The organism is Pseudoalteromonas piscicida, assembly GCF_002744175.1.
In the GTDB taxonomy this organism is placed as follows: Bacteria; Pseudomonadota; Gammaproteobacteria; order Enterobacterales; family Alteromonadaceae; genus Pseudoalteromonas; species Pseudoalteromonas piscicida_B.
In genome coordinates this window covers 1-57671 of sequence record NZ_NKHF01000008.1, presented here as the reverse complement: position 1 = coordinate 57671, position 57671 = coordinate 1, and the positions used below count along the sequence as shown (strand labels likewise).

General features: G+C 43.7%; 44 protein-coding genes, 1 tRNA gene, 1 other RNA gene and 1 pseudogene (1 of these 47 running past the window's edge). 29 read left to right on the top strand and 18 right to left on the bottom strand.

Annotation, left to right across the window (positions count from 1 at the left end; all coding sequences use genetic code 11):
- Window positions 1–252, bottom strand: partial view of a ribosome assembly RNA-binding protein YhbY gene (gene yhbY / locus CEX98_RS02175; RefSeq protein ID WP_099640497.1) — the 5' portion only. Its footprint begins 45 nt before the window's first position; the window shows 252 of its 297 coding nt (coding positions 1–252); its start codon is at window positions 250–252; its stop codon lies beyond the left edge, outside the window.
- Window positions 253–338: 86 nt separating this feature from the next.
- Here yhbY and rlmE point away from each other — a divergent pair, with 86 nt between their 5' ends.
- The 9 genes from rlmE (at window position 339) to CEX98_RS02130 (ending at window position 9909) form a co-directional block, all read left to right on the top strand.
- Complete coding sequence (gene rlmE, locus CEX98_RS02170) at window positions 339–968, top strand: 23S rRNA (uridine(2552)-2'-O)-methyltransferase RlmE (RefSeq protein ID WP_017215956.1); 630 nt, start codon at window positions 339–341, stop codon at window positions 966–968.
- Between the two features lie 67 nt (window positions 969–1035).
- Window positions 1036–2988, top strand: coding sequence for an ATP-dependent zinc metalloprotease FtsH (gene ftsH, locus CEX98_RS02165; RefSeq protein ID WP_099640496.1), 1953 nt, complete (start codon window positions 1036–1038; stop codon window positions 2986–2988).
- A gap of 232 nt (window positions 2989–3220) precedes the next feature.
- Window positions 3221–4066 carry a dihydropteroate synthase gene (gene folP / locus CEX98_RS02160; RefSeq protein ID WP_099640495.1) on the top strand — a complete coding sequence of 282 codons (846 nt, stop codon included), beginning with the start codon at window positions 3221–3223 and terminating at the stop codon, window positions 4064–4066.
- The gene (glmM, locus tag CEX98_RS02155) at window positions 4063–5403 is read left to right on the top strand and encodes a phosphoglucosamine mutase (RefSeq protein WP_099640494.1); all 1341 of its coding nucleotides are present in this window, start codon (window positions 4063–4065) and stop codon (window positions 5401–5403) included. Before folP ends, glmM begins: the two co-directional genes overlap by 4 nt.
- Before the next feature lie 79 nt (window positions 5404–5482).
- Window positions 5483–6223 (top strand): triose-phosphate isomerase, encoded by a 741-nt coding sequence (gene tpiA, locus CEX98_RS02150; protein ID WP_099640493.1) that lies wholly within the window; start codon window positions 5483–5485, stop codon window positions 6221–6223.
- 4 nt (window positions 6224–6227) lie between these two features.
- Entirely contained in the window at window positions 6228–6575 is a 348-nt protein-coding gene (gene secG, locus CEX98_RS02145) for a preprotein translocase subunit SecG (RefSeq protein WP_099640492.1), read from the top strand.
- Window positions 6576–6598: 23 nt separating this feature from the next.
- Window positions 6599–6683 (top strand) — tRNA-Leu (locus CEX98_RS02140).
- 414 nt (window positions 6684–7097) lie between these two features.
- Window positions 7098–9341, top strand: a complete 2244-nt coding sequence (locus CEX98_RS02135) for a TonB-dependent receptor (protein WP_099640491.1) — start codon at window positions 7098–7100, stop codon at window positions 9339–9341.
- Window positions 9342–9516: 175 nt separating this feature from the next.
- Window positions 9517–9909 (top strand): PaaI family thioesterase, encoded by a 393-nt coding sequence (locus CEX98_RS02130; protein WP_099640490.1) that lies wholly within the window; start codon window positions 9517–9519, stop codon window positions 9907–9909.
- A gap of 135 nt (window positions 9910–10044) precedes the next feature.
- Here CEX98_RS02130 and CEX98_RS02125 read toward each other — a convergent pair whose 3' ends face one another.
- Window positions 10045–12297 (bottom strand): TonB-dependent receptor, encoded by a 2253-nt coding sequence (locus CEX98_RS02125; protein WP_099640489.1) that lies wholly within the window; start codon window positions 12295–12297, stop codon window positions 10045–10047.
- Between the two features lie 253 nt (window positions 12298–12550).
- Between CEX98_RS02125 and CEX98_RS02120 the strand changes: the two genes are divergently transcribed.
- The 3 genes from CEX98_RS02120 to CEX98_RS02110 all read left to right on the top strand — a co-directional run bounded on the left by CEX98_RS02120 (window position 12551) and on the right by CEX98_RS02110 (window position 16468).
- Complete coding sequence (locus CEX98_RS02120) at window positions 12551–13552, top strand: LacI family DNA-binding transcriptional regulator (protein ID WP_099640586.1); 1002 nt, start codon at window positions 12551–12553, stop codon at window positions 13550–13552.
- A gap of 127 nt (window positions 13553–13679) precedes the next feature.
- On the top strand, window positions 13680–14942 hold the full coding sequence (locus CEX98_RS02115) for an MFS transporter (RefSeq protein ID WP_099640488.1): 1263 nt from the start codon (window positions 13680–13682) through the stop codon (window positions 14940–14942).
- Window positions 14943–14950: 8 nt separating this feature from the next.
- Window positions 14951–16468: a trehalase family glycosidase gene (locus CEX98_RS02110; RefSeq protein WP_099640487.1), complete on the top strand. Its 1518-nt coding sequence runs from the start codon at window positions 14951–14953 to the stop codon at window positions 16466–16468.
- On the opposite strand, the gene CEX98_RS02105 is transcribed toward CEX98_RS02110, so the two are convergent.
- Window positions 16404–17315, bottom strand: a complete 912-nt coding sequence (locus CEX98_RS02105) for a helix-turn-helix transcriptional regulator (protein WP_099640486.1) — start codon at window positions 17313–17315, stop codon at window positions 16404–16406. The two genes, CEX98_RS02110 and CEX98_RS02105, sit on opposite strands and share 65 nt — an antisense overlap.
- Window positions 17316–17468: 153 nt before the next feature.
- Here CEX98_RS02105 and exaC point away from each other — a divergent pair, with 153 nt between their 5' ends.
- From exaC to CEX98_RS02090, 3 genes are all read left to right on the top strand, one after another.
- Entirely contained in the window at window positions 17469–18989 is a 1521-nt protein-coding gene (exaC, locus tag CEX98_RS02100) for an acetaldehyde dehydrogenase ExaC (protein WP_099640485.1), read from the top strand.
- Between the two features lie 388 nt (window positions 18990–19377).
- Window positions 19378–19662, top strand: coding sequence for a hypothetical protein (locus CEX98_RS02095; protein ID WP_099640484.1), 285 nt, complete (start codon window positions 19378–19380; stop codon window positions 19660–19662).
- Between the two features lie 516 nt (window positions 19663–20178).
- A complete protein-coding gene (locus CEX98_RS02090) occupies window positions 20179–20943 on the top strand; it encodes a class II glutamine amidotransferase (protein WP_099640483.1) in 765 nt (254 codons plus the stop codon).
- A gap of 382 nt (window positions 20944–21325) precedes the next feature.
- On the opposite strand, the gene CEX98_RS02085 is transcribed toward CEX98_RS02090, so the two are convergent.
- From CEX98_RS02085 to CEX98_RS02070, 4 genes and pseudogenes are all read right to left on the bottom strand, one after another.
- Window positions 21326–22831 (bottom strand): SpoVR family protein, encoded by a 1506-nt coding sequence (locus tag CEX98_RS02085; protein WP_099640482.1) that lies wholly within the window; start codon window positions 22829–22831, stop codon window positions 21326–21328.
- Window positions 22832–22849: 18 nt separating this feature from the next.
- Window positions 22850–24134: pseudogene (locus CEX98_RS02080) on the bottom strand (YeaH/YhbH family protein).
- Between the two features lie 25 nt (window positions 24135–24159).
- The gene (locus CEX98_RS02075) at window positions 24160–26082 is read right to left on the bottom strand and encodes a PrkA family serine protein kinase (protein ID WP_099640481.1); all 1923 of its coding nucleotides are present in this window, start codon (window positions 26080–26082) and stop codon (window positions 24160–24162) included.
- 186 nt (window positions 26083–26268) lie between these two features.
- The gene (locus CEX98_RS02070; protein ID WP_088532266.1) at window positions 26269–26850 is read right to left on the bottom strand and encodes a Fe-Mn family superoxide dismutase; all 582 of its coding nucleotides are present in this window, start codon (window positions 26848–26850) and stop codon (window positions 26269–26271) included.
- Window positions 26851–27232: 382 nt separating this feature from the next.
- On the opposite strand from CEX98_RS02070, the gene CEX98_RS02065 reads away from it, so the two are divergent.
- From CEX98_RS02065 to CEX98_RS02050, 4 genes are all read left to right on the top strand, one after another.
- Complete coding sequence (locus CEX98_RS02065) at window positions 27233–27577, top strand: Grx4 family monothiol glutaredoxin (protein ID WP_099640480.1); 345 nt, start codon at window positions 27233–27235, stop codon at window positions 27575–27577.
- Between the two features lie 833 nt (window positions 27578–28410).
- Window positions 28411–32868 (top strand): glutamate synthase large subunit, encoded by a 4458-nt coding sequence (gltB, locus tag CEX98_RS02060; RefSeq protein ID WP_099640479.1) that lies wholly within the window; start codon window positions 28411–28413, stop codon window positions 32866–32868.
- Window positions 32869–32877: 9 nt separating this feature from the next.
- Window positions 32878–34293 carry an FAD-dependent oxidoreductase gene (locus CEX98_RS02055; RefSeq protein WP_099640478.1) on the top strand — a complete coding sequence of 472 codons (1416 nt, stop codon included), beginning with the start codon at window positions 32878–32880 and terminating at the stop codon, window positions 34291–34293.
- Window positions 34294–34686: 393 nt separating this feature from the next.
- Window positions 34687–35082 carry a DUF1801 domain-containing protein gene (locus CEX98_RS02050; protein ID WP_010606434.1) on the top strand — a complete coding sequence of 132 codons (396 nt, stop codon included), beginning with the start codon at window positions 34687–34689 and terminating at the stop codon, window positions 35080–35082.
- Between the two features lie 28 nt (window positions 35083–35110).
- Here CEX98_RS02050 and recN read toward each other — a convergent pair whose 3' ends face one another.
- The 3 genes from recN to nadK form a co-directional block, all read right to left on the bottom strand.
- Window positions 35111–36787, bottom strand: coding sequence for a DNA repair protein RecN (gene recN, locus CEX98_RS02045; protein ID WP_099640477.1), 1677 nt, complete (start codon window positions 36785–36787; stop codon window positions 35111–35113).
- Window positions 36788–36883: 96 nt separating this feature from the next.
- Window positions 36884–37474 (bottom strand): hypothetical protein, encoded by a 591-nt coding sequence (locus CEX98_RS02040; RefSeq protein ID WP_099640476.1) that lies wholly within the window; start codon window positions 37472–37474, stop codon window positions 36884–36886.
- A 62-nt stretch (window positions 37475–37536) separates the two neighbouring features.
- Entirely contained in the window at window positions 37537–38421 is an 885-nt protein-coding gene (nadK, locus tag CEX98_RS02035) for an NAD(+) kinase (RefSeq protein WP_099640475.1), read from the bottom strand.
- A 90-nt stretch (window positions 38422–38511) separates the two neighbouring features.
- Here nadK and CEX98_RS02030 point away from each other — a divergent pair, with 90 nt between their 5' ends.
- Both CEX98_RS02030 and grpE read left to right on the top strand, forming a co-directional pair.
- Window positions 38512–39447, top strand: a complete 936-nt coding sequence (locus CEX98_RS02030; RefSeq protein WP_172439709.1) for an HrcA family transcriptional regulator — start codon at window positions 38512–38514, stop codon at window positions 39445–39447.
- Window positions 39448–39512: 65 nt separating this feature from the next.
- The gene (grpE, locus tag CEX98_RS02025; protein WP_099640473.1) at window positions 39513–40130 is read left to right on the top strand and encodes a nucleotide exchange factor GrpE; all 618 of its coding nucleotides are present in this window, start codon (window positions 39513–39515) and stop codon (window positions 40128–40130) included.
- A gap of 66 nt (window positions 40131–40196) precedes the next feature.
- On the opposite strand, the gene CEX98_RS02020 is transcribed toward grpE, so the two are convergent.
- The 3 genes from CEX98_RS02020 to CEX98_RS02010 form a co-directional block, all read right to left on the bottom strand.
- Window positions 40197–41237, bottom strand: coding sequence for a tetratricopeptide repeat protein (locus tag CEX98_RS02020; protein WP_099640472.1), 1041 nt, complete (start codon window positions 41235–41237; stop codon window positions 40197–40199).
- A gap of 97 nt (window positions 41238–41334) precedes the next feature.
- Window positions 41335–42015: a substrate-binding periplasmic protein gene (locus tag CEX98_RS02015; protein ID WP_237116936.1), complete on the bottom strand. Its 681-nt coding sequence runs from the start codon at window positions 42013–42015 to the stop codon at window positions 41335–41337.
- Window positions 42016–42236: 221 nt separating this feature from the next.
- On the bottom strand, window positions 42237–44945 hold the full coding sequence (locus tag CEX98_RS02010; protein ID WP_099640470.1) for a CHASE domain-containing protein: 2709 nt from the start codon (window positions 44943–44945) through the stop codon (window positions 42237–42239).
- A 373-nt stretch (window positions 44946–45318) separates the two neighbouring features.
- On the opposite strand from CEX98_RS02010, the gene CEX98_RS02005 reads away from it, so the two are divergent.
- Window positions 45319–45879, top strand: a complete 561-nt coding sequence (locus tag CEX98_RS02005; protein WP_099640469.1) for a hypothetical protein — start codon at window positions 45319–45321, stop codon at window positions 45877–45879.
- 335 nt (window positions 45880–46214) lie between these two features.
- Entirely contained in the window at window positions 46215–46733 is a 519-nt protein-coding gene (locus CEX98_RS02000) for a hypothetical protein (protein ID WP_143484309.1), read from the top strand.
- 14 nt (window positions 46734–46747) lie between these two features.
- Here the strand turns inward: CEX98_RS02000 and CEX98_RS01995 are convergent, their stop codons facing one another.
- The 3 genes from CEX98_RS01995 to ssrA all read right to left on the bottom strand — a co-directional run bounded on the left by CEX98_RS01995 (window position 46748) and on the right by ssrA (window position 47831).
- Window positions 46748–47029, bottom strand: a complete 282-nt coding sequence (locus CEX98_RS01995) for a hypothetical protein (RefSeq protein ID WP_099640467.1) — start codon at window positions 47027–47029, stop codon at window positions 46748–46750.
- A complete protein-coding gene (locus tag CEX98_RS01990) occupies window positions 46996–47178 on the bottom strand; it encodes a hypothetical protein (protein ID WP_099640466.1) in 183 nt (60 codons plus the stop codon). Before CEX98_RS01990 ends, CEX98_RS01995 begins: the two co-directional genes overlap by 34 nt.
- A gap of 296 nt (window positions 47179–47474) precedes the next feature.
- Window positions 47475–47831, bottom strand: a transfer-messenger RNA (tmRNA) gene (gene ssrA, locus CEX98_RS01985).
- Window positions 47832–48255: 424 nt separating this feature from the next.
- On the opposite strand from ssrA, the gene CEX98_RS01980 reads away from it, so the two are divergent.
- The 4 genes from CEX98_RS01980 to CEX98_RS01965 all read left to right on the top strand — a co-directional run bounded on the left by CEX98_RS01980 (window position 48256) and on the right by CEX98_RS01965 (window position 52502).
- The gene (locus tag CEX98_RS01980) at window positions 48256–49299 is read left to right on the top strand and encodes a hypothetical protein (RefSeq protein ID WP_099640465.1); all 1044 of its coding nucleotides are present in this window, start codon (window positions 48256–48258) and stop codon (window positions 49297–49299) included.
- Window positions 49300–49490: 191 nt separating this feature from the next.
- Window positions 49491–50513: a hypothetical protein gene (locus CEX98_RS01975; protein WP_099640464.1), complete on the top strand. Its 1023-nt coding sequence runs from the start codon at window positions 49491–49493 to the stop codon at window positions 50511–50513.
- Window positions 50503–51822, top strand: a complete 1320-nt coding sequence (locus CEX98_RS01970; protein WP_099640463.1) for a glutamate ligase domain-containing protein — start codon at window positions 50503–50505, stop codon at window positions 51820–51822. Before CEX98_RS01975 ends, CEX98_RS01970 begins: the two co-directional genes overlap by 11 nt.
- 14 nt (window positions 51823–51836) lie before the next feature.
- Entirely contained in the window at window positions 51837–52502 is a 666-nt protein-coding gene (locus CEX98_RS01965; protein ID WP_099640462.1) for a hypothetical protein, read from the top strand.
- A gap of 95 nt (window positions 52503–52597) precedes the next feature.
- Here CEX98_RS01965 and CEX98_RS01960 read toward each other — a convergent pair whose 3' ends face one another.
- Entirely contained in the window at window positions 52598–53749 is a 1152-nt protein-coding gene (locus CEX98_RS01960; RefSeq protein WP_099640461.1) for a Card1-like endonuclease domain-containing protein, read from the bottom strand.
- 353 nt (window positions 53750–54102) lie between these two features.
- On the opposite strand from CEX98_RS01960, the gene CEX98_RS01955 reads away from it, so the two are divergent.
- Window positions 54103–55755 (top strand): DUF342 domain-containing protein, encoded by a 1653-nt coding sequence (locus CEX98_RS01955; protein WP_099640460.1) that lies wholly within the window; start codon window positions 54103–54105, stop codon window positions 55753–55755.
- 38 nt (window positions 55756–55793) lie between these two features.
- Here CEX98_RS01955 and rnt read toward each other — a convergent pair whose 3' ends face one another.
- A complete protein-coding gene (rnt, locus tag CEX98_RS01950) occupies window positions 55794–56456 on the bottom strand; it encodes a ribonuclease T (protein ID WP_099640459.1) in 663 nt (220 codons plus the stop codon).
- A gap of 240 nt (window positions 56457–56696) precedes the next feature.
- Here rnt and CEX98_RS01945 point away from each other — a divergent pair, with 240 nt between their 5' ends.
- Complete coding sequence (locus CEX98_RS01945; protein ID WP_242441597.1) at window positions 56697–57527, top strand: flagellar protein MotY; 831 nt, start codon at window positions 56697–56699, stop codon at window positions 57525–57527.
- Window positions 57528–57671: the final 144 nt, after the last annotated feature.

The following is a 57671-nucleotide window of genomic DNA, read 5'->3' as shown; positions in this document are numbered from 1 at the left end:
CAACACAATAATGTGACCAATTGTTTGTACCTTGTGCGCGTTAGTTTCGCGTACAATTGCTTCGAAAATCAGTTGCTTAGTTTCACGATCGTTTGTTGGTACTTTTACCTTGATAAGCTCGTGAATGTTCAGGTTTTGCTCGATTTCAGCCATTACGCCTTCTGTTAGGCCATTTGCGCCAAGAAGAACGACAGGGTTTAAGTTATGAGCGAGCCCTTTTAGGAACTGCTTTTGTTTATTTGATAAGGTCATATTGATACAATCTTATTTATTAAAAGGCTTGAATTATCGATATTCTAACGCCATCTAGACAATATTACTAATGAGTTATAGTTAATATGGCAAATAAAAAACACTCCGCCAGTTCAAAACGTTGGTTAAAAGAGCACGTAGAGGACCCGTATGTTCACGAAGCCCAAAAACGTGGCTATCGTTCTCGTGCAGTATTTAAGCTGGAAGAAGTCCAGCAGAAGGATAAATTGATCCGTAAAGGAATGACTGTTGTAGACTTAGGTGCGGCTCCAGGTAGCTGGTCACAGTATTTAGCTGAGCAAGTTGATATTGACGGGCAGGTAATTGCTTGTGATATTTTGCCTATGGACTCGTTAGCTGGAGTCGACTTCCTTCAGGGTGACTTCAGAGAGGAAGCGGTATTAAATGCGCTGCTCGACAGAATCAATGGCAAAAATGTTGATGTTGTTTTTTCAGATATGGCTCCGAATATGAGTGGTAACATGTCTACTGATCAATCTGGTAGTATGTATCTGGTCGAGTTAGCATTAGATATGTGTCACCAAGTGCTTAAACCAAACGGTGCATTTGCAGTAAAGGTTTTCCAAGGAGAAGGCTTTGATCAATTTGTACAAGAAGTACGTAATTGTTTTAAGGTCGTAAAGATCCGTAAACCAAAAGCGTCTCGTCCTCGGTCGCGTGAAGTATATGTAGTGGCGACGGGCTACAAACTGTAGTACAGTTGGATAGCATCAGGTTGAATTTGAATTTTTTTGGATACAAGAGGTTAACTCCTTGAGCGATATGGCTAAAAATCTAATACTCTGGTTAGTAATTGCAGTGGTACTTATGACTGTGTTCCAGAGCTTTAACGGTGGCGAACAATATGATCGCCAAACGAGTTACACACAATTCGTAAAGGATGTGCGCAATGGCTCTGTGAGAGAAGTCAGTATTGACCGTCAAACAGGTGTTATTAGTGGTGTTCGTTCTAGCGGAGATCGTTTTCAAACAGTAATTCCATTAACCGATTTAGACTTGGTTAATGACTTACTTAAGAACGACGTAAACATCAAAGGTGTGGCACCTGAGGAACAATCTTTCCTAGCCAACATCTTTATCTCCTGGTTCCCAATGCTTTTGCTTATCGGGGTATGGATATTCTTCATGCGCCAAATGCAAGGCGGTGGCGGTAAGGGCGCGATGTCATTCGGTAAGAGTAAAGCGCGCCTTATGAGTGAAGATCAAGTTAAAACGACATTTGCTGACGTTGCAGGCTGCGATGAAGCAAAAGAAGACGTGACTGAACTTGTAGACTTTTTACGCGATCCGTCTAAGTTCCAAAAGTTAGGTGGTAGCATTCCTAAAGGCGTGTTGATGGTTGGTCCTCCGGGTACGGGTAAGACACTATTAGCCAAGGCTGTAGCGGGAGAAGCAAAAGTACCATTCTTTACCATCTCTGGCTCAGATTTCGTAGAAATGTTTGTGGGTGTTGGTGCGTCACGTGTACGTGATATGTTCGAACAAGCAAAGAAAGCAGCACCTTGCATAATCTTTATCGATGAAATCGATGCGGTAGGTCGTAAGCGTGGAGCAGGTATGGGTGGTGGTCACGACGAGCGTGAGCAAACACTTAACCAAATGCTAGTTGAAATGGATGGCTTTGAAGGCAACGAAGGTATTATTGTTATCGCGGCGACTAACCGTCCTGACGTTTTGGATCCTGCGTTGTTGCGTCCAGGACGCTTTGACCGTCAAGTCGTTGTTGGGCTTCCTGATATTCGCGGACGAGAGCAGATCCTAAACGTACACATGCGTAAAGTACCATTAGATGACAATGTTGAAGCCTCTGTGATTGCACGTGGCACGCCAGGTTTCTCTGGTGCTGATCTAGCAAACTTGGTAAACGAAGCGGCACTGTTTGCTGCTCGTGGTAACAAGCGCAAAGTCAGCATGGCGGAGTTTGATGCCGCGAAAGACAAGATTATGATGGGTGCTGAACGTAAATCTATGGTGATGAGCGAGCAAGAAAAAGAAATGACGGCTTATCACGAGGCTGGTCACGCCATTGTTGGTCGCCTAGTGCCAGAACATGATCCGGTTTATAAAGTGTCGATTATCCCTCGTGGCCGTGCTTTAGGTGTAACTATGTATTTACCAGAGCAAGACCGTGTTAGTCACTCTAAGCAACATCTAGAGTCGATGCTGTCTAGCCTCTATGGTGGTCGTATTGCTGAAGCACTAATCTATGGTGATGACAAAGTAACTACCGGTGCCAGCAATGATATCGAACGTGCTACCGACATTGCTAAGAAGATGGTTACGCAGTGGGGTCTAAGTCCAAAGCTGGGTCCTCAAATGTATTTAGAAGAGCAGGGCGAGATGTACATGGGCGGTGGCTCTCATCGCATGTCAGGTGTGTCTGATGAAACAGCCAAGCTTATCGACGCAGAAATTAAAGATTTCATCGATCGAAACTATCAGCGCGCGGAGCAAATCCTAAAAGACAATATGGATATCCTTCACACCATGAAAGATGCACTGATGAAGTATGAAACGATTGATGCATTACAGATTGATGATTTGATGGAGCGCCGTGATGTTCGTCCACCTAGGGATGCCCACGACGTAAAACCTGAGAAGAAGTCAGACTCTGAAAAAGTGACGGAATTAAAACCTGAGCCGAAAGCTGAAAAGCCAGCTGACGACCAGTCTAATGACAGCTCATCAAACTCAGAGCTTGATGACAAATCGTAAGTTTAGGTAGAATACTGCAGCCCCGAGCGATCGGGGCTTTTTTGTATCAATAGATTTAATACCATTTAGCCTTGTTATCGACAAGATTTTCTGACCTGAAAGTAGATTGCTAATTAGGAAAATTGGTAGAGGCTTTTTAACTTGGAGAGCCTACCCGCTTGATGTGAAGAACTTAAATCTATTGCAAACCTTTCGAGTTCATCAAGTTTACGTTACAAAAAGTAGGTATGGAATGTACGAGTTACGCTTACCAAGAGCCCGCAGTCTCTCCTTAGATAAGCCTCAAGTAATGGGGATTTTAAATGTCACTCCCGACTCGTTTTCTGATGGTGGAAAATTTACCCATCTAGACAATGCAATTGTACAAGCTGAAATGATGCTTGCTCAAGGTGCTTCTATCTTAGATATAGGTGGAGAGTCAACTCGTCCTGGTGCCCCTGATGTTCAATTAGAGGATGAGTTGCAGCGTGTTATTCCGGTAATTAAGGCTATCCGCTCGCAGTCTGATTGTGTTATTTCGGTGGATACAAGTAAGGCAGAAGTGATGAGACAGGCGCTAGAAGCAGGGGCCGATATTATCAATGATGTCCGAGCACTACAGGAGCCGGGAGCACTAGAGGTGGCCGCACAGTATGCAGATGTTCCAATCTGTTTAATGCACATGCAGGGGCAGCCTCGCTCAATGCAGAATAATCCGCAATATGGTGATTTATTTTCAGACATCAGTCATTTTTTCGAAGCTAGAATCAGCGCGTGCGAGCAATTTGGAATAAATCCACAGAGATTGATTCTAGACCCTGGCTTCGGTTTCGGTAAATCGCTAGAACACAATTTTAAAATTTTAGGTGGTTTGGCTAAGTTTAAGACTTTTGATTTACCAATCTTAACTGGCCTATCCAGAAAGTCCATGTTTGGACAATTACTCACTCGGGATACACATGAACGCGTGGCGGCAAGCTTGGCTGGTGCATTACTATGCGCGCAGCAAGGCGCCCATATTATTCGTGTTCATGATGTAAAAGAAACAAGCGACGTGCTAAACGTATGGTTAGCGTCGGTTAATGGAGTTACTCAATGACAACAAGAAAGTACTTTGGTACAGATGGTGTAAGAGGTATGGTGGGCGAGTTCCCAATCACGCCTGAATTTGCAATGAAATTAGGTTGGGCTGCAGGTAAAGTCTTGTCTGAGCGTGGTACCAAAAAGGTAATTATTGGTAAGGATACTCGGATTTCGGGTTACCTGCTTGAAACTGCTTTAGAAGCAGGGTTAGTTGCAGCAGGCATTAACGTTGTATTGTTAGGTCCCATGCCAACTCCTGCGGTTGCTTATCTGACTCAAACGTTCAGAGCTGAGGCCGGCATAGTTATTAGTGCATCCCACAATCCTTATCACGATAACGGTATCAAGTTCTTTGGTGGCGATGGTAAAAAATTGCCTGATGACGTTGAGCTTGCAATTGAAGCTAAGCTTGATGAGCCGATGACTTGTGTTGCATCAGAAAAGCTAGGTAAAGCTAAGCGGCTAGAAAGTGCAGATGGTCGTTATATCGAATTTTGTAAAGGCCAATTTCCCCGAGAATTATCTCTCGAAGGCTTAAAAGTAGTGTTAGATTGTGCCAACGGTGCAACCTATCATATTGCTCCGAGTGTGATGCGTGAGCTCGGTGCAGATGTGATCACCACTGCTTGTGAACCGAATGGTGTAAATATCAACGAAAAATGTGGTGCAACACATGTGGAAGCGTTGAAAAAGGCGGTACTTGAGCATCAAGCTGATGTGGGTATTGCCTATGACGGTGATGGCGATCGAGTGATGATGGTTGATCATGATGGTCATGTTTTTGATGGCGATGATATTGTTTATATCATTGCTTGTCAGGCCCATGCTGATGGTACGCTAGGTGGTGGGGTTGTTGGTACTGTTATGTCAAATATGGGACTCGAAAATGCGCTTAAGGCAAGAGGTATAGAGTTTGAGCGTAGTAAAGTCGGTGACCGTTATGTTATGGAGTTGCTTGGCGAGAAAGGCTGGAAAATCGGCGGTGAAAGTTCGGGCCATGTTCTAAACCTAGATCTTATTAGTACTGGCGATGGTATTGTCTCCAGTTTGCAAGTGCTCGCGGCAATGGTTGCACAAAACAAGACATTAAAAGATCTCGGCGAGGGCTTTAGTAAATACCCGATGAAGATGATTAATGTACGCTATAGCACTAAAAATGATCCAACAGAGCAAGACTCAGTGAAAGCCGTTGTTGCTGAAGTAGAAGAACTGCTAGCCGGCAAAGGCCGAGTACTATTACGCAAATCTGGTACTGAGCCAGTTGTTCGTGTGATGGTTGAAGCGCAACAACAGAAGCAAGTGATCGATTTTGCTCAAAAAATCGCTGAAGTTGTTGAATCTGTGAGCAATTAAACTAAAAATTAAATTTATTTCTTGTAACTTCGGGTGAGTGGAGTTAGTATCTCACCCGCTTTCTACTGCGGAGTGTCGTATGACAACTAGAAAGCAAATTGTTGCTGGTAATTGGAAGATGAACGGTTCAAAATCGCTCATTGAACAAATATCAGAAGCAGTAAGCAATCAATCATTTCAAGCAGAAGTAATTGTTTTCCCTCCTGCAATGCTCATAGAGCAAGCAGCAAATAAAGGGCTTACTGTCGGAACGCAAACCGTTTCGGAATATAAAGAGGGCGCATACACTGGAGAAATTCAGGCGTCCCTAGCTAAATCGCTAGGAGCAACATATACCTTAGTAGGTCATTCAGAGCGACGCGCGATTTATGGCGAAAGCGATGCTGATGTTGCAAACAAATTTGCACATGCTCAAGAGCAAGGGTTAACACCTATTCTTTGTGTTGGTGAAAGCGAAGAAGAAAGAGAAAATGAGCAAACAGAGGAAGTGGTCGCAAGACAAATAAATGCAGTTATCACCAAATTAGGTGTGGCAGCGTTGGCCAACTCTGTGATAGCATACGAGCCAGTTTGGGCTATAGGTACTGGTAAAACTGCGTCACCTGAACAAGCCCAAGCAGTACACAAATTTATACGTAATTTGCTTGCTAAATATGATGAGCAAATTGCACAAGCACTGCGATTACTTTATGGTGGCAGTGTTAACGAAAAAAATAGTGAATTGTTATTCGCACAAGATGATATAGACGGTGGACTGATAGGTGGCGCAAGCTTAAAACCAGAAAGTTTCGCAGCTATATGCAGAAGTGCAAAAGGATAAGTAAATGTACGAAATTTTAATGGTTGTTTACTTAATTGTCGCTTTAGCGCTTATCGGTATGGTGCTAATTCAACAAGGTAAAGGTGCAGACATGGGCTCTTCGTTTGGTGCAGGCGCATCGGCGACAGTGTTTGGCTCATCAGGCGCAGGCAACTTTATGACCAAAACAACAACAATCTTAGCAACAGTATTTTTTGTACTAAGTATTGTTTTGGGTAACCTAACAACTGGTCAAATTAAAAAGACTAGTGAATGGGAAAACCTAGAGGCACCAGCTGCTGCAACAACGGTTCCAGCAACTAGCGATGTGCCAGCTTCAGAAGAAAATCCAGCTTCTGATGTGCCTAACTAGAAGTTAGGGAAAACACCGAATTTGCGAATGTGGTGGAATTGGTAGACACGCCATCTTGAGGGGGTGGTGGCTTCGGCCGTGGGGGTTCAAGTCCCCCCATTCGCACCAAATAAAAAAACCAGCTTAGGCTGGTTTTTTTTTCGTCTACATTTTACTTACTCTCATCCGCGAATTGCTAATATTTCATTTTTGTAACTTTTGGTGCGGTTTTTAGTATAATCATTTGTTCTGTAACGAATTTTTATAAAAATTAATTATCTACGTTTGGTTTTATTTTGGTTACAAAAACCTTATAAAGTATTTTTATTAAATAATTATTTCAATTTTATCCAGTTGTGACTATAATGCCCCTCCAGAGGAAAGAGATGCGTCTAATGCATCTTTTTTTATGCCCAAAATTTGTAGCCTTCAAGTCTATGACTTAATTGATTACAGGGTTAGAAGTAATAACGCCGAGTTTATTGCTTCTCTAGTCTGCGACCTCTCGCAACTAGCACACACGGTGATTCCTTTGGAGATTATATGATTACAGTTTTACCTCGCCTTGGTTTATCTGCGATATCAGCTGCGGTATTAGCAGCGGTAGCCCTTCCTAATACAGCTTTTGCTGAGCAAGCAAATGCAGAGCCAGAAAAACAAGTCTTTGAAAAGATAGAAGTGACTGCTCGTAAGCGTACAGAAAGCTTGTTTGAAACGCCCACCGCTATTACCTCTATCGGTGCCAATGACATAGATAAAGCAAACATCAGCAACTTAGACGATATTGGTAAATTCGTTCCAAATTTAAATATTACCCGCTACGGTGTGGGTAATGCGGCTCACGCGTCAGTATTTATTCGTGGTATTGGTCTTCAAGACCATGTGATCACCACAGATCCAGGGGTTGGTGTTTACGTCGATGGTGTATACCTTGGCCGCCAAATGGGTTCTAACCTTTCCCTGCCAAATGTTGAGCGTGTTGAAGTACTACGTGGCCCCCAAGGTACGCTGTACGGTCGTAACACGTTAGGCGGAGCGGTAAATGTGATCACCAAACAGCCAGGCTTTGAAGAAGTTGCACGCGTAGAAGCCAAAATTGGCTCACGCGGTCGTCTGGCGACAGATTTATACACCAGCCAAGCATTGACTGACACGCTAGGCTTTTCAGCGAGCGCATCTTACAAAGAGCGCGATGGTGTCGGTAAAGCGATTAACCTTGAAAACCCAGAAAAAGAAATTGGTGAAGAGCAAGAGTTCAGTGGCCGATTAGCATTAAGATGGCAAGCAACGAGCGACTTAGTTATAACGGCGGCATTTGACGGCGTTGAAAACGAGTCGGGACAATCACCTTATACTATCGAATTAACAGAGCCGCTTGACCCGAATGATCCTAATAATGGCGACTTTCCATTGTTAGATGAGTCTATGCTGCCAAACAACCCAGATGACTTGGCAACAACGGTTGCTGGTATTGAAAGCACTGATTACTCTGGTTGGGGTGGTTCAATTACCGCTGATTGGCAAGCAAGTGACGTGTACTCGGTTAAGTTTATCGCGAGCAAGCGCAGCTCTGAATATACAGGAGGCCTCGATGATGACGCGGTTGCACTTAACCTTTCTGAGTTCCCTGAAGAGGGTGGCGCGGATCAATACTCATTTGAGCTACAGTTTAATGGTACTTATGACTCTTGGGACTTTGTATCTGGCCTTTACTACTTCAATGAGGAAGGCTTTACCAGCTCAGGTCCATTCGTATTTAGTCCTTGGAACACGCCTGACGGTCTATTAAATGATGGCCAGACAGCGTCTTTCGGTGATTACGGTTATTTCGATATCAACCAAGAGACAGACGCTTATGCGGCGTATATTAATGCCAGCTTTGATGTGACTGAATTGCTCAGTATTGGTGGTGGTTTACGCTACTCTGAGGACAAAAAAGAAGCAGATGCGTTATTCCCAAGCTTTGGTACTCGTAAATATGTCAGTGCCGATTTTGATGAAGTGACGTGGGACGTAAATGCGTCATATCAGCTAACGCGTGACATCAATGTTTATGCACAAGTTCAAAAAGGATATCAAAGTGGTGGTTTCCCACCGCGTCCATTTGGTGGCCCTGATCAATTCGCGGCATTTGACGAAACCAAAGCGATTAACTACGAAATCGGTTTCAAAGGCCAAGTACATGATAACGTATCTATGATGGTTGCTGCCTTTGTCACGGATTACACCGACCTTGCATTACCTTTCAACGACCCAACTGCTGGCGGCGGTTTTGTGACCATCGTGGAGAATGCTGGTGAGTCAAAGGCACAAGGTATAGAGCTTGAGACCACAATTGCAATTACCGATGATTTCTCAGTTCGCAGTTCAATCGGCTACCTAGATTCTGAAATCACCCATGTTGATGAAGGGGTTATCGGTATTGGTAAGGGCGACGCGCCAGCACTAACACCACGTTGGACTGTGATGGTAGCCCCCTCTTATTTCTATGATTTAGCGCATGGTGCAACAATTGCGGTTAACGCAAGTTATTCATACCGCTCAGATATGCAAGGTCAATCTGTTACCCGTGCAAGTGAACATATTGACTCACGAGAGCTACTTGGCTTTAATGTCTCATACACGAACGCTGACGGCGATATGGAAGTAACCCTATACGGTGAAAACGTACTAAACGAAGTGTACGATGTTGGCCGTTTACAGCAAAGCGGCTTTGTTGGTGTAATGCGTAGTAACGACAGAAGTGAGTTTGGTATTAAGTTCAAAAAAGAGTTTTGGTTGGATTAATCTAACTTTTTGAAAGTCTCTAACAAAGCCGCTTAGTTTCATTACTAAGCGGCTTTTTTGTTTGTCTAGTTTCCTAGTGAGAAGAGCAGCGCGCGTATCGTTAATTAATACACTCGTTGCTGTAGGATAGCATTACTTGTTTAAAACCAATTTAAGGAGAAGAAACTTGAGCGACATGTTAGAAAAAGGGAAGGAGATCCTGTCACAGCAGTCTTTTAGTTTACTACTAGGTGCGGAGCTGGATGTTTACAAGACAGGCATTGCTGAATTAAGTCTTAAGATCCGAGATGATTTGCAGCAAAACAACGGCTTTGCCCATGGTGGAGTGGTTAGTTATTTGGCTGATAACTGCATTACCTTCGCAGGCGCATCTGTACTTGGCAGCTGTGTGACCTCAGAATATAAAGTGAACTATGTAAGACCTGCGATAGGGGATATATTAGTGGCTAGGTCAAACGTTTTGCATTCAGGTAAACGCCAAGCAACGTGTGAATGTAAGGTATATGCAAAAAGCGGCGAGGAAGAAAAGTTGGTGGCGGTTTCTCTTGGTACAATAATTAAGGTTTAGGATAGCAGGCGACATTCTGAAGTGCAGTTACAGGAAGTTACTCTACAATAAACGTGTTAGATCTTTTTAGTGCTACCCGCCAGGCATATTTGCTCTAAGCGGATAGCACTATGTTGATAGCGTTAGCGGACGTAATTAAAATGAATACGCAACGCTAAACTTTACACTTCTTGGCATGATATAGCGGCCATTGGGTGAGTTTGGATTTCGAGGATCGCCTTCGGTGATCCCTTGCTTGTCTGTAAGATTATCTACAGCCAGCTGCAGTTTTACCCCTTCTGTAGGTTCCACAATCAGGCCAATATCAAGTTTTTCATAGCCTTCAAGTACCACAGTATTTTCGTTATCACCAAATCGGTCGTCTACAGCTGAAAGTGTGCCATATAGGGTGGCGTACATGCCCGACATTTCAAAATCATAACTTGGCGTAATACGTAGCATCCAATCTGGTTGGCGCTGCGCTTTATTGCCTTCGTTGGTTGGACTTTCTGTGATCTCAGTATCTTGCCATGTCGCATTCAGATTTACCGATAAACCAGACTCATGGTTATAGCTGTAATCTACTTCCACGCCGGTTGCTTCATTGGTTAAAATTTCTGCGGGTACACCTGGGCGACGAACAAATGTGTCACCTTTAACTTCGTTAGTAAATAAGGTAACAAATAGATCTCCGGTTTCACCCATATATTTGTATCCAAGCTCAGCTTGTGTGACTTCTTTAATTAGTGACTCACCCGATTCATAAGTGCTAAAGTTGTCTCTAAAATCGTCGAAGTAAGGCATCTTATAGCCTTTGTTCATACGAGCAAAGACACCGGAATCTAGGCTTAAGCTATAGTCTGCACCGAGTGTCCATGAGGTTTTGCGTTCATCATAGTCAACCGTTTTGGTGATCACTCCGTCTAAATCCTCATCTACGGAATAGTCAACTTCGTGTTGTTCACTGCGCAGACCTAAGTCTAACTTGAGTGCTTCGGTGGCTTGGTAACTATGCGTGGTATAAATCGCCCACGTGGTAGCATCGCCTGAGCTGCTAATGTCATAGTTAAATGCGCAGCCAGCGACATCACTATTACAAGCAATGCCATCTAATGCCTCACCACCTTGCTCTAAAACATGGTAGGCGGTATTACCTAAACTCCACCAATCCTTTGCTGAGGTAGTGGCAGTGTAAATACCAAAGGCACTCGACCAATCACCAAAAGTTTTATTTACGGCTAAGTCATTGGTAAAGGCTTCAATGTCTTTGAGCACGACCCAGCGACCATATTGTTGCACCATAGTATCGCCAGTATATTCATCACCGGTGACGCTCCCAGTAGCCGTTTCGCCATTATCCGCTACCTCACTTAAGCGCATCGCGGTACCGGCAGGCACTAAACCTATCGTATTTGCATCGCCTTGCGTGAGGCTAAAACGGTCGATTAATTGCCAACCATTATCGAAATTGACCTTCAAGCTACCGCCAGATACATGACCTTTCCAGCCACGACCATCCCCCAAGTCAACATTCATCGCACTGTCGTGTTCACCAAAATAAATAGTTGCTTTGCGGTTGTTTGTGCCTAATTGAGTAAAGCCTGCGTCAACACCATCAACGTTAAGCGGAGTCGGGAGATACCAGGCGCCAGTGTCGTCGGTTTGACGGGTATAGAGGTTAAACTCACCATTGGCGAACTCTTTGGTGAGGTTAATAGTAAATTGATGGCCTTTTTCTGAGGTAAATCCGGCATCACGGATCCCAGAAGAACGTTTGATATAACCACCAACCATATAATAAAGGTCATCTGATATTTCACCACTTAGCACACCATCAACTCTATTGAGACCATAGTCCGTTGTGGTGTACTTAAAAGTCCCTTCGGTGTCTGTTTGACCGCGTTTAAGTTGAAAGTTAGTGGTTAAACCAGGCTGACCATTCGAAACTACAGGGTTTGGTCCACCGCGCAGACCTTCCATCACGCTGATGGTTTCATCCAGCCTAAAAATTGAGGTGTTTTCTAAAAAGGAAAGTGTAGGCGCTGGGTAAATTGGACTGCCTTGTAAACTAACCGTCAAGAATGGTGCATCCCCGCCGCCTGGAAAACCGCGAACAAACACATTAGCACCAGATTCGCCACCTGAGCTTTCAACCCAGATCCCAGGCACTGCTTTAAGCAGATCCGCTGTACTTTTTGGCGCAAGCTTATCGATTTGTACGGCATCGATGTTGGTTACCGCAAAGCTGGCATCAATTTTTCTGATCCCAGCACCACCTGGCGTGCCAGATACAATAATCGTTTCTATTTTTTCTTTGTTCTTGTTTGTTTGTTGCTCAGCCTGAGCTGATGTGCTTAACGCAAGCGTTACAGCAGCAGCGATCAAGCTTAACGAGTTAGTTTTTATCACGGCTAAAGCCCTCTTGTTGTTGTCATAGACTGGTATTTAACGACTGTCTATTTTTTAAAATAGAACTTAATGCAAACGTTTGCAATGATGTTATTTAAAAATTTGTCATAAAATTGCGCAATACGTTACAAAGATAGGCTGGTTGACTGTCTTTTTTACTTAGTTAGCGTAGGGGATTCAATTAGTTATGGTTTAAGTGCAAAAAAATTGTAAGAATAGTACTCTAATTATGGGCGTGAGTAAGGGGGTTACCTTGGCTTCAACACAATTAAAGTTATCGGATTTGGCAAAGCTAGCCGGAGTCTCAACCTCGACAGCTTCCCGAGCACTCAATGATAACCCCTTGATAAAAAAAGAAACTCGAGAGCGTATTCAGGCTCTTGCAAAAGAACATCACTTTAGCATCAATACTGCGGCCAGCCGTTTACGCATGCAAAAAACCAAAGTCATCGCTGTTATCATTAATCTAGAGGCCGAAACAAAGCAGTCGGTTGATGATCCTTTCTTACTAAAAGTAGTCAGTGATATCAATCGCGCTGTGAACCGCCAAGGCTATGAGTTATTGCTCTCTAATTCATATATGGCTGGTGAAGATTGGTATGGCTATTTTATTTCTGGTCGTCGAGCCGATGGGGTAATAGTTGTAGGGCAAGGCAAAGAGCAGGCAAGAATAGAGCGAGCGGTAAAGGCGGGCACTCCTATCGTCGTGTGGGGGGACCCTAAGACTTTCGCAAACTATCCGATTGTTGGTAGTGACAATTTTATCGGTGGCTTGACTGCAACTGAACATTTAATTGCCAAGGGAGCATCTAAATTGCTGTTTATGGGCGACCCTGCGCACGCGGAACTGGGCGAGCGTTACCGCGGCTTTTGTCATGGAGTAGAAGAAGCCGGAGTTGACGCACAAATGATGAAGATTGATATCACCTCGGATGCCGCCTACAACTGCATTAATACTATGTTGCGAGAGCATGGGTTGACCTTTGATGGCATCTTCGCCTGCAGCGATATGGTTGCCCTTGGGGCGTTGAAAGCCCTAAAAGAGCGATATGTCAGTGTGCCAAACGATGTCCGGATTGTGGGCTTTGATGATATCGCCATGGCGCAGATCAGCTTTCCGGCGCTCACTACTATTAAGCAAGATACCAGTGCTGCGGCCCAGCTTTTGGTAGAAAAACTGCTCTCACAGTTAAGCGGTGAGAGTTGTGCTTCTCAAGAGGTTGCCTCTTCGCTCGTGGTACGACAGTCCAGTTAAAAAATACAATCACTAGAGCAATCATCATGTTAAATGTATTTACTGGGCTTTGAAATGCAAACGATTGCAAAAGTTAAAAAGTCTGTCTAGACTAAAAAGGAATCACAGTGTTTTAACGAGAATAACAATGAATCGAGCACGTATCATACTTGCTATGGCTGTTAGTTACTTTCTGTTTGCTATTTTGCTCAACAGTGTTGGAACAGTCATATTACAGTCAATCCATACCTTTGGGATCACTAAACCACAAGCCGCGACATTAGAGGCATTCAAAGATCTTCCCATTGCCATCGTGTCATTTCTAGTTGCTTCTGTTATCCCCAGAGTCGGATTTAAAATTGCCTTAACCAGTGTACTTGCCGTTGTTGCTTTGATCTGCAGTATTACTCCCATGGTGGCCGAATTTTGGATTTTAAAACTGGTATTTGCGTCGGTGGGGGCTGCCTTTGCCGTGGTGAAAGTGTCTGTTTACGCGCTAGTGGGCCAAGTCACCGAGGGAAGTAACCAACATTCAAGCCTACTTAATTTTATCGAAGGTGTGTTTATGTTGGGTGTCCTTGGCGGGTACTGGATCTTTGCGGCCTTTATCGACAGTGGTGATAACTCTTTAGGATGGCTAAACGTGTATTTTGTGTTGGCAATATTGAGCGCTTTTACTGCCTTGGTTGTTTGGATCTCGCCAATTGCAAAGCCGGAACCGACACAGGCAACAGAATCTAGTATTTCAGCTTTTATGGCAATGTTGAAGCTGGTGGCAAAACCACTGGTGTTGGTGTTTGTTATTTCTGCGTTTTTATACGTCTTGATAGAGCAAAGTATAGGAACTTGGCTACCTACATTTAATAACGAGATCTTATCGTTACCGGTGAACATTAGCGTTCAAATTACCAGTGTTTTTGCAGCCTGTTTAGCATTAGGTCGGCTCGGGGCCGGGGTTGTACTTACCAAAGTGCATTGGTATGTAGTGTTAAATGTGTGTCTTGCTGCCATGGCTGCGCTCGTTATTTTGACCCTACCTATGACAGAAAGCATTGAAAACACAACCATTACATCTTTATTTGATGCGCCATTGGTCGCCTTTTTAATGCCATTAATTGGGCTCTTTATGGCGCCTATTTATCCGGTAATTAATTCGGTGATGCTCAGCAGTTTACCGACGATACAGCATGCATCGATGACCGGATTGATTGTGGTATTTTCAGCCCTTGGTGGCAGCACTGGCTCTATGATCACTGGGGTGGTATTTCAGCACTTTGGTGGTCAGCAAGCGTTTTATGGCGCACTTATTCCCATGTTTGTGATTGCTGTATGTTTATATTTTTTCAAGTCGATGAGTGAGTCTAACCAATCAGAACATGCTCACACTGCCAGTCAACAAAAGGTGAGCTGAGGTTTTCCATGCAGTATCAATCCAACTTCTATAACACAGAAATTTTTAACGCGGTGCAAAGCGCAGGCTTGTTTTCTGATAGTAAAGTCTTTGCCGACGCCATCGCCAAAATTCCGCTGGCTGAAATAGAAAACCAGTATGTGATGCAAAGGCCGACAGGAGAGGCGTTGATCAGATTTGTGCATGCGCACTTTGATTTTGTTGCAAACCAAGAGTTAGATTCTCTGCCTGATTTAGCAAGTGCAGCGCAATATATCAGTGCGCTTTGGCCCCGTTTATCAAGAAAACCGAGCACGGTTGCTAAAGGCTCTTTGTTACCTTTACCTCACCCTTACGTAGTGCCGGGTGGGCGCTTTAATGAAATCTATTACTGGGATAGTTATTTTACTGCACTTGGGCTTTTAGACGCGAATAGAGGCGATCTCGTTGAAGGCATGCTAGATAACTTCATCAGTTTGATTGACCGCATTGGTCATGTGCCAAACGGCAACCGTGACTACTACCAAAGTCGCTCACAACCACCTGTAACAGCATTGATGGTAGATTTATTATGGCAGCATAAGTCTGACGACGTGCAGTGGCTTGAGCGCGTCACCCAAGCGCTAATAAAAGAACACCGCTTTTGGCAAACAAGTGGTGACGTTGACAACATTGAACAAAAAGCTCAATTTCGTGTGGTAAAAATGCCATGTGGCGGCACCCTTAATCGCTATTGGGATCCGCTGGCAGCGCCACGTCCTGAGTCTTTTGTTGAAGATGTTGAGTTGGCAAACACAGTCGCAAACCCAAGTGCGCTTTATCAAAATATTCGGGCTGCATGCGAGTCAGGGTGGGATTTTAGCAGTCGTTGGCTTGCGAACGTTGAAGACTTAGCGAGTATTCGTACTACACAAATTATCCCTGTAGATTTAAATGCGCTATTGGTACTGCTTGAATCGCAAATTGCTCGCTGTTTAGAAAAATTAAATAATGAAGCACAAGCTTTGCATTATGATTCGTTGGCATCAAAGCGCAGTGCGCTGATCCAACAATACTGCTGGTGTGACGAACAAGGCTGGTTTTATGATGTTAGCCTTGATGATTATCAACCGACCACTATTGCATCACTTGCCGGGGTCGTCCCCATGTTTGCTAAGCTGGTTACAGCTGCACAAGCACAGCGAATGGCTGACAAGTTAGCGCGGGAGTTTTTAAAGCCAGGCGGCCTGGTTAGTACGCTAACGTCTACCTCACAACAATGGGATAGTCCGAATGGTTGGGCGCCACTGCAGTGGTTCGCTGTGGCGGGGCTGAGATCATATGGTCTCGATCAACTCGCAACTGAAATTATGCAAGCGTGGATTTATGCCGTTGAAACTGGTTTTAGTCAGTTGGGTTGCTTACTCGAAAAGTATAATGTAGTAGAACCCAATAAGCAGGCCAGCGGTGGAGAGTATGTCGTTCAACAGGGTTTTGGTTGGACTAACGGAGTAACCAGTCGTTTTTATCAACTTTTAGCGCTTGAAGCTGATAGTCCTTTGGGGTGATATTAAAGGCTTTTTTAAACGCGCGACTAAACTGACTTGGGTGTTTGAAGCCAAGTGCGAAGCTAATAGCGGTGATTTGAATACCAGCTTTTAGTTTAGCTTTGGCTTTTGTGAGTCTTCTTGCTTGCAGCCACTGCTGTGGTGTGGTTGCAAATGATTTTTTAAATTGACTAAAAAATCGACTTCGGCTCATGCAACTGAGTTTGCAGAGTTTATCTACATCTAGCGGTTGGTCCAAATGTGTCTCCAAATAATGCACAGCTTGATATAGCCCGTTGTGATCTGGAGTATGTTTTACCGCATTTAACAGTAAGTCTCGGCTTTGCTGTTGAAGCAGCCTCGCTATTAACTCATCCATTGCTAAATCAATAAAGTATCCACGGTTATTTTCGTTTTCGCTAAACAAGTGAAGCAGCCGCCCTAAGCAGTGCTGGGTTTGCCAGTTGTGCTCAGTGTGAACTAACTGCTGTTGATAATTAAAATCATTGGGAAGCGAAAGTGCTAGCTTTTCGCTAACGGCATTAATTTTTTCACGACTAATTTCAATGGCTAAGCAGGTGGTTGGAGAAGACAAACTGGCGTCTGGAAAGTCGATATGTACAGTTTGCTCAGGTGCTAATACAAAGCTTTGATGAGGCAAAAAGGGGTGATGGTAATCACAACTGTCAACATGCATCACTTTTTTGCCGCTTACCATCGCACAAAACAGCACTTCACTAGAGGTGACTTTCACTTTGTTGGCACTTTCGTATGTGTCATAAACACTGAGTTCTACATTATTAGCGGCAAAACTTATTTTGTTTTCGACCAAGCGCTCAATGCGGTTACGATGTTTGGCAATCTGCAAGCAATACTCTCCTTACCCAATACTTTTGGACTGTGTGTGTATATTCCAAGACCCGCTGTTAAGTTTTTAATGGTGAATTTGGCTAATGTCAAATAGAAAACAAAACTGGACCAGTTGGGGCCGGTATAAATAACACAAGTTGCAGAGGTCAAAATGATATACACAAATCCAAATACTGAAGGTGCAGTTGTCAGCTTTAAACCGCAATACGAAAATTTTATTGGTGGCGAGTGGAAAGCCCCAGTCGAAGGGCATTACTTTGACAATATTAGTCCTGTAAACGGCGAAGCCTTCTGCAAAATCCCGCGTTCAAACGCGGCTGATATTGAGCTTGCGCTCGATGCGGCGCATGCAGCTAAGGCGGCTTGGGGGAAAACATCGGTGACTGAGCGCAGCAACATTTTGCTTAAAATTGCGGACAGGATAGAAACAAACCTCGAATACTTAGCAGTAGCAGAAACTTGGGATAACGGAAAAGCGGTGCGCGAAACGCTAGCTGCCGATGTGCCTCTTGCGGCAGATCATTTTCGTTATTTCGCTGGGTGTATTCGTGCTCAAGAAGGTGCAATAGGTGAAATTGACGAGTCAACTGTGGCGTATCATTTTCACGAGCCGTTAGGGGTGGTTGGTCAGATCATCCCATGGAATTTCCCATTACTCATGGCTGCGTGGAAACTGGCACCAGCACTCGCCGCTGGCAACTGCGTAGTCCTCAAACCGGCAGAGCAAACGCCGGTTTCTATATTATTATTAATGGAGCTGATAGCCGATTTACTGCCAAGTGGTGTGGTCAATATTGTTAATGGCTTTGGCCGAGAAGCAGGTGAAGCACTGGCGACTAGCCAACGCATCGCGAAAATTGCATTTACTGGTTCAACCCCCGTTGGCTCACATATTTTGAAGTGTGCGGCAGAGAATATTATTCCCTCAACCGTCGAATTAGGCGGTAAATCCCCGAATATCTACTTTAGTGATGTGATGCAAGCGGACGATGACTACTTAAGCAAGTGTATTGAAGGTGCAGTATTGGCCTACTTTAACCAAGGTGAAGTGTGTACCTGTCCTTCAAGATTGCTTGTACAAGAAGACATATACGATGATTTCATTGTCAAAGTTATTGAGCGTACCAAAGCCATCAAGCGGGGAAATCCATTAGACACCGAGACCATGGTTGGTGCGCAAGCCTCACAGGCTCAGTTTGATAAAATCCTTAGTTATATTGAAATAGGCAAAGAAGAGGGCGCAGAAGTATTAATTGGTGGTGAAGTCGCAAAGCTTGGTGAGGGTTTTCACAAAGGCTTTTATATCCAGCCGACGCTGTTGAAAGGCCACAATCAAATGCGGGTGTTCCAAGAGGAGATCTTTGGTCCGGTCATTTCTTTATGTACCTTTAAAGATGAAGCCGAAGCACTCGAGCTGGCTAACAGTTCCGAATTTGGCTTAGGGGCAGGGGTATGGACAAGAGATATGAATCGAGCGTATCAGTTTGGTCGTCAAATTGAAGCTGGCCGAGTGTGGACTAACTGCTACCACATGTATCCAGCGCATGCGGCATTTGGCGGTTATAAAAAGTCAGGGATCGGTAGAGAGACACACAAAAAAGCGTTAGATCATTACCAGCAAACCAAAAACCTACTGGTGAGCTATAGCACCAGTCCTTTAGGGTTTTTCTAATTATGGTATTGGGGAGGGTATTCTTCCCCCTACGTTTTATCATCAATTAACCTCTCATAAATCATACGCTGCAATATGGATGCAGAAATATCTCACACAGAGAGCAGAAATCACCTAAAACTGGGTAGGTAAGCATCCATAACCAGACAGCGGCTGAAGTTTAAACTTTCACACAAAGCGATAATATATAGCTAGGATACTGATAGTAAACACTATCAGTATTTGTGCTAATGCATTAAAGGCAATATTCGAAAATAAAGGCTAGTGCTTGAGAGTGCTTGTTTTTTTAAACTAATCACTCTAGACTTTGCCAATCATATATTATATCAAGCCAACTTGATGATTCTCATGATCAAATTGGCCTTAGTAAATAGCAAACGGAGCTGCTATGTTTAAGTTTATCTCCTGGATTTTCTCAGTTACTGCTTTTTCTTTATCTCTGTTTTTTATTGCGCAAGGCACCTACATGTTGTGTCTAGTAATGATATTATCTGGTTTAATCGCGCTACCAAAACAAGATAAAGAACTGCAGCCGTTAGGTATGCGTCTTCATGCTAAACACTTTTCTCGAGAGCAACGCTCCTTGAATTCAAAAGAAGTCATCAACTTTGTTTTTGCACTGTCTTTAGCTGGAGTTAGCCTTGCCTATCAATGGCATATAATCGTGGTGTGATGTCACTCAAGCCGTCTCTATCTAATATAGATATGTGCCATTCTCGCGTTGCGAAACTAACGTAAATAACCTGAGCTTCGGATAATTAATGCCTTTCTAGCAGCCAGTTTTAGCGCTAACTGCGTTGAATTCGCTTCTCGTGTTAGCTATTGGTGCATAAATTCGCTTTGCCTACACGGATGTAGGTATCAGGGCGGTAGCAGGACGCGAGAGCGGAGTTATCCCTAAAAAAGCTCTGGCTAGATAAGAAAATAATTTAATATGGTTTTAAAAACAATGGGTTAGTTTGTTTTTTATCCAAATCTAAGTTTAAATAGAAACGAACATCGAAGCTTTCAACGCTTCTAACTTTGAGCAAATGTACGTAGTAAATAAAAACGGACTGTGCGAATAGCAATAGTGTGTATAATATCAAAAATTATAATATAACGTGGGCGTCAATACTTTCTCTGCCGCTGTTGGTTAGAGGGGCGCTTAGGTCAGTATAATCTATTGATATGTGTGGTTATTTAGCTTATGTGTGAATTGCTGGGAATGTCAGCGAACGTGCCGACGGATATTTGTTTTAGCTTTTCTGGTTTGTTAGAGCGAGGCGGTAATACTGGGCCGCATAAAGATGGTTGGGGGATCACTTTCTATGAAGGGAAGGGATGTAGAACCTTTAAAGATCCTGAGCCGAGTTGCGAGTCTGAAATTGCTAAATTGGTAAAAGCCTATCCAATCAAAAGTGTGTCGGTAATAAGCCATATTCGTCAAGGTAACCGTGGCCGAACCTGCTTAGAGAATACGCACCCATTTACTCGGGAGCTATGGGGAAGAGAGATCACCTATGCGCATAACGGCCAACTCTCCGATTATAAAGATTTAAAAACAGACTTTTACCGCCCAGTTGGCAATACCGATAGTGAATTGGCATTTTGTTGGATTTTAGACAAAGTACGAGAGAAATATCCAAGTCGCCCTTCTAATATGGTGTCGGTATTTAGATATATTGCTAAGCTTGCACACACGCTTCGGGAGAAAGGGGTATTTAATATGCTGATCACCGATGGTATTTATGTACTAGCATATTGCACCAATAACTTACATTGGATCACACGCCGAGCACCATTTGGCAAAGCGACGCTAATAGATGCCGACATGGTGGTTGATTTTCAAAAAGAAACCACGCCTGATGATGTGGTTACTGTTATTGCAACTCGGCCACTTACCAATGATGAGCAATGGCAAAAGCTAGAGCCTGGTGAGTTTGCACTCTTTAAGTTAGGTGAGAAGGTCTAATTAACCTGAACTTCGGGTAATTAATGAACTTGTTATCACGAGTTCAGTTTAGTCAGAGAAGAAAATAAATTAATGTGATTTTAAAACAATAAGTTAGCTAATTCTTTGTCCAAGCCCCAGGTTAATTACCTAGCGATTGAAATTGTTGGGAAGTAATACCCATTTGCTTCATGAAGTGATCTGCTCTGTGGCGAGAAAACCTTGTCGACAATGTCGCTACTGTATCCTGAAATCGCCAAGGTGTTTGCGTATATGTAGGTAAAGCAAAATGGTACAACGGTGCATGGTGGTTAATGAAAGCGACTTAGCGTATAAATAGGCCGCTTTCAATAGTGTTTTACTCACTCCCTTGAAAACAAATTTTTTCGGATTAACATTAAAGCTATTGTTCACTTTCGGCTTCTGGACATGCCGCTATTTGTTCAATGCTGCCATCCTCGTTTACCTGCTCAAGTTTGACTTTAAAACCCCACAAGCGATAAAGGTGTTTAATTACTTCCTGCTTTGAAGCTGCAAGAGGGATCCCGCCTTGAGGAACATACCTCAGTGTTAGTGATCTGTCCCCTCTGATATCAACGTCATAAACCTGAATATTAGGCTCATGATTACTCAAGTTGTACTGAGCGGATAGGGCGCTACGTAATTGCTGATAACCCATTTCGTCATGTATTGGCCCCACTTCTAAATGCGGTGACTTTTGTTTATCTACGATGGTAAATAACTTAAAGTCTCGCATCAGCTTGGGCGATAAAAACTGGCTAATAAAACTCTCGTCTTTAAAGTTCTGCATGGCAAAGTGAAGCGTTTCGAGCCAATCGCTTCCTGCAAATTCAGGAAACCATTGTTTATCTTCATCCGTTGGATTTTCACAGATCCGGCGAATATCAACCATCATGTTAAAACCAAGGGCGTAGGGGTTAATACCAGAGTAAAACTTACTGTTGTATGGAGGCTGGTAAACAACATTGGTATGGCTTTGTAAAAACTCCAACATAAAGGCATCACTTAGTTTTCCTTCATCATAGAGATGATTCAAAATGGTGTAGTGCCAAAATGTTGCCCAGCCTTCATTCATGACTTGTGTTTGTCTTTGTGGGTAAAAGTACTGTGATACTTTACGCACAATACGAATGATTTCACGTTGCCAAGACTCAAGTAAAGGAGCGTTTTTCTCAATAAAATAAAGAATATTTTCTTGTGGCTCAGACGGAAAGCGTGGTCGATTATCCGTCTCTTCGTCTTCCCCTTTGGGAATTGTTCGCCACAGCTCGTTCACTTGCGATTGTAAATAGTCTTCTCGTTCTTGTTGCCGTTTTTGCTCTTCAAACATGGAGATCCGCTGTGGCCGTTTATATCGGTCAACTCCATAGTTCATTAACGCATGACATGAATCAATCAGATTTTCTACTTCATCAATACCATACTTTTCTTCGCACTTTGCGACATAGTTTTTGGCAAATACCAAGTAATCAATAATAGAAGAAGCATCGGTCCAGGTTTTAAAGAGATAATTGCCTTTAAAGAAGGAGTTATGTCCATAACAGGCATGAGCCATCACCAATGCCTGCATCGGCATAGTGTTTTCTTCCATCAGATAAGCAATACAAGGATCTGAATTGATCACGATTTCGTAAGCAAGCCCCATTTGCCCGCGTTTGTATGTTTGTTCGGTCTGAATAAACTTTTTACCGTAAGACCAATGGGCGTAACCTATGGGCATACCCACACTTGAGTATGCGTCCATCATTTGCTCAGCGGTGATCACCTCAATCTGGTTAGGGTAGGTATCAAGTTTATAGTGCTCTGCTACACGAGCAATTTCTTGCTGATAAGTATCAAGTAAATCAAAGGTCCAATCAGGACCATCGTCAATTGGCTGATATGTCATCGCGCAACCTCCCAAAAATTATGCCGCACTTTGCTTATCTTTGTTCTTTTTAAACAATTCCCTGAAGATAGGGTAAATATCCTCCACACTGCGAATGTGTTGCATTGCAAAGTTATCAAACGTGCTAGCGACTCCTTGATATTCTCGCCATAGGCTCTGATGTGCACGAGTCGTTATTTCGATATATGCGTAGTAGCGCACGATTTTTAAAAGCTTGCTAGAAAGTATTTGGGTACACTGTGGTGAATCATCAGCCCAGTTATCGCCATCAGAAGCTTGTGCTGCGTATATGTTCCAATCGCCCTGTGCATAGCGCTCTTGAATAATCTCATCCATCAGCTTTAATGCGCTTGAAACTATGGTCCCCCCAGTTTCTTGCGAATAGAAAAACTCTTGCTCGTCCACCTCTTTTGCCTGAGTGTGATGGCGGATATAGACTACTTCTATATTTTTGTACGTGCGCGTTAAGAACTGGTACAGCAAAATATAAAAGCGTTTGGCCATATCTTTGGTGGCCTGATCCATTGAACCCGATACATCCATCAAACAAAACATCACAGCTTTGCTGGTGGGGTGTGGCCGGCGCTCATAATTACGAAAACGTAAATCGTAATTATCAATAAAAGGCACAGCCGCAATTTGAGTTTTCAGTACTTCAATACGTTGCTCTATATCATTAATTTTTTGCTGTGGTGGCACCGGCTCTGCTAACAGCCTCTCAAGTTCTTCCTCCAGCTCTTTTAACTCGCGACGCTTACTTGAGGTCATGGCAATGCGTCTTGCCATTGAGCCTTTTAGGCTGCGTACAATATCTAAGTTACTGGGCATGCCGTCATTGCAAAAGCCTGCTCGATGAGTTTTCATTTGCATCAACTTGTCGAGTTGGTTTTGCTTTAGATTTGGCAGCTCTAAGTCTTCAAATAGCAAGTCCAGATATTCGTCTTTTGAAATCGAAAATACAAAATCGTCTTGTCCCTCACCTTGATTACTGGCTTCGCCTTCACCAGAGCCTCCACCTTGGCCTGATGGTGGACGCTGGATTTTGTCACCAGTTGAAAATTGATCATTACCTGGGTGAATAAGCTCTCTATCCCCCCCTTTTCCTTGGTGAAAAAGTGGGCTCACTGATATCTTTTTGCGGAATAGAAATACTCTCTCCACTCGAAACATCAGTGACACTGCGTTTGTTGATAGCCTCTGAGACCGCTTTTTTTATCTGCTTTTTATAGCGGCGAATAAAACGTTGGCGGTTCAGAGTGCTCTTATTTTTGCCGTTAAGACGGCGGTCGATAAAATGCGCCATATAACACCCTCTTTACACTAACAAGTTATTGGGACTTTCTAACTCTCAAATACCATTCAGAAAGTAGGCGAACTTGTTTTTGGGTATAGCCTTTATCAACCATGCGGTTGACGAAATCCTCATGCTTTTTCTGGTCTTCCGCAGAGGTTTTTGCATTAAATGAGATAACCGGAAGTAAGTCCTCGGTGTTAGAGAACATTTTCTTCTCAATCACGGTTCTTAACTTCTCATAGCTGGTCCAGACTGGATTATCACCATTGTGATGAGCTCTGGCTCTTAATACAAAGTTGACGATTTCGTTACGGAAGTCTTTGGGGTTAGATATCCCAGCTGGCTTTTCAATCTTCTCAAGCTCCGCATTTAAGGCGGCTCGGTCAAATAATTGACCGGTATCTGGGTCTCGATATTCTTGGTCTTGAATCCAAAAATCGGCATAAGTGACGTAGCGGTCAAAAATGTTCTGGCCATATTCGGAGTAGGATTCTAAGTAAGCGGTTTGTAGCTCTTTTCCGATAAACTCAACATATTGAGGGATAAGGTAGCCTTTTAAGTGGCTTAGGTAGCGTTCTTGCACTTCTGGGTTAAATTGCTCCCTCTCAATTTGCTGCTCTAATACGTAGAATAAGTGAACTGGGTTGGCAGCGACCTCACTGTGATCAAAGTTGAACACACGAGACAAAATCTTAAAGGCAAAGCGAGTTGAAAGGCCATTCATCCCTTCGTCTACTCCCGCGTAATCACGGTATTCTTGATAGGATTTTGCTTTTGGATCGGTGTCTTTTAAACTTTCGCCATCATACACTCGCATTTTTGAGTAGATACTAGAGTTTTCAGGCTCTTTAATGCGTGAAAGGGCAGAGAACTTAGCTAAGGTTTCAAGTGTACCTGGAGCACAAGGAGCTTCTCTCAACTCACTATTTTCGATGAGCTTTTCGTAGATTTTAACTTCTTCCGAAACGCGCAGACAATAAGGCACCTTAACGATATAAACGCGGTCTAAAAATGCCTCATTGTTTTTGTTGTTTTTGAATGTTTGCCACTCGGACTCATTGGAGTGCGCTAAGATCAAGCCGCTAAAGGGGAGTGCCGAAATTCCCTCGGTGCCATTGTAGTTACCTTCTTGAGTGGCAGTAAGTAAGGGATGTAATACCTTAATAGGGGCCTTAAACATCTCAACAAATTCCATCAGGCCTTGGTTGGCTAAGCACAAGGCACCTGAATATGCATAGGCATCGGGATCGTTCTGAGCGAAGTGCTCTAATTTACGAATATCTACTTTACCAACGAGTGCGGAGATATCCTGATTATTCTCATCTCCAGGTTCCGTTTTGGCTATCGCTATCTGGTCAAGAATAGAGGGGTAGCGCTTAACCACGGTAAACTGAGTTATATCGCCGTTATATTCGTGCAAGCGCTTGGTAGCCCATGGCGACATGATTGTTTTAATGTAGCGCGCAGGAATGCCATATTCTTTTTCTAAAAGTTGTGCATCCTCTTGCGGGCTAAACAAACACAGTGGGTGATCATTAACCGGAGAGCCTTTTAGCGAATAAATAGGCACCTTCTGCATCAGATATTTGAGTTTCTCTGCGATAGATGACTTACCACCACCTACAGGACCCAGTAAATAAAGAACCTGTTTGCACTCTTCAAGCCCCTGGGCTGCGTGTTTAAGGTAGGACACAATCTGCTCAATCGCATCTTCCATCCCATAGAAGTCATCGAAAGCGGGGTATCGAGCGATGACTCTATTCGAAAATAGGCGGCTAAGCCGAGCGTCTTTCGACGTATCTATCATTTCTGGTTCGCCAATTGCCATCAGGAGTCGCTCAGGTGCGCTGGCATAGGCGGATTTGTCATTTTTACAAATTTCAAGAAATTCCGCGATGGTATACTCTTCTTCCTGCGCGGCTTCATATCTGGCCTGATAATGTTCAAATATTGTCATGACGACCTCCAATAAGCTACTTTGCGTGGGTTGCGGATCACAGATTTGGAAAGGTTACTTAAAGCTTAGTCGCGATATGCAATAATACCCAAAAAAAACTAGATTTTTTATGTATTAATGTTGAGTTACAGGCATAAAAAAGGGCGCTTGCGCGCCCCATTATTGCATCAATACTGATAGTTGATGTTAAGCTAGGTTGCTATTAGCGAAGTCCCAGTTAACAAGCGCCCAGAAACCTTTCAGGTAATCAGGACGAACGTTACGATAATCGATGTAATAAGCGTGTTCCCAAAGGTCAACTGTGATGATTGGTGTAACACCTTCTTCTGTCAGCGGCGTAGCTGCATTAGATGTGTTAACGATATCTAAAGAACCGTCTGCAAGTTGTACTAACCAAGTCCAGCTTGAACCAAAGTTGTTTACTGCTTTGTCGTTAAAAGCTTCTTGGAATGCTGCGAATGAGCCCCATTTAGCATTAATTAGTTCAGCAACTTTACCTGTAGGCTCGCCACCTGCATTTGGCGCAAGGCTGTGCCAGTAGAAAGTGTGGTTCCAGATTTGTGCAGCATTGTTGAAAACACCACCTTCAGAACTACATACGATCTCTTCTAGTGATTTACCTTCGAAGTCAGTACCTTCAATCAGACCGTTAAGCTTTACAACGTAAGTGTTGTGGTGCTTACCGTGGTGGAATTCTAGCGTCTCTTGAGAGATGTGCGGCTCAAGCGCATTTAGTGCATAAGGTAGTGACGGTAGTTCAAATGCCATATTAATCTCCATTTTTTTGGTTGATTTGCCAATAATGCATACGAAAGCAAGCTAACAAGGGCCCACTTTTCTATACCATTGGCTTATATAGTGATACTATAATTCCTGACTATTTTACTCAAGTTTTGGCAAACAGCAATGCGTGCCAGTGACTTAATGACTTATAATACACATTCTTTGTGAACATATGCCGAATGGCTGTCTAAGTGTAGGACATCGACAACACTTATTGTGTTTAATTTAGCCAAGTCGCTAAGATTTCAACACACTCGATGGCTTGGTATAATTATGTTGCAATTCGTGTTGTTAAGATGAGTAGCAAGCTAATGTACCGGTGCAATAAAAGATAAGTATCGGACAAAACGTCATTTTGAGGTAACTAATGGAAACTATTGACAAGATTAAACAACAGATCGAAGAAAACCCAATCATTCTATATATGAAAGGGTCACCGAAACTACCTAACTGTGGTTTTTCTTCGCAAGCATCTCAGGCTTTAATGGCGTGTGGTGAGCAGTTTGCTTATGTTGACGTATTATTAAACCCAGATATCCGTGCTGAATTACCACATTATGCGAACTGGCCAACCTTCCCTCAGCTTTGGGTTGAAGGTGAGTTAATCGGTGGGTGTGACATCATTATTGAGATGTTCCAAAAAGGTGAGCTTCAACCTCTTATTGCTGAAACAGCAGCTAAGTATAAGAAAGACGAAGCCGCAGCGGAGTAAATTATCCGCCTATGGCAGAACGCAAGTTCTGCCAGCTATATCAATCAAACGTAGCCCCAATAGCTGTTTGCACCTCTAAGCGCATCGCTCTACTTATCGCAAAATACTGCTCGTAAATAACCAGAATTTGGCATAACAACTTGTCCTCTAGCAGCTGCTTGTTCTAAACAAGAAATTTTTAACGCCGTTAGCTCAGGTTTACTTCCTCAAGTTGAACAAGTATTAAGCAATAACTTCTGGCTAGAGTGGTACTATGTTTTTGAGCTTAGGTATTTTATTAGTTGATTAACTAACTTCTTATCCCGAGTTCAGCTTAAATAGCTCTGCACTCTACTGAATTCACTTCCTTATTCACTGTTGCTTACCCCTCTATTATCTGTACTTATTACATGTTTTTTATTCTTCCTAATATTGTCATTTCACCCTGTTAGGTTGACGTCTACGTCAAGCAAAAGTCAGACGCAAATTGCATATCTATATAAATAATTAAACACAGGGCCCTCTAATCTTGAGTTCGTAAAATAGTTATTTGTGAATAATTATTCATTTTATTGCTTGTTTACGTTTACGTAAACGTATTCTTGCTGGAGGTTGCTTATGCTTTTTTTAACATCTGATACCGGTGTCATTTCACAAATTTATATTCAACATTTTCAAATTGGCAAAAATATTACTGTTTTGGGTAACTTGTCTTACCAATGAGAAATATTCAAGTTAATGAATATGTATTCATTTTTCTGTTGACTCTACTTTCAATCAAGGCTAATTTTGAATATCTGCCAGCATTTCGTTGTACCGTCATGAGCTGGCCGTTGTAGCAAGGGGAGGAGTCTATGTTATACGACTCAAAATTAGAAAAAGATAACTGTGGGTTTGGTTTGATTGCGCATGTTAGCGGTCAGCCGAGCCACAAACTGATCCGAACAGCCATTACTGGTCTAGATCGTATGCAGCACCGAGGTGGTATATCTGCTGACGGTAAAACTGGTGACGGCTGTGGACTGTTATTGCAAAAACCAGATAGTTTTTTCCGTGCTATTGCAGCTGAAAATAGCTGGCACGTTGGTAAAAACTATGCGGTTGGTATGATTTTCTTAAATCAAGATCAAGCGCTAGCCGGCGCAGCTGAAAAGGTTATTAGTGAAGAATTAGAAAAAGAAACACTAACTTTGATTGGCTGGCGTGAAGTTCCTACCGATCCATCCATGCTTGGCGCTATCGCCAAAGCGCAACTGCCGCAGTTTAAGCAAGTATTTGTGGGCGCGCCGGAAGGGTGGCGTCCAAAAGATTTGGAACGTCGTTTATATATTGCAAGGCGCCGTATTGAGAAGCGCTTAGAGCAGGATGAACAATTTTATATTTGTAGCTTGTCGGGCTTGGTAACCATCTACAAAGGCTTAATGATGCCTGCAGATTTACCTACCTTTTATACCGATCTTGCTGACATTCGTATGACCAGCGCCATTTGTGTGTTCCACCAGCGTTTTTCAACTAATACGCAGCCGCGCTGGCCGTTGGCGCAACCATTTCGTTATTTGGCGCACAATGGTGAAATCAACACCATTCAAGGCAACCGGCAGTGGGCTAGGGCGCGGGCTTACAAGTTTTCTTCGCCTTTATTGCCAGATTTACAATCGGCGGCACCATTTGTTAATGAAACGGGCTCGGATTCATCTAGCCTAGACAATATGCTAGAACTGTTTCTTGCAGGCGGTATGGACTTGTTCCGTGCGATGCGGATGTTAGTGCCACCAGCTTGGCAAAAAAACCGGGCTATGGACGAAGATCTTCGTGCGTTTTATGACTTTAACTCGATGCACATGGAGCCGTGGGATGGTCCTGCCGGGATCGTCATGTCGGACGGTCGCTTTGCTGCCTGTAATCTTGACCGAAATGGTCTGCGTCCAGCTCGCTACGTGATCACCCAAGATGGCTTTATTACGCTTGCCTCGGAAGTGGGTATTTGGGATTACGCACCGGATGAAGTGATAGAAAAGGGTCGTGTAGGTCCAGGTGAGTTACTAGTCGTAGACACGCTTCACGGCAAGATCTGGCAGTCTGATGAGATAGACCAAGACCTAAAATCAAGACATCCGTATAAAACCTGGCTTGAGCAAAACGTAAAACGCCTTACGCCGTTCGAAGCATTAGATGAACAAGCGGCTGGCAAACGCGACCTTAGCGATGAAACCTTGCTGACTTATCAAAAACAGTTTGGTTACACCAATGAAGAGCTAGATCAAGTTATTCGGATCATGGGTGAAAATGGCCAAGAAGCAACTGGGTCGATGGGCGACGATACGCCATTTGCTGTATTATCTGAAGGACATCGGTCAATATTTGACTATTTCCGTCAAAAATTTGCTCAGGTTACTAACCCACCTATCGATCCTCTCCGTGAAAATCACGTGATGTCACTGGCAACCTGTATTGGTCGTGAGCAAAATGTTTTTAACGAGACTACGGGGCATGCCAAACGGCTGCAATTTGCCTCGCCAGTGTTGACTTATTCAGATATGCAACAGCTACTTCATGCTGACGACGACCACTATTGTGCTTGCAAAATCTCATTAATTTATGCGCCGGAAGAATCGTTGCAACAAGCAATTATGCGAGTTTGCGACGAAGCCGCAGCTAAAGCAAGCACTGGCTGTGTGATGTTAGTGCTAAGCGACCGAGAAATTGCTGCAGGTAAACAGGTTATTCCAGCTGCCATGGCAGTAGGGGCGGTACAAAGACGTCTTGTGAATGATAACCTGCGTTGTGACGCTAATATCATCGTAGAAACGGGTAGCGTAAGAGATCCCCACCAATTTGCTGTGCTACTTGGGTTTGGTGCCACTGCGGTATATCCATATTTGGCTTACGAGACCTTAGTCGCCATGTGCGACAAGCAAATCATTAAAAAGTCCTACCGTGAAGTTACTTTGTCTTATCGTGGTGCGATAAACAAAGGGCTGTATAAAATTATGTCGAAAATGGGGATCAGCACGATTGCCTCTTACCGTTGTTCGATGCTATTTGAAGCGGTTGGTTTGTCTGATGAAGTGGTTGAACTGTGCTTTAAAGGCGTAGCTAACCGTATTAAAGGTGCGTGTTTTGATGATTTTGCACTAGAGCAGCAACAACTGAATAAACTTGCCTTTAGTAAACGTAAGCTATTGTCACATGGTGGTTTGTTAAAGTATGTACATGGTGGTGAGTATCATGCTTACAACCCTGATGTTGTGCAGACGCTGCAAACTGCGGTGCGCTCGGGTAATTACCAAGACTACGTTAAATACGCAGAGCTGGTTAATAATCGCCCGATCACAAATCTGCGTGACATGCTAAAGCTCAATTCTGAACAGCAAGCCATTGATATTGATGATGTAGAGCCTGCGACTGAGCTATATAAACGCTTCGACTCGGCAGCAATGAGTATCGGTGCATTATCACCAGAAGCCCATGAAGCGTTGGCCATTGCTATGAACCGTCTAGGTGGTTGCTCAAACTCTGGTGAAGGTGGGGAAGACAAACTGCGTTTTGGCACCGAAAAGAATTCGCGGATCAAACAGGTTGCGTCGGGCCGCTTTGGCGTGACGCCACACTACCTGCGCTCAGCTGATGTCATTCAGATCAAAGTAGCGCAGGGTGCAAAACCGGGCGAAGGCGGACAGCTACCTGGCGAAAAGGTAACACCTTATATTGCTAAATTACGTTACTCCGTACCTGGTGTGACCTTGATTTCGCCACCACCGCATCATGATATTTACTCTATCGAAGATTTAGCACAGCTGATTTTCGACCTTAAACAGGTCAACCCTGACGCGATGATTTCAGTGAAGTTGGTGTCTGAGCCTGGGGTTGGCACTATTGCAACGGGTGTAGCCAAAGCTTATGCGGATCTGATCACCATTGCTGGATACGATGGTGGCACCGGCGCGAGTCCTTTGACCTCGGTAAAATATGCTGGAAGCCCTTGGGAGCTTGGTCTTGCCGAAACGCAACAAGCCTTGGTTGAAAACGGTTTACGTCACCGTATTCGCTTACAAACAGACGGCGGCTTAAAAACGGGCCTGGATATTATTAAAGCTGCGATCCTTGGTGCTGAAAGCTTTGGTTTTGGCACAGGTCCAATGGTTGCGCTTGGCTGTAAATATTTAAGGATTTGTCACCTTAATAACTGTGCCACCGGTGTAGCAACTCAAGACGATACGCTGCGTCAAAAGCATTATCACGGATTACCAGAAATGGCGATGAACTACTTTAAGTTTATTGCGCAGGAAGCCCGTGAACTGATGGCTTCGTTAGGAGTTACAAAGCTTACGGATTTAATTGGTCGCACCGAGCTGCTTGAAGTCATTGAAGGTAACACTGCTAAGCAGAAAAAGCTGGATTTGAGTCCGCTGTTGGCTAAGCCAAATAATCCGTCAAATGAGGCGTTATATTGCACTAACAATAATCCATCACATTACAGTGGAGCATTAAACGAAAGCTTACTGGCAAAAGCGAAAACAGCGATCGATGAAATGACGGGCACTTCCTTGGTGAGTCGTATCTCGAATACCGATCGCGCTATTGGCGCTATGTTGTCGGGGTATATTGCGAGTAAGCACGGTAATCAAGGCATGGCCGCTGACCCCATTGCATTGGAGTTGCATGGTACTGCTGGTCAATCATTTGGTGTATGGAACGCCGGTGGCCTTGAAATGACGTTAGTTGGTGATGCAAACGATTACGTTGGTAAAGGTATGGCTGGAGGCAAGCTCGTCGTTCGTCCTCCTGTTGGTTCAAGTTTTGCGTCACATCAGGCAGCCATTATAGGTAACACCTGTTTATACGGCGCGACCGGCGGCAAGTTGTTTGCCGCAGGCCGTGCTGGTGAACGTTTTGCTGTGCGTAACTCTGGAGTGCAAGCTGTAGTGGAAGGGCTTGGAGACAATGGCTGCGAGTATATGACTGGTGGTGTTGTTTGCGTGCTTGGTCAGGTTGGTGTCAACTTTGGCGCAGGAATGACTGGCGGGTTTGCTTATGTACTCGATGAAGATGGGGATTTTGATAAACGCATTAACCCTGAGCTGGTGGAACTTGTTGAACTTACGGCTCTTGCATCACATCAAGAGCATTTACGTGGGCTAATTGCGGAGCACTTAGACTTAACCAGTTCAACTCGCGCTGAGCAGATTTTGGCTAACTTTGAACTGTATTTACCTATGTTCAAACTTGTAAAACCAAAGTCGAGTGATTTAAACAGTTTACTTGGCCACCGAGCGCGTAGTAGCGCTGAGCTAAGAATTCAGGCGCAGTAGGAGCAAGCAATGAGCGAAAACGTTTACCAATTTATCGATGTACAACGTGTAGATCCGCGCAAAAAGCCTATTTCTACGCGTAAACAGTCTTTTGTTGAGATTTATGAGCCATTTTCAGAGCAGCAAGTGCATTCGCAGTCTGATCGCTGTTTAGATTGCGGTAACCCCTATTGCGAATGGAAGTGCCCAGTTCATAACTATATTCCACAATGGCTTAAGTTAATTCGAACCGGCAGGATCATTGAAGCAGCGGAGCTATCGCATAGAACCAACAGTTTGCCTGAAGTGTGTGGCCGAGTGTGCCCTCAAGATAGGCTTTGCGAAGGCTCATGCACGCTAAATGAAGAGTTTGGTGCGGTTACCATAGGCAATATTGAAAAGTACATTACAGATACCGCCTTTGCGCAAGGGTGGAAGCCGGACCTTTCTTACGTGACGTGGACAGATAAGAAAGTGGCAATCATAGGTGCAGGACCTGCTGGACTAGGCTGTGCAGATATTTTAGTACGAAACGGTGTGCGCCCTGTTGTGTACGACCGTAACCCTGAAATAGGGGGGTTGCTAACCTTTGGGATCCCTTCATTTAAGTTAGAAAAATCGGTAATGGAGAATCGTCGCGAGATCTTTTCTGAGATGGGAGTCGAGTTTCAATTGAATACTGAGGTGGGCCGTGACATCTCAATGGATGAGTTATTGTCTCAGTACGATGCCGTGTTTTTAGGGGTTGGAACTTATCAAAGCATGAAAGGCAACCTTGAAAATGAAGATGCCGAAGGTGTGTATGATGCACTGCCATTTTTGATTGGCAATACCAATCGAGTAATGGGCTACGACGAAACGCAGAATCAATATGTGAACATGGCTGGGAAGCGCGTAGTCGTGCTTGGCGGAGGTGATACGGCGATGGACTGCGTGCGTACTTCTGTGAGGCAGAATGCTCAATCAGTGATCTGTGCATATCGTCGAGACGAAGAAAACATGCCAGGCTCGGTGAGAGAAGTTAAGAATGCCAAAGAAGAAGGGGTTGAATTTAGATTCAATCTACAGCCGGTTGGCATTGAGGTTGACAGCGCAGGTAAGGTGACAGGCGTAAAAATGGCAAAAACTCAGCTCGGTGAACCAGATAAAAATGGCCGCCGTCGTGCTGAAATCGTCGAAGGTTCTGAACACACACTAGAAGCTGATGCCGTGATCATGGCATTTGGCTTTAAGCCCCACAACCTTGATTGGCTGGCACAATACGATGTGGCAATAAATCATTGGGGCGGTATTGTTGCACCAGAAAAAGGCGCATTTACCCATCAAACAAGTAATCCTAAGATCTTTGCCGGTGGCGACGCGGTACGAGGTTCTGATTTAGTGGTAACGGCGATTTTTGAAGGCCGCAACGCTGCAGAAGGCATTTTGGATTATTTAGAAGTTTAACGCTTTTGTCGTTCACAAACCCCAACTACATTCGTTGTAGCTGGGGTTTTTTTATTTGAATTTTGCGTAGGGACTGTTTATCTTTTAAGTTTGTTTTTGCAGCAGTTTGATTGGTGTTTATACAAGGCAGAGTCTGCGTAGCATAGTTGTTCTATGTGAGTCAGGCGATAACACAGTAGAAATGCTAATCAAGCGCTGCCCTTTGGGTTCACCTGAGTGTGCTTTGTTCATTGTTGCTCAACTTTTACCTAGATTACTAGGCGGCAAGTTGAGCGTCGCGACCAAAACGCACTCAGAAGAACAAAAATCAAACAGCAAAGGTCAACAGGCCCTTGTTAGCCACTAACTTAATTTTACTCAACATATATTTATCAATAGTATTAAGGAAAGATCATGAATGAAACAATAAACTCAGGCGCTGATGCGGTCACTGCAAAGATAGCGAGCTTAAGCGATTGGCGTGCAGTGGTATTGCAGCAGGTCAGAAGTCTGATCCTAAGTGTTGATAAAGAGGTAGAAGAAGATATCAAGTGGCGTAAGCCAAGCAATCCAACAGGAGTGCCTGTCTGGTCAAAAGCTGGCATGATCTGCACGGGCGAAGTATACAAAGATAAGGTCAAACTTACCTTTGCATACGGTGCAAAGTTTGAAGATGAGCACCAGTTATTCAATACAGGGTTTGCAGGTAACACTCGACGGGCGATTGATATAAAACAGCAGGACACCATCAATGAAGCTCATTTCTGTACATTGATCCGCGCAGCAATTCGGTATAACGCTGCGCGTTAATCAACAGGTGCAATCAGCCTGATAACAGTTAAGCACTTTGCACTTGCAACAGCTCCTTCGCACTGGCTCTTGTGGTGTCGCTGATCTTATCACCGCCAATTAACCTTGCTATTTCATCAATACGCTGGTTTTCTGCCATTGGTGTCATCTTGGTGAAGGTCTCACCATGTTCAACTCGCTTAGCGACAAAAAATTGGTTATGACCGCTACAAGCCACTTGCGGTAAATGGGTAACACAAATAACTTGCGTAGATTGGCCAAGCTGGCGCAGCAATTTACCTACCGTTGCTGCCGTTGGGCCCGAGATCCCTACATCTACTTCATCAAAAATCAACGTGGGTGTGGTAACGCGTGTGGCTATAATTACTTGTATCGCTAAACTAATGCGCGATAGCTCACCGCCAGACGCAACTTTCCCCATAGGCTGCAAAGGTTGACCTGGGTTGGTCGAAACATAAAACTCAATGTGGTCATAGCCCAATGGGCTCGGCTTACCACCTAAATGTGGAGTTAATTGGATCTCAAATTGCCCATCTCCCATCGCAAGCTCTTTCATGCTCGCTGAGATCTGGGTATTAAGAGATTCGCTGGCCTGCTGACGACTCTGGCTAAGCCCTTGTGCCGCTTGGTTGTAGGCATTGATAGCTTCTGCAATTTCTTCTTCTAAGGCATCTAATCTGGCTGAGTCAGAACTAATAGACTCAAGTTCATGCTGTAGTGCTTGATGGTGTTGATACAATAACTCTGGCTGAACCTGATGTTTTCTGGCCAAGTCAAGTGCTTGTGAGAGTCTGTCTTCAAGCTCCTGCAGTCGCATAGGGTCTTGTTCGACCGAGTCCGAATAATTGCGGATCTCTCTACTGGCTTCTTCTACTTGAACGGCTGCTTCTTCAAGTACTTGGGCGATATTCTCTAGGGATTTGTCGTAACCGGTGAGCTCAGAGAATACTTGAGCACTTTGTTGTAATTGCGACAACACCGTTTGTTCGTCGTTTTCATACAGACGAGATAACTCACGGTGGCATTGCTCTAGAATGGTTTGGCTATGGCTTAAGCGAGAATGTTCGGCTTCCACCTCCTCATATTCGCCTTCTTGCAGCGAAAATTCGTCGAGCTCTGCCACTTGGTACTCAAGAAGCTGCTTTTTAGCCGCTTGCGCTTGCTGCGATTTTTGCAGTTCAACGTATTCCTTTTGCAACTTGTGATAGTGATTATACTGCCCTTTAACGGCCTGTAGCAGGGTAGTATGGTTGGCATAGGCGTCGAGCAGATGTAATTGGTACTCAGGCTTTAGTAACTGTTGATGAGCATGTTGGCCATGGATAGCAATAAGGTGCTGACCTAACTCTTTTTGTTGGCTAGCGGTGACAGGAGAGCCGTTAATATAGCTTTTACTGCGCCCGCTTTTACTAATAACGCGGCGCAAAATACATTCATCTTCTTCGTTTTCTAGCATATGTTCGGTTAAAAAGCGCTTAGCAGCTGGCAGGTCAGATACATCAAACTGCGCTGAGATATCGGCTTTATCAGTACCGGGGCGAATAGCGGAAGGATCGGCTCGTTCACCCAAACAAAGTGAAAGTGCGTCAATTGCAATGGATTTACCAGCGCCAGTTTCACCTGTAATTGCGGTCATGCCGCAATGCCAGTCAATATTTAGCGCACTAACAATAGCAAAATTTTGAACATTTAAAGCTAAAAGCATACTGTACACCTTAACAGAGAGTTACTGTTAATTTATACAGTATTTTGTGTTTTATCAACTCATATCACAAAATTCTGAGAAAAATGTTGCTGAGGTTTAGCTTAATGCGCGCTCCTTTACCAACTTCGTAGCTTGTACTTTTTGCTGGTTTTGCTGCTCTTGAGGTTCTGCACTAGGCTCTTGTTCGCCATCAGCTTCTTCATCAGGTTGTATAGCTGGAGTGTCAGGGGTTTGAATACGGGCGATCAGCGCAGGTAGGATCTCGTGATAAAATGTGCGGTTATAGGCAATCCCAGCAGAAGGTAATTCGGCAACAAAATACTGCATTTGCTCGGCTAGTAAATCTATATTGCCATTTAAGCGACATTTATTTAGCTCGTTGGTCACTGAATGAATAAAAAGCTCAGACACCTTTTCGAGTTGCGTTAAGTTTTCTTCAGTGTGTGACTGCACCACAAAAAAATTACCGACAATGGCATTAATGGGTGGCGCGTATTTTGGGCGTAAAATCTTAGCGTCCACAAATTCGGTTACTTTAGCTTTAAAATGCGTAGTAATAACTTTTAAGCGCTCATTGAGCGCTTTCTTTTCAGCTTCACGGGCTTTTCTTCTATTATTTTCAATCACTAAATAAACCGAAAGTATGGTAATGAGTAGTGCTAATGTGAAAAATACAACGTAAGCCATTTTTTTATTATTTACCTAAAATAGAAAATTCAAACAAGGTTATTTTGCGTAACTTTACGCACTTAGTAAAGCCTACTGCCCCAATTTAATTTCTGTCTAAGCACATTGTAGTAGGAGTAGCATTTGGGATGAATAAGTCGGAGTTTTTTCTCCGCCTTTTTTATCACTACTTCATCACCTGGTAATACAGCAAGTACTACGTGACTATCGCAACTAACTTGTAAACTATCAGTGTTTTCTAAGCTTAGCTTTAGTTTTACTTCTTTCTCGGCATCCACAACTAATGGTCTGCTTGAGAGCGTATGCGGAAACATAGGCACCAATGAGATGGCATTGAGCTCAGGAGTTAAGATGGGGCCACCACCTGATAACGAATAAGCAGTTGAGCCAGTAGGGGTCGAGACGATCAAGCCATCTGAACGTTGTGAAAATACAAATTCATCATCAATAAAGGCTTCAAACTCAATCATATGAGCTACTTTATCGGCATGAAGCACGGCCTCGTTCATTGCTAAATTTGCACTTTTTAGTTGATGATGTCGGTATACTGCCACTTCCAACAAGAATCGCGATTCTTCAATAAACTGGCCGCTTAAGACCGCCTCTAGTTGGGCTTCGAAACCTTCTGGGTTTAAATCTGTTAGAAAGCCTAAGTTTCCTCGGTTTACACCAATAACGGCAACATCGAATCGAGCCAGCACTCGGGCTGCACCTAGCATATTGCCGTCACCGCCGACAACAATCGCCAAATCGCACCGTTTTCCTAACTCAACTAATTCCACCACGGCGTCGTCAGGCAGAGATTTTATTTGCTCTGCAACTCTATCTTCTACTAGCACTTCGTATCCTAATGCTTGCAAAAATGTGTAAAGTCGTTGTAAGGTCGTCCCCGCGCCTTCGTGGTTGGGTTTGCCAATTAAGCCGATGGTGTTAAACGTGGTCGTCATTCAGTCATTTGTCCTTGGTATCTTTGTAGCAAGATTATCGTAAAAGCGTAGTGCTTGAAACTGGCAATTGACACCCATATAAAAATAAATATGAAACTAAATCCCAGAGATGAACAAATTCTGTGCGCGGTCATGCGTCATTATTGTAATGGCGACGGACAGCCCGTTGCATCCAGCAAAATAGCAAAGCAGGACGGCCTTGCTATATGCTCAGCAACGGTGCGAAACGCAATGGCTCGGCTAGAAACCAAAGGCCTGTTGTATTCGCCACACACGTCGGCCGGTCGAGTGCCTACCGATGAAGGTGTAAAATTTTGGTTGCAGGAGTTTTTTCCACTGGCAGATGTTGCGGTGCATTGGCAACCAGATCAGTCTGCAATCGTTTCTTTTGCGCATCTATTGAGTCAAAACTTTCAGGTATGTTGTTGTGTAGGCTTGCCACAAGTAAGCAGCAAACAAATGTTCCGAGTTGAAGTGCTCGATTTTGATCGCAAAAACTGGCTAGTGTTATTAATCGACAGAGCAGGGCAGTCACAAAACATTTGCATAGATAAACCCATTGATGACACTGATGCACTTCGTTATCAGTTCGCTGCTTGGATGAACACTGTGTTTAGTCAGCAAACGCTGGTTGAAGGTTTGCACCGAATGCGTGCAATGGCTTACAGTGCGCCGCCGAGTTGTCATCATATTCTAGCGCAATGGACCAAACAGTTGAGTCAGCAACTAGGATCTGATAACGCCATTGTGGTTGGTGAGCGATACCTATATAACCGCTTGGAGCTAGATAAAGAGATTAATTTAGGCGTAGGATTTTTAGATCAAGTGGAAGATCGTTTGGCGTTTCGAGATGGTATTTCAGTGCTACTTGGTGAAGAGTTAAGCATGCTCGGGCTCAACCGCGTGGTTGTATTGAGTGTGCCTTATTTTTCGAAGGGCGAATATCAGAGCCGTTTCTGCGTGATATGCCCCGCAGATTCAAAGATCGAAGCTATCTTGGCAGAATTCAAAAAATTGCCTCAATAAAGGGTTGAAACTCTCGTTTCAATCCCCATAATTACCGCAGTTGTAAAGAATCGGAGAATAACCACATGTCTGAGCAGACAAAAGCCCCAGAGCAAGAGCTTGAACAAGAACAAACGCAAGTTGAAGCAGAAGCTGTTGAAACACAAGAGCAGCAAGACACTCAGGAAGAGCAAGCAGAAAATGCGGCTGAGTTGAGCCCAGAAGAGGAAATTGCAGGCTTGTACGCTGAGCTTGAAGCGGCTAAGCAAACGATTGACTCACAGAAAGACAGTGTAGTTCGTGCTGCTGCAGAGCTAGAAAATGTTCGTCGTCGTGCAGCGCAAGATGTTGAAAAAGCGCATAAATTTGCACTTGAAAAGTTCTCAAATGAATTGCTACCAGTGATCGATAACCTCGAGCGTGCAATTGAGTTTTCTGACAAAGAAAACGAAACTTTAAAGCCAGTGCTTGAAGGTATTGATATGACTATCAAGACATTTGCTGATGCCCTTGCTAAATTTGGTGTTGAAGCGGTAAACCCGCAGGGTGAAGCATTTAACCCAGAGCTACACCAAGCAATGTCAATTCAGCCGAGCAATGATGTATCACCAAATACTGTGCTTGCTGTGATGCAAAAAGGGTATACCTTAAACGGTCGTCTATTGCGCCCTGCGATGGTGATGGTCTCTAAGGCTGCTGAATAAGCAAATTCAATTTGAAAAAGCCGCTCATTGAGCGGCTTTTTTGCGTTTAGGAACGAATGTATTCGCTTACCAGCTACACAGCTTCACTCTATCAAACCAAGGGCTTGAAAAAGACTTGGCTGTGATGGGGAGGGGAGCCGTTACTTCGACGCCTAACTCTTTTGCTAAATATCTATGTACTAGTAGCTTTACTTTGTCGCTTTCTAACTGGGTATATGCCAGTTGTAACGCTTGCTTAGTGCTTTGGTTGGGCATCTCCCCCTCGAGTTGTTTATAGCGCGCCTCAAGCCATTGTAGCCAAGCTTGTTTTGATTCGTTTGGAAAGGCTGTGGTTAGGGTAGACGTGGGCCCTTGTAAACGTTCGTAGTTCACGATTTGTTTTTGAATAAGAAAGACAAACATCAAGTTAATCCCCGCTGAGATTTGACCCGAGCGTTTATCAACGGCTTGATAGCCCAACAGAGCATGGCGAAAATACTGCTCGGCTTCAAATACTCGACCTTGATCAAGTGCGAGGCTACCCAAATTGCTTTCGATCATCGCAAGTACCGGGGTTTGCTTTAACTCCTCAGCTAATTTGCGTGCTTTGGCATACAATGTTCTCGCTTTTTGGTAGTCATCTTGGTTGCGGGCAACTAGCGCCATACTGTTAGTCAGCGTAAGTCGTTGGCGGTCATTTTCTGCATATTTGTAGGCACACTTAAGACTAGTATCAGCATCATCAAGGTATTCTTGTCGGCGTAACCAAATCCCTAGCGCACTCAAAATGGTAGGGAGGTTGGCTTTAAAAAACATGTCATCTGGATACAGAAAGGTCGCATTTATTGAGGTATAGAGCCTATCAACTTTGTTTGTTGGTACAGATGCACGAGCGCTCAGCAAATGCCACTGAATAAATAACGGTACAGGTACATCTTGCAGTTGCTCTAAACTGTCGAGAATAATCAAGGATTGTGCAGGGTTAACCGTTAAATAGTCGCTGGCCTCGTCTAGCTTACTTTCAAAATATGAGAAGTCTTTCGCCAACGCATGTTGGCAAAAATAAAATGTACAAGTTACAAAGAGTAAAAACCGAACCAAGCAAACCCCAACCACATTTTTGCGCATCTATTAACTGTAGTCGGCAGTAACAAATAGTTCCAAATCAATTACGACAAACAGCATTATACAAAGATAAGCAACAATGTTGAGGTTACCTCTTCAATTATAAATGGGGATCGGAAACGTGATGAAAAGAAAACAAATTGTTGAGTTCACTCTGGTGCAATTCAATTAGCCGATTAATATTTTCAAGGTCTACAGTGGTTAAACTGACTTTGCTAAGCATATAGCTAACCGGAGTTCTATTCGCCTCGATACCAGAATAGATAACATCGGTATACTCTTTGGCTTGAATAAAGTGCTCGCCCGCGAGCTTATCTTCAACAACATAATCAACTCGCTGTTTACCCAACATTTTAAAGCGGCGAGCGGCATTGGGCAGGTGTACCAGCTGATCGTTATAAAAGTCTTGGATCAGTTTTTCAAAGGCAATTCCATAGTAGCTGCCGGCATTCAGAGCAAATGTGTTTCCTGCAAGGATCAACGACTCGACTTCGCCGCCAATTTTTGGTTTTTCTTTATGTTGGAATAATGCCATGACTTCTTGGCGGTAAGGTGTAGTGAAGTAAGCAAACTTAGCTCTAGATGCCGTTTTGGTCGCAGCCATTAGTACATCTACCTTACCTACCTTTAACTCTGCTAGCATTCTCGCTGAAGTGGGATAAAAGACATATTCCAAGCAATAAGATGAGTCGTTAAACAAGGTGTTTAGCGCATTAATCTCTAAACCAGAGACATTACCTTCTTTACGGGAAATATAAGGAGGCCACAGTGTTTCGTTCATTCCTATGCGCAAAGTTTTGCTACATTTCGCTAAAGTTTCAAATGCCCAAAATGTGATAAGTAAACTAAGTAAAAGTGATATAGAACATTTCATGGCGTAAATCTCTGAGCGTTTTATAAAGCATGCTTATTTTATCAGCAAAGGAAGACTGGTACACGTGTTTTGTTAAACGATTAAGAACGTTTAATGTATCCGCAAAGTGTTTTTTGCTTCTTAATTTATTATTGTACATTGCGGCTCTGTGCGAGTACGGTCGCTATGGTATTGATAAGCTCAAGCTGCTCTATGGGTTTGGCAACATAACCATCAAACCCAACGCGCTCATACAAGGCTTTGTCTTCCGCAAAGGCATTTGCAGTCAATGCGATTATTGGAATATTGGGATCCTTTCTTTTGAGACGCTTGCAGGCTTCAACGCCATCCATTTCAGGCATTTGAATATCCATAAGTATTAAGTCGGGTTTGTTTAGCTCGAATTGTTCAATGGACTCTTTACCATTATTAGCAATGGCTACTTCGCCCTTGGCCTTACTGATCATAGAGCGGACCACAAGCTGATTTACAGGATTATCTTCTGCTAATAGTATCGAGACGTCGCTTAAGTCTGCTGCTTCTAAAGTAATATCCTGGTGAGGTTCACAGGTATGCTCTGCGAGCGCTAACGGTAGCTCCACAATGAATACGCTACCTTCATCGGGCTGACTTTCTACTCGGATTGTGCCACCCATTAACTCCACTAAAGAGCGCGTGATTGAAAGGCCAAGTCCGGTGCCACCGAATTTTCTGGTGGTTGACTTGTCTGCTTGTTCAAAGCGCGAAAATAGCTTGTTAATGGTTGCTTGAGTCATGCCAATGCCAGTATCTGAAACAGTAATGTGCATCCCTGTATTGTTTGCAAGTGGTTGAATATGGGTGATGACACTACCTGCCTCGGTAAACTTGATGGAATTAGACAATAAATTGAGTAAGACTTGTCTTATTCTAACTTCATCGCCAAGCCAATACTTGTGATCGAGCTCAACATGAATTTTGAACTGCAGCCCTTTGTTTTTTGCCAGTACCAAAAAGTCGGAGCGTAAATTTTCTACCAACACTTCAATATTAAAAGGGCGCTCTTCGATTTCTATGCGGCCAGCTTCAATTTTGGAAAAATCAAGAATGTCATTAATGATGGTATTGAGTGCTTTAACCGAATAGGTGGCTTTTTCTAACAAATTGCTGGCCGTGCTATTCAACGGCTCTGACTTTAGTAGCTGTAATGTACCATATAGGCCGTTCATGGGGGTTCTGATCTCATGGCTCATATTTGCCAGAAACACCGACTTAGCTTTTGCAGCTTGCTCTGCTGCGTCTTTGGCTTGAGAGAGTTCTCGCTCATGCTTAAGTTGTTCAGTGAGATCATAGGCAATACCTAAAAAGCCATCAATATGACCTTGGTCATCGGTTAGCGCGGTGACATTCAACTTAATTTGCACATGACGATTTTGCTTAGTGACATATGTCCAGCGGCTAGTGTCAACAACCCCTTGTTTGGCTTTGGCGACAAAAACTTCAAAGCCCGGTTCAATAGTACGACCAAGCTCCGTGCTTAAGGTGTTCGCTTTTGCTACAACCTCTTGTTCAAGGTGGAAGATAGCAGGGGAGGACTTACCCACAAGCTCACTCTTTTTATAGCCCAACAACCGCTCTGCGGCGGGGTTAAACTGGGTAATAATGCCGTCCGGATCGGTTGCGATTATGGCGTACCCCGAACCTTCAACAATACTGGTGTGGAGCTGACTATACTTGAGAATTTCTTTAGTCCGCGATTTTACCTCTTGCTCGAGCGATGAATTTACCTTGGTAAGTGATTGGGCTTTTTCTTCCTCTGCTGCAAGTTTTTCTTTCTCGGCTAGGCGCTGACGGGTAAAGCTTAGCAGTAAGATATAAATAATAATTGCCAACAACAGAGAAACCAGCAGAGCAACTTGTAAAATAGCATTGGGCGAGACTAAGTTAAGCGAGCGAATAAACTGCGCGGTTGGTTTGGTTTCGATTTCCCAAGTCCGGCCAAAAAGTGAGATTTTCTTCGCGGCTGATACGCTGGACGTTTGCTCACTCTGATGGGGAGCTTGGTAAAAAGCGATCTTGTCGTCGCGGTTGGTTACATCGGAGATTTGAATAGCAATATCTTGTCGGAATGCCAGCAAGGTAGTAAGAATTTCGTCGATTAGCAGTGGTGAATAGGTCCAACCCACCAGATTTTCAATTCGCGTTTGGCTATCACTTGCAACATCCACTGATGTATAAATGGGGGCAAGGATCAAAAAGCCATACTTTACTTTGTTATCGGCCTGCACCAGCGTGATTGGTGCGGTGAGCCTTGGCTCATTACTGGCAGCCGCATCTAGCGCTGCAATTCTGCGGCTTGCCTCAGAGCCGATATCTAGGCCAACTGCCTGCTCGTTTGGTTGCTCCGGTTCTATATACTGAATGACAAACTTGCTATCGTTGTGGGGGTTAAGTGTTTTGATAGCAAAAGGCCTATCGCTGCGCTCGGCTTGCGCCTGCGCGATAAAAGCGTTAACCCTATCGACAGGCACATACTTAATAATTCCCACACCGCGAGCACCTGGATATTCTGCTTGAAAATCAAAAGAACGAATGTAGCGCTGCATAGACTGATAGTCGAAGTGCTGTTGCTGGTCTGCATAAATAGCAGAGCGAAGCCCTAAAATTCCGTACCAGTACAAAGTTACCCGCTCGTTTACGCCTTCAGTGACATGATCAAGGCGCAATACCAAAGCAGAAGACACCTTTTGTGCATGGCTTTGCTTCTCTTGCTCGTATAACACAAGCCCATACACCATACTGCCTATTAACACCAAAAGTGCGGCTATCAATGGCAGCAATTTAGCCTCATGCAACTTACGGGCAGGCGCTAACGGCACATTATATTCCTTACATCTTTAATCTACGTAAATATAGTAGTCGAGAAAGCATTAAATTAACAGAGATTAGATGCGCGCATGTAGAGAAAAGTAAACCCAAATCTATGCCCGAAATCATAATACTAACAACTACCTAGCCTAACTAGGTGCTGGTTACTTTTAGTGATATTTATCAGCGATTAAACATTCTTTTGTTATGGCCGATAGATAACCACTAGGTAATAAATTACCTAAAATCGGGATGTCAACTTATTCTCTAGCAGCGGTTATCCCCAAAACTCTCTGGCTAGATACGGAAATAATTTAATGCCATTTTAAAAACAATGAGCTAGCTCATTTCTTATCCCGAGTTTAGGTTAAATAAGGAACATTGATGAAATTACAAAACGAGTTAGGCAAACTTCAAGTTCAGTTAACAGCCCCAAAACCTGAGCAAAATAGTCGATATGCCGAGGAGCAAGAGCAGCCTTCCAAGTATGGGGGCGCTTCGTCACAGAGTGAGCCACTGGCTTCCAGTCCTTTTAGCGCATTGCTCTCGTTAGAAACGGTCGACATCAACCACATATCTCCCCATGATTTTACTAGTCTTATCGCTGATATTAGTAAATTACACAACGAAACGGGCGAAGGGGATAAGCATGCAATCGAAGGTCTTGGTTACTTTCGCATCACCCTAGAAGTGCAAATGACAACAGGGCAGCTAGACCCAAATGCCAAAATAGATATGCAACAGTATGCTACAGAGCATGCCAAAAGCGCAGAGAGCTTGGCCAAAATAGACAGCCAAACCTACGGTCATTCGCCTATCTATGCCGATCAATCCAAACAGGCCATTGCCACCTTTTTCACACCAACCCAGTTAGAAAATTTGCAACTAAGCGCCATCGAGCTGCTGAAGCACAAGGGCAATAGATTGCTTGATAAAAAGGTGTAGTGCTTTTTTGTGGAAGACTGTCGCCTTCTCCTAGGTGAGATAATCGTTGATGCAGGAGGCTAGCTTTGAAGGCTCACCCCAGTTTATATGCGTTAGCTAATTTGTTATCTGATTGATTTTAAATGGTTAAATCATTATCTGAAGAGTGAGCGAAGCACCTTGGTGTCATATTTCCATACAAATTTATTTGTATTTTTCGGACGTGAGTTCAGTTCCTTACCTAAATAATGACTGGTAAATATTATATGCATCTATAAAATCTTATACTTATTAGATGCTTAAGGTTTAGGGCATAATGGAAGTGCAAAGGTTTGCTACAAAAAGATTTTAAATTTGTGAAAGAGTTAGCCGATGAGTTTTTCAATCAAACACACATTATTGAGCGTTTGGATCTAATTGGAAAGAAAGAAATTACAGGCTGGGAAATATGGTTACAAATCGAGTTTGCTATTTTCTTGGATGAACATTCTGATATAGCAAGGTGGGATCGAGAATATATGTACTCAGTTGATAGGCGTAAAACCAAGAATAAAACTTTAATTGCGGTAGATTTTACTTTCCGAAAAAAGCACTCCTCAACATATAGATATATAGCGCTAGAGATGAAACAGAATAAAAGTGCTAATAGCTGCATTAGAGCAATGATGAATGACATACATAAGCTCTTTATCATCAAACGAAGTGTTGACGATATCAGAAGCATCTGGAACTTAGGCGTACATTTATATGTAGAGCCTGATGTTATATATGAAAAAGTTAGAAAGTATGAAAAAGATCTAAAAGTAAGTTTAGTCGATAATTGTATCGTTTCAGACCGAATACAAGATACCCATTTCGCATATACAATTTTTTAAAAAGTTCGTAGCTATTAAGACATAAAGGAGTTTGAATGAGTCAATAAGTTCAAATCATACTCTTTAATGTGAATACCATAATGTCTAAAGAGCATTTCGGGCCCATCGTATCCCATTTGGTCAGCAACCCACCATAAATTGCGCCCCTTACTGATCAGCATGGTGGCGAAAGTGTGCCTTGCTTGATATGGGTGGCGGTAACCAACGCCGCTTTTCTTAAGTACGGGGATCCAAATATTTTTGCGCAGTTGTGCAGCACCGGTTAACTGTTTTTTGCTGCGTAGCTCAATAAACACACAACTTCCGTGTCCTGTAACTTCTTTTGTAACTTGAGTGCTTCGAGCGCCAAAGGGGGGAGTTCAATAACGCGATTACCTGATGATGTTTTAGTGCCTTTGGTAATGGCCTTTTTATTGGTGGAGTCCCAAATCACAGCTTCACACATTTTTGTTTCTTCGTTGATCAAGTCAACATCAATCCATTGCAGTGCTGCTTCTGACGTCCTAATACCCGTGTAAAACAGTGCAGTGAGTAAATGGCGTTCGGGCTGGTTTCTGCAAGCATTTAAAATTGCTTAAATCTCTTTTGGCTTAAATGGATCTACTTCTTCATGCTGGCCGCGATTAGGAACACTTTTTGAATTTCCAAAAAATGTGGATGAAATGTGGACACTTTGCTTCAGGCGTAAAAAAACCAGTTAAAGAAAATCTCTCTAACTGGTTGATTTAAAACGCTAAAATTTGGTGGAGCTGGGGGGATTTGAACCCCCGTCCGGAAAGCGTCGACCTTCGGTCCTACATGTTTAGTATCGTCTATTGGTTAACCTTTAAATCTCGGACGAACACGATAAGTAAAGGCGAGGCCGCTTAGTTTTAGCCCTTCAACCCCGGCCAGGGTTTCCGTAGCGATCTTGTGTAGGGTGACACTCCAGAACCAGATCCACAAGAATATCATGGAGGAGTGCTAGCGGGCTATTATGCCGCTAGAGCGTAGTTATCGTCGTTTGCGATTACTTTAAATGCGGCTTTTTTACGAGGCCAACCGCACCTCGACATGCACCTCAGGCTTCTTGAATCCCGTCGAATCCTAATCAGCCCCTGAATAAATTCAGTACGTGTTAGCACTTGATTGTTAAATCACTAACTATGTTTTGCATTATACATAGGATTAATGTCATTACAATGGCTTATCATGGCATTTGATGGCGATTTCGTACCCTTCGCTATGCGTTTGGTTAATAACTAGCCATTTCAGAAGGTTAAAAACACAAAGCGAGCTCTTAGCTCTGCCTTAGTAAATAGGGCGACCGTAAAGTGGTGCCGCTCGGTGTGGCTAATTAAGGCGCACAATAAGGCCCGAGTTGCTGGTTGCAGCTGCGGTTTAACGCTTACGAGCAAAAGTTAACCGCTAGGTATTAAGTGGTGGTTTACCTGTAAGCGTTTTTATCTTTACAACTTGTTGCTTAAGTGTGTTTAAATAAAGCTTCACTTTGATCATCACAATCTAAAATAAAAAGAAGAAAATGAATAGCTTATATTTGTGCGTTAGTTTGGGGGAGCGGCCACTGGACCTCGCCACCATAGAAGGGCAGACTCTGTCGTCTTCTGAATCTGATTTTCCAAGTTATGTAACAATGGGATTTAGGCAAACCTTGTATAGTGTTTTTGCCGCGATCAGCCTGCCCAAGCTTGAAGGTAACTTGTCTATTCGGTTTCTTGACGAAACCGTCGAGCTGAGAAAAGTCGCGGTATTTAAAACCCAAAAAGGCTTTATGTCTGGCAAACAGAATACGTTTGTGTGCATCAATATAATTGCAGGCGATAAGTTTATGACTAAGCTCGCCTCTAGCCCAAAAGGGTATAGGCTAGGTAAAAACCTAATTGATGCGCTGGGTAACCTTAGTTGTGGTGACGCGCTTAAGGTATGTGCAGAGCAACAGAGCGACAGCTTTATCGGTATTAATTGGTATTATGATCTTAGCTATCAAAGTGATGAAGCCGATGCATTAAACGAGAGTAAACTTACCTTGGTTGCGTTTTATACCACGGCTTGGCTAATGCTACAGCGTATCAACCGAGTGCAAACGTCGATGGAGCTAAGGCCCAAAAGAACTGGCGAGAAGCATCACTTTACCAAGTCTATCCTAGATACCAGAATAAAGCTGTTGAATATAGAACGCTTTATTTTTACAAAAAATAGAACTAAAAACAGTGAAGTAAAAGCGTTTTGCGACGATCTGGTCAATAACGAGGAGTTTTTGTTAAAAGAAAAGCTCGACGATGCCAAGCAGCTGCATCAGTCGTTTGAACAACATTTGGAAAACTACACCAGTCTTGAGCAGGTAATTAATTCAGAAAAAACCAACGGCTTACTATTGCTATTAAGCGCAGGCTCTATCTCGTTGACTTTGTTTTCGGCTTCGTTTGTCAGCGTCCAAGAAAACACACTTATCTTTAATCTTTCTAAGTTAATGTCGCCACCGGTGTTAGGGTCGCTTGGGGTGTCTGTTTTAGTACTGGTTTTGATTTATTTAAAGCACAAAGTGGGACGCTTACAACTGGATTAATAATCTTAATTAAGACATTGAGCTGCAACGAATTGCGCGGCCTGCAGAATAGCAACGAAAGCTCGACAAGCCGCGTGCTTTCTAATACAGTTACGGCTCAACTATGCTCGCTATTTAGGCTTTGCGAATAAAGCCTCTATGGTGGGGAACATCTAATTGCCATCTAACGATAAACGCCTGAATTAACCCATATGAACCAAGCATCCAAATTCAAAACGCCGCATCAAATCCAGTCTCTCAAAAATGCATGCGACAGCTTAGGTATAGACTACCAAAATCTTGATCCATTCTCTGAGCAAATTTTAAAGGTGAACTACCAGGGGAAGGGCTTTATATTTGGGGCTGGCAACATCTGTTCGTTTCCGATCAATTCAGCGACTTCTACCTTTTTAGCGAAAGACAAATCTCATACGGTTAACGTGCTAAGAGAAAGCGGCTTTAAAGTGCCAGAAGGAGATTACTTCTTTTTGCAAAGTGCATTTTCTATGTACCGAGGCGCCGGAAAAGAAAAACAAGATGCCCTAGATTATGCTCAGCGCCAGGGTTATCCATTATTTATCAAACCCAATGACGGCTCGCGAGGCGCGTTTATTGAAAAGATTTATAACGATCAAGATTTACAAAATTACATCGACAAAAACGCCAACAGACTCAGTTGCGTGAGAATAGAAAAGCCACTAAAAGGCAATGAATACCGTCTGTTTGTGGTAGATGGCAAGATCTGGTTTGGCTACAAACGACGCCCGCCGTTTATCACATTTGATGGGAGCCGCACTGTGGAGGCCCATTTACAGGCATTAATGGCCGCGCAATCTCAGTACGGACATAACTCGCTGAGTATGGATAGCAGCTATATTAGAGAATATTTAGCGACCAATCGGTTAACGTTACAATCGGTCCCACCACAAGGCACTACGTTTAACTTTTCTCCTGCAATGAATATTGCCCTTGGTGGCGAAGTGGTTGACTATTCAGAGTGTTTTAGCGACAAGCTCAATGCCTTTACTCACGAGATCTACCAGTTATTTAATTTGCGCGTATTTGGTTTGGATGTTTATAGCCAAAGCGACGATATCAACCAAGCTGATGCACTGACCATTTTAGAAATAAACGGAAACCCAAGCCTAGAGTCGGCAGAAAAACACTCCACCACAGAGATTGTGACGAGAATATGGGCGTTTATCATCGAAGAGATTTTTAACAATGACAGATAAAACCCAGTTTTTAGCGCTGACCAAATCGTTCGCTAAATTTGGTTCAGGGATCTGTTTAGAGCGGCTGCAACTTGCCATTACGTACTTATCGCTCGAAGCATATATAGAATCTGTTGAGAAGTTAGTGATCACCGGGACTAACGGTAAAGGCTCGGTAGCTAAGCTGAGTAATCGAATTTTATGCCAAGCGGGTAGGTCAACGGGCTTGTTTACCTCTCCCCACTTTTTAGAGTTTAACGAGCGCTTTACGGTAAATGGCGAACATGTTAACTACGCAACCCTGAACCAAATTGCCCAGGATATTGTGCCGCACCTTGCCAAAGTAGAAGCAACATTAAATGAAAAGTTTGGTGTTTTTGAATTCTTATATTTAGTCGCACTTTGCGTGTTTAAGCAGCAAAAAGTTGAGTTAATCATTATGGAAGCGGGAATAGGGGGCAGGTACGACCCAATTCGCGTGCTTAAATCTCACTTTGCTGTGCTCACGTCTGTGGACTTAGAGCATTGCGACATACTAGGGAGCAGCAAAGAGCTTATCGCCTTTGATAAAATCGACGGCTGTGCGCATGGTGGCACGCTGGTGGTGGGGAATGTGGATGCGCACCTAAAAAGCAAGGTGAAAGCGTATACTAAGCTCACAGAGATCCAGTGCCATTTTAACAGCGACGTGCGCCTCGAAAAGCAAGCAAATGCGTTTAACCAATATAAGGTAAGTTTAAGTAATAACACGCACTTTACCATTGCGCCTAAAACCTTTGGTCAGTTTGCTGAGGAAAATATTAAAACCGCGATTTCTATTTCAGAGGTGATGGCTAAGGCGCTGGGGTTTGCTATTACGGCGGATGATTACACCAGAGCAATCGACGGTTTTATCAATGATGGCCGCCTAAGTTTAGTATGCGACGCCCCAAAGATTTTTGTTGATAGCGCCCATACGGATGAGTCTTTTACCATGCTATTTGACTCAATAAAGCAGGACTTTCCAACGCAGCATATCGTCATTTTAGCTGGTATCTCAAAAGGCCGCGACCAAACCGTATTGGCCGAACGGATCGGCGAGTTGGCACAATATTGCGTGGTGAGTAAAGCGAGCTTTAAAGGGGCAGAGCCTGAGTTGCTGTATAACAAGGTGAAGAACAAAGGCGTTGCAGCAAGTATGTGGAGCGATCTCAAACAAGCGGTTGAAGATGCCAAAGCCTATGCGCAGCAGCATAATGCCATAATTTTTGTCTGTGGCGGCTTATTCTTCGCAGGGGAAGTCTCAGCCATCTTGCTCAACAAATCAAACCAAGATATTTATCTCTATTAACGGGAAGCAAACGCGTGAATACCATCACTGAACAGCGTTATTTTGATCAAGGAATATTTACCCATTTTATTCAGCCGCAATATAAAAACTTTTGTGGGATCTGCTCATTAATTGCTGTGGTTAATACCCTATTCGATGAAAGCTTTACCCAAGATGCTTTTCATCAACAGTTTAATGCCGGGTTTTACACCAAGCGCAAAGTCAGCAGCTCAGCCAACCCCGCGAAGGAAGACCTCGCGCTAGTAGACCCAAAAGGGATGAGCAATTTTGACATTATCAGACTGTTTAACAGTGTATGCGCCAGCAAAGCGATAACGCCTTACTCCGCATTAATAACCGGCGATATGCTGGCAACAATACCAGCGGCAGACATCGCCAACTGGCTCGCAGCTGAAGGCAACTTTATTATTTACCATTGTGTAGGGCATTACAAAACCTTAGCCGGATATACAGCAAGTAAAACCGGACATTATTGGATAGCTGCCGACTCAAAAAGCCATGGTGACATCGCCCCCATTCACTCCATACAACATCAAGCCGCAATTGAGCTGGCAACCACCTCAGAGAAATACGGATTTATCCTCCTCTCCACAACCCCCATTGCGTTTTTAGCTCGATATACAGACAACAGCGCGGTATTCCCGATTGAATCAAAAAGTGCAATGACCACCCGCCAATAAACAAAGCGCCAGCGATTAAGAGCTGGCGTATTATTTTGCGAAGCTGCGGTTGTTTGTGGGGGATAAATGTAGCGCTATCCGCCAAGGCTTTAGCTCTATGCTTCGCGCAGCCAGTTGCGGAGCTTGTCTTTGAGTTGGCTAAGGTCGTCTTCGCAGATCAGGCCTATCTCAAGTTCTTTTGCTCGCAGTCTTTCCGAAGTTCTTATCCCTTTATAGCTTACCAATAGGCCTCTGGCCTGTACGCCACCAAAGAGCTCACTGAGCGAGTCGAGCTTATAAATTACTTGATTGCCTTCACCTTTGTTGAATTTTTTGGTTTTGCATTCAATCAGGTGAAGTTTGTTATTGGCGAGTGCCACGATGTCGAGTTCATTATTTACATAACCTTGACCAACACGGCGCTTGATGGCCACGCCTTGGGCGACATCTTGTAAAATGGTGAGCTCTTTTTTCAGGCTTAATAGGGTGGCGTAAACATATTCTTCGAGCCAGCCGCCGTTGGCAAAAAAGCGGGCGTCTTGGTTTGCAAATCGTAATCTATCGCCTTGTCTGGTGGCGACGTCTGCGTCCTCTAAATCATCAATCAATGTTTGTAGCGCAGCGCTATTTAATTGGCTGCGGCTCATCGGCTCACTCAGCAGGTTGTTGTCTTCACTGCTTGCTGCAAGGAAGTTGAGCTGACCAAGAGCATGGCCGTAGTCGGTGTTACTGGTGGCCCACTTTGCGCCAAGTTGTCGGTATCGAATATCGACGACGCCAGCGTTGGCAATGTCGGTAATGTCACCATCAATTAGGTTAAAAAAATCGCGGATCTTTAGTTTATCTGCCAGTGACGTATTGGCCCGCTCGCTTGGAACCAACCAGTGCAGTTCGTCACGTTCGGGCTCAATGATAAAGCACTCAATTGAATAGGCGCGGATCACCTCATACATTGCCAGCAAATGCTGACGGTCGCCGCAGCTAGCATTGAAGACAAACTGACAAGTGGGTTGGTCGCTGACGAGTTGATCAATGAGCTGATGAAAGCCGTCGATTAAGGTTTCACTGTCACGGCTAGTTGGAATAGTTGCATAATGTACTTTTATGCCTCTTGGGCTAAGTACCTTTTTTATATCGTCTAATTGTGTACGTTGTTGTGCTTCGATGAGGTAGAGAATTTCGTCGGAGTCAATATTGTGATCTAGGACGGGGGTGAGTGTATTAATAAAATTACTGTCGATGAAGCTAATATGTATGTGTTTGGTCATGGCTTTTCCTAAAGCTTCCAAAAAAATTCATTTTCCTTTTGCTTGGGATAATTTTACCCTATATAGCACCAAGTGTTAAATTACGTTAAAAAGTAAGACTAAGTTATTAATTTGATGCTATTTGGCTCGAAACCCCAAAGTTTGTCTAAAGCTTTGCAGTGTAAAGCCGATAAATTCAAGGAAAATAATAAGTTGTATTTTTATTGCACAGGCTTATTTACATTCATTTATAATTTGTATTGATTCAGGTAATGTTAAGCTTAACAATTTGGTTAACTTATGCTCAAATGGGCAAGCTGCATTAAAAATAACAAATAACAATAAGATTGTGCATACTTTATCAGGGTTTATGAATGTCACTATTTCGTTTTGATGAGGATGAGGGCTATGTTTATTTGCTCTCGCATCCTGTGGAATCAGGTTTCCCAGCGAGCTCATCTCAGTTAATTGAGATGATCGAAGACTCGCCATTTGCGGATTTTGAAATCATTCATGCCAATATCGGTCAGCTGTTTACTGCAAGCGAAGCGCCTGAGCAAGACTCATTGATAGTCGCACGCGCCATTGATGCCTCGATATCGGTGCGCATTGAAGAAGGAAATATGCTGGCTGAAGCAAGGATCACAACAGCCAGAGGTGGCAAGCTTGTTTGTATGAGTAAAGCCAAGCAAGCATTAAAGCAAGCTGGTATTAAAAAAGGCGTCAGCGCCAAAGCCTTAGATAACCTCCTGGGTCAACAACTTGAATTACCTCCCGGACAAACTTACGGCGGCATTATTGCCCATGGTCAACGTGCCAAAGATGGTAACGATGCTCGGTTTGTACGTTTATGTATGACAGCACAAGACAGAGTGCTAAGCCCCCAAGAGTCCAGCGGTGGCAAGGTAGATATGCGTAACTTAGGCGCTATCATTACCGTAAAGCCAGGCAGCCCATTGATGAAGAAAGTGCCGCCAACAGAAGGTGAACCCGGATATACAGTATTTGGTGATATCATTGAACCAAAACCAGGAAAGGACGCGCCGCTCGAAGTCTCTGAAGGCACTAAACTCGACCCAAACGACGGCAATTTACTTATTGCTGACTCTAAAGGGGTGCCGGTGGCTATTCCTAGAGGCATGCGTGTGGACGATGTGCTGTGCTATGACAACATTGATGTCACCACTGGCCACGTTGAGTTTGATGGCAGTGTGATCGTTAGCGGTGACATAAAAGATGGTATGCATGTTAAAGCATCCGGTGATATTACTGTGATTGGCTTTGTGGAATCCGCCATCTTGGAAAGTGGCAGTGCGGTGACTGTGATGCTTGGCACCATCGGCAGAAAACGCACTGAAGGTGAACCTTTTTCATGTTCTATTAAAGCAAAACGCAGTGTGTCATTGGGTTATGCTCAATATTGTCGAATTGAGAGCGAACAAGACATTTTAATCGAGCGCCAGGCGCTACATTGTGATTTGGCTGCTAAGCGCTTAATTAAAGTGGGTAAAGGGGATACACCGAGAGGGAAACTGATTGGCGGCAACGTGTTGGATGCCATGCGCATTGAAACTGGTGAGCTTGGTGCGCCTTCAGGCACTAGAACCCGTATTTCTCTAGCACAAGATTGGGATAGTCTACACGATAAGCACCGAGAGCTGGTGGAGCTTGAAAAGGTGTTGGCGTCTAAGGTTATTGAGATAAAACAAGCCATGAATAAAGCTCAGGCGTCAGCTCAATCGCCAAAACGAGATGCTTATCTTGCCAAGTTGCAACACAGTGAAAACCAAATTAATAAGCATTATGGTCGCAATCAGCGCAATATTCGCTTGGTTCAGCAAAAAATACACCGCTTGGCACGGTTAAGTCGTGTTACCGTTAATGAATTGATGCACCCAGGCACAGAGGTGAAAATAGCTAAAGATAAGAAGCTATACTCACGAATTTACCCGCCACACTTTGTTAAACTACACGAAGGCAAGTTAACCCAGCAATTTACGACAGCCAAAACTGCCGAAATCGCATAGCAACATTAAAAATGCCAGCACGATTGCTGGCATTTGGCTTATTCTGCTTCGGCTTGTTCTGCAGGCTCTGGCTCAGGCAGTGGCCAACCACCTAATGCTTGCCATTTATTTACGATATAACAAAATAACTCTGCGGTGCGCTCGGTATCGTAAAGGGCGCTGTGTGCTTGGCTATTATCGAATTCGATCCCTGCGGTGCGGCAAGCTTTAGCAAGTACGGTTTGTCCTAATGCTAATCCGGCTAGCGATGTGGTATCGAAGCTGACAAATGGGTGAAACGGTGTGCGTTTTATGTTGTTTCGCTCAATTGCAGCATTCAAAAAGCCATGGTCGAAAGCAGCGTTGTGTGCTACCACCACTGAACGCTGACAGCCTGCGGCCTTTTGCGCTTTGCGGACGGCTTTACAAATTTCTTTGATAACTTCGTCTTCAGCAACAGCGCCTCGTAGCGGTGAGAATGGGTCGATACCGTTAAACTCTATTGCCGATTGCTCAATATTGGCCCCTTCAAATGGCTCTACATGAAAGTGCACCGTCTGATCTAAGCTTAATACCCCGTTATCGTCCATTTTTAACATACTGACGGCAATTTCTAAGAGGGCGTCAGTATCTTTATTAAAGCCTGCGGTTTCCACGTCGATAACTACAGGAAAGAAGCCGCGAAAGCGTTTTGAAAATAGCGTTTGCTCGGTATCAGACATAATCTTCTTGGTTTGTGAAATTTAGCGGCCTATTATACTGATACCTCAGCAAGATGCGAGCAGCTTACGAGGGCTGACAGTGGTACATTTATTGCTTAAACTTATATGGTTAAACGTGGTAGATTGTTTATTGTACGAACTCTGCGTGCAACGGTTGCGTATTGATGGGTTGATGTAGTGAGGTGTTTGGTGATTAAGTTTTATAAATCAGTAAGTTGGATAAGTATATCCTTATGCGCCATGACGCTGAATGCAGAGGCTGCAATGCGGCAATATGCTGCCGAGCCAGACTCGTCACATTGGCAAGTTGATCAGAACAATCGGTTAAGCTGCGCTTTAAATCATGAAGTGCCGTATTATGGTGAAGCGATTTTTTCTAGCAATGCTAGCAAGAATAAAGACTTAACTTTTAACCTCGACATGATGGTGCGCCCTGAAACCTATGATTTTGCTGGCCTTGAGTCAGTACCTCCACTTTGGCGAGCGGGTAAGCCGGCACGCAGTTTAGGGCAAATGAAGCTCCTTAAAAAGTTTGACGGTGAGTTGGAAAACGATGTGGCATGGGAGCTATTGACAGAGCTCGAAAAAGGCTATTTCCCGACGTTTTATTACCAAGACTGGCACAATGATGTGGATAAAATTTCGGTGTCTTTGTCTTCAGTTAACTTTAAGCAGGCCTACTGGGCGTTTTTACAATGCCGCGATAATTTGCTGCCCTTTAGCTTTGAAGATATTGCCTTTACCGTGATGAACTACAAAAAGAATTCGAGTGAGTTAACCAAGTCATCACAAAAACGCTTGGACATGATTGGTGAGTATTTAAAGAACGACCCCAAAATCGAACAGATTTATATTTCGGCATACAGCGACAGCTATGGTGGTCGTGACACCAACCTGAGATTGTCAAAGAGACGTGCGGAGGCGATTAAAACCTATATGGCAAGCCTCGGTGTGGAAGAAGATAAAATTATGACCGACGGCTTTGGCGAAAAGCGTCACATAGACACCAATGAGAATGCCATTGGCCGTGGCAAAAACCGCCGAGTTGTGATCCAAATATCAAGACCTTGATAGTTTTTATTAAACAGATCGCGGGGTAAACTCGCTCCCACCCAACAGCATAGTCCTTCAGTAGGAGCCGCTTTACGCGGCGATGTTTGGAAAGCTCGCGATGTGAAATCGCTCCTACCAACAGCATAGTCCACCTGTGGGAGG

Bases quoted from the DNA above. Each gene is read 5' to 3' on its own strand.
- rlmE (WP_017215956.1), top strand. From the start codon at position 339: ATGGCAAATAAAAAACACTCCGCCAGTTCAAAACGTTGGTTAAAAGAG.
- ftsH (WP_099640496.1), top strand. From the start codon at position 1,036: ATGGCTAAAAATCTAATACTCTGGTTAGTAATTGCAGTGGTACTTATG.
- folP (WP_099640495.1), top strand. From the start codon at position 3,221: ATGTACGAGTTACGCTTACCAAGAGCCCGCAGTCTCTCCTTAGATAAG.
- glmM (WP_099640494.1), top strand. From the start codon at position 4,063: ATGACAACAAGAAAGTACTTTGGTACAGATGGTGTAAGAGGTATGGTG.
- tpiA (WP_099640493.1), top strand. From the start codon at position 5,483: ATGACAACTAGAAAGCAAATTGTTGCTGGTAATTGGAAGATGAACGGT.
- secG (WP_099640492.1), top strand. From the start codon at position 6,228: ATGTACGAAATTTTAATGGTTGTTTACTTAATTGTCGCTTTAGCGCTT.
- CEX98_RS02135 (WP_099640491.1), top strand. From the start codon at position 7,098: ATGATTACAGTTTTACCTCGCCTTGGTTTATCTGCGATATCAGCTGCG.
- CEX98_RS02130 (WP_099640490.1), top strand. From the start codon at position 9,517: ATGTTAGAAAAAGGGAAGGAGATCCTGTCACAGCAGTCTTTTAGTTTA.
- CEX98_RS02115 (WP_099640488.1), top strand. From the start codon at position 13,680: ATGAATCGAGCACGTATCATACTTGCTATGGCTGTTAGTTACTTTCTG.
- CEX98_RS02110 (WP_099640487.1), top strand. From the start codon at position 14,951: ATGCAGTATCAATCCAACTTCTATAACACAGAAATTTTTAACGCGGTG.
- exaC (WP_099640485.1), top strand. From the start codon at position 17,469: ATGATATACACAAATCCAAATACTGAAGGTGCAGTTGTCAGCTTTAAA.
- CEX98_RS02095 (WP_099640484.1), top strand. From the start codon at position 19,378: ATGTTTAAGTTTATCTCCTGGATTTTCTCAGTTACTGCTTTTTCTTTA.
- CEX98_RS02090 (WP_099640483.1), top strand. From the start codon at position 20,179: ATGTGTGAATTGCTGGGAATGTCAGCGAACGTGCCGACGGATATTTGT.
- CEX98_RS02085 (WP_099640482.1), bottom strand. From the start codon at position 22,831: ATGACATATCAGCCAATTGACGATGGTCCTGATTGGACCTTTGATTTA.
- CEX98_RS02075 (WP_099640481.1), bottom strand. From the start codon at position 26,082: ATGACAATATTTGAACATTATCAGGCCAGATATGAAGCCGCGCAGGAA.
- CEX98_RS02070 (WP_088532266.1), bottom strand. From the start codon at position 26,850: ATGGCATTTGAACTACCGTCACTACCTTATGCACTAAATGCGCTTGAG.
- CEX98_RS02065 (WP_099640480.1), top strand. From the start codon at position 27,233: ATGGAAACTATTGACAAGATTAAACAACAGATCGAAGAAAACCCAATC.
- gltB (WP_099640479.1), top strand. From the start codon at position 28,411: ATGTTATACGACTCAAAATTAGAAAAAGATAACTGTGGGTTTGGTTTG.
- CEX98_RS02055 (WP_099640478.1), top strand. From the start codon at position 32,878: ATGAGCGAAAACGTTTACCAATTTATCGATGTACAACGTGTAGATCCG.
- CEX98_RS02050 (WP_010606434.1), top strand. From the start codon at position 34,687: ATGAATGAAACAATAAACTCAGGCGCTGATGCGGTCACTGCAAAGATA.
- recN (WP_099640477.1), bottom strand. From the start codon at position 36,787: ATGCTTTTAGCTTTAAATGTTCAAAATTTTGCTATTGTTAGTGCGCTA.
- CEX98_RS02040 (WP_099640476.1), bottom strand. From the start codon at position 37,474: ATGGCTTACGTTGTATTTTTCACATTAGCACTACTCATTACCATACTT.
- nadK (WP_099640475.1), bottom strand. From the start codon at position 38,421: ATGACGACCACGTTTAACACCATCGGCTTAATTGGCAAACCCAACCAC.
- CEX98_RS02030 (WP_172439709.1), top strand. From the start codon at position 38,512: ATGAAACTAAATCCCAGAGATGAACAAATTCTGTGCGCGGTCATGCGT.
- grpE (WP_099640473.1), top strand. From the start codon at position 39,513: ATGTCTGAGCAGACAAAAGCCCCAGAGCAAGAGCTTGAACAAGAACAA.
- CEX98_RS02020 (WP_099640472.1), bottom strand. From the start codon at position 41,237: ATGCGCAAAAATGTGGTTGGGGTTTGCTTGGTTCGGTTTTTACTCTTT.
- CEX98_RS02015 (WP_237116936.1), bottom strand. From the start codon at position 42,015: ATGAACGAAACACTGTGGCCTCCTTATATTTCCCGTAAAGAAGGTAAT.
- CEX98_RS02005 (WP_099640469.1), top strand. From the start codon at position 45,319: ATGAAATTACAAAACGAGTTAGGCAAACTTCAAGTTCAGTTAACAGCC.
- CEX98_RS01990 (WP_099640466.1), bottom strand. From the start codon at position 47,178: ATGTGTGAAGCTGTGATTTGGGACTCCACCAATAAAAAGGCCATTACC.
- CEX98_RS01980 (WP_099640465.1), top strand. From the start codon at position 48,256: ATGAATAGCTTATATTTGTGCGTTAGTTTGGGGGAGCGGCCACTGGAC.
- CEX98_RS01975 (WP_099640464.1), top strand. From the start codon at position 49,491: ATGAACCAAGCATCCAAATTCAAAACGCCGCATCAAATCCAGTCTCTC.
- CEX98_RS01970 (WP_099640463.1), top strand. From the start codon at position 50,503: ATGACAGATAAAACCCAGTTTTTAGCGCTGACCAAATCGTTCGCTAAA.
- CEX98_RS01960 (WP_099640461.1), bottom strand. From the start codon at position 53,749: ATGACCAAACACATACATATTAGCTTCATCGACAGTAATTTTATTAAT.
- CEX98_RS01955 (WP_099640460.1), top strand. From the start codon at position 54,103: ATGTCACTATTTCGTTTTGATGAGGATGAGGGCTATGTTTATTTGCTC.
- rnt (WP_099640459.1), bottom strand. From the start codon at position 56,456: ATGTCTGATACCGAGCAAACGCTATTTTCAAAACGCTTTCGCGGCTTC.
- CEX98_RS01945 (WP_242441597.1), top strand. From the start codon at position 56,697: ATGACGCTGAATGCAGAGGCTGCAATGCGGCAATATGCTGCCGAGCCA.